Origin of the sequence: Aeromonas sp. s10 (genome assembly GCF_040907975.1) — a bacterium.
Classification (GTDB): Bacteria; Pseudomonadota; Gammaproteobacteria; order Enterobacterales; family Aeromonadaceae; genus Aeromonas; species Aeromonas caviae.
This window is the reverse complement of the sequence record NZ_JBFOCV010000029.1, coordinates 1-55,282: the sequence shown is the minus strand read 5'-3', so window position 1 is coordinate 55,282 and position 55,282 is coordinate 1. Positions and strand designations below refer to the sequence as shown.

Sequence of the window (55,282 nt, the reverse complement as noted above, 5' to 3'; positions counted from 1 at the left end):
TGCCGGCGGGCCAGCACTGGGTCAGCAATACCAGCAGTTGCCAGGCATCCCCCGCCTGGGCCGGGAATCGCTCCTGCAGGGTCAGAGCACTCTGCACGGCGAGCTGGAGCTGACCCGTGGTCATGGCCCGTTGCCGCTCCTCGCGCAGCTGGGTCAGCTGCTGCTCCCGCTGCGCCAGTTGCCGCGCCAGATCGTCGACCACCTGCAAAATGAGCCCCTGCAACAGCGGGGTCTGTGCCACCGGCCCCTGATACTGGCCGAGCTGGGCCAGATAACGCTGGGCATGGTGGGGAAGCCCGCAGAACTGGCTGACGGCCACCCCGAGCAACTGGTTGAGGTGATTGTCCCGCGCCGCCTCCGGCGGGTGCTTGGCCAGCAGCATCAAGGCGTCATCGAATCGATAATCCAGACCCAGCATCAGGGCGCGCAGCAGCCCCTCCTCGTGGGCTCGCAGGGTCACTGCCTGCTGGCCGAGCTCCTCCAGCGCTTGCTGCAGCCCATGAACTCTGGCCTCTCCCGGTGGATGCCAGAGCACCGCCAGGGTCGCATCCAGCAGGCAGCGTTCGACGGAGTGGCGAAACGTCTGTTTGGGGAAGTAGCGCAGGATGAAATCGGTGGCCTGCGCCAGCACCTGACCTTCATCCCTTCGCAGCAAGGCCAGCAAAATGGCCACCTGGCGCCACTGCGGCTGCCAGGGGCAGCGTTGGAGCAAGCCTGACAAGGTTTCCCAGGCAGGATCCCACTGCGCCTCGTGCAGTTGGCAGGCGAGAACCAGCGCCTGATGGATGACGGGGGGCAGTCGCTCCCGGTTGCGGGCCAGATCCTTGTGGGCACTCTCCACCCGGTTCAGCCCGAGCAGGGCCTGGTTCAGCCCCTGGCGCGGCCACCAGGCATCGTGCTCCGTGGTGCAGATGGCGTAGTGCTGGGCGGCCTGCACCCGTTCCCCGGCTTGCAGCAGCATGTAGCCCTTTACCCTGTCCATCTGTGCTTCCAGCCCCTTGTGGCTGGCGTGCCGGTAAAGCAGATCCTCGCACTGGGCGCAGGCGCTGCGCCACTCCCTGAGCGCCATGGGGGTGGCCAGGGGGCGGGTCACCGTGGTCAGTGCCAGCAGCGCTTGCAGGCTGTGCGCCAGCTGCTCCGTGGTGAAGGGCACGGCCAGACGCAGGGCGAAATAGAGGTCGGAGGGGGGGAACTGGCCGGTGTCCTCGTCCTGCTCCAGCAGCAGGAGCACGCAGCCGGGCGCGAGCAGGCCCAGGTGGTGTGCTTCATGCAGCAGCCTGACTCCCTCGTGGGCCTGGTGGTGATACTGGCGGCAAAGAATGGCATCGAAGGCGTGCTGGCGCAGCAGGGCGGGCAGGCTTGCAATCTCTTTGCAGTGGAACAGCTCGGTGGGGGGCAGCCCCAGATCACTCAGTCCCTGGGTGAGGGTCGAGCCCATCATGGCATCGTCTTCGATGAGGAGGATCTGCATCTTTGACGCTCCTTCGCCGGTCGGGGGTGGCGAGGTTGGATTCAAAGTTAGCCTCCACTCTCCCGCGAGAGCCAGAGGGGGTCAATACCCCACCTGGGTCAGGAATGGCTCAGTGCCAGCCTTGGGCAGGGCAAAGAAAGCATCACTGAAGGCCGGGCCCCCTGGCCGAGAAGGGGCAGTCCCGCTGGGGGACACGCAGCTCCCCGGCTCCCGACTCTCCCTGCCAGGCGAGCTCGAGCTGGCCCAAGCGCCCGAGGCGGCGCAGCTCGAACTCGTAGCGCAGGCAGGGGTTGTCGGTGGGCAGCTGTGTCATCCCGGCGGGCAGCCGGTAGTCGTAGCGCAGCAGGGGGCCATCTTGCAGCCGGCTCTGCACGGGCACCAGTCCCTCCGCCGTCGGTGCGGGGGCCTTGAGATAGCGGCGCAGCGCCACCGGGGCGTCGATGGCTTTTTGATAGTGAAGGCCGTTCATGGCTGCCAACTCCTCCTCCAGCCGCGTCAGCTCCCCCTCCAGCCCGCTCAGGGCGGCGCCAAGCTGTTGATGGGCCGGGGAGGCGCAGCCTCCCAGCAGCAGGGTCGCGATCAGCAGGGCGGGACGGACGGCAGACATGAAGGTTCCTCGGGTGCCAGGGTCAATGACTATAGCAGGGGATTGGTGGGCGGCGTGCCCCTCAGCAGCCCGGCGAGGCGCTCCAGCCCTTCGGCGACGCGGGCGTCGGTGGCGGGCTGGCTCAGGCTGAGGCGTACTCCCTGCGGGGCGGCAAACTGGCCGGCGGCGAAGTGTTCTCCGCTGGCGACCCCCACGTCAAGGGCGTTGGCGGCCTCCGCAAACTCCTGGCTGCGCCAGGGCTCGGGCAGCGGCAGCCAGGCGTGCATGGACCCCGGCTGCCAGCGCGCTCCCGGCAACAGGTGGTGCAGGAGCTCACCCCGGCGCGCCAGGATTTTTCGCTGGTGTTCGATGAGCGGCATGATCTGGCGCTGGCTCACCAGCTTGCAGGCCAGCTCGATGAGCAGCGGACTCACCATCCAGCTCGACAGCCGCATCGCCTGGGCGAAGCCGTTGCGAAGGGCGGGAGGGGACAACACGAAGCCGACCCGCAGGCCGCCGCAGGCGATCTTGGCCAGGCTGCCGAGGTAGATGACCCGCTCCGGTGCCAGGTTGACCAGGGGAGGGAGCGCACTTTCGGGCAGCAGGCCGTTGACGTCATCCTCGACGATCAGCAGATCGTGGCGACGGGCGATGGCGACGATGGCGTCGCGTCGCGCCAGGCTCATGGTGGCCGTGGTGGGGTTTTGCAGGGTGGGGGTGAGGTAGAGCAGCTTGGCCCGGCGGGTACGGCACGCGGCATCCAGCGCCTCTGGCAGCAGTCCCTCCTCATCCATCGCCAGTCCCACCACCTGATTCTTGAGCTGGCGTGCATTGCCCAGCATGCCGGGGTAGCTCAGTCCCTCGCAAAACAGGGTCTCTCCCACGCAGCCGGTGGCCAGCAGGGCCAGCATGATGCCGTGCTGGGCACCATGGCTGAACAGCAGGCGATCTTCGCTCGCCGTGATGCCCTGCTCGGCGAGCCAGTCGACGAACAGCTGGCGCTGTGCGGGGCGTCCGGCCTCCTTGTCATAACCGAGCAGGCCGTTGAGATCCCCCTGCGCCAGCTCGGTGAGCAGGGGCCTGATGATGGCGCCCCTGTCCAGCTGGACCGGGAGGTTCTGCCACAACTCGATGCGCTGGCTGTCTTCATTGCGGATCACCCATTCGTTGGCGGGATCCGCCGCTCCCCTGACCCAGGTGCCGTGCCCGACCCGGGCCGCCAGCAGGCCCCGTCGCTCCGCCTCGGTGTAGGCGCGGGTGACGGTGCCCACGGTGACCCCCAGCTTGTCTGCCAGGGCCCTGTGGGTCGGCAGCCGGGTCTCGGGTGAGAGGATGCCGGTGGAGATGGCCTGCTCGATGGCCTTGACCAGTTTGAGGTAGAGGGGCCCCTCGAAAGGGGTGAGGTCGGGCGTCCAGATTGTCATGGTGACAATAAATCCATTGATCCAAGATTGTCCGCAATATAGCGTGATTATCAGTCTTTACACAACCAACAAGCACACATTGTATCGGTACAATGTGGCGAGAAAGGAGTCTCCCCATGACCATCGAATGGTATGCCACCCTGTTTGGCTTCGCCCTGCTCACCTGCGGCACGCCAGGGCCGAACAACCTGATGTTGACGGCGTCCGGTGCCAACTTCGGCGTGCGTCGCACCCTGCCCCATCTCATCGGGGTGGCGGTAGGCCAGCCTGTGTTGCAACTGGTGCTGGCGCTCGGCTTTTATCCGCTGTTCGAGCGCTGGCCCCTGCTCAAGCTGAGCCTGCAGGTGCTGGGCAGCCTTTACCTGCTGTGGCTGGCGTGGCGCATCGCGGTGGCAGGCGCCCCCGGAGATCCCGCCAGCCGTGCCCGCCCCTTGACCCTGCTTGAAGGGCTGGGCTTCCAGTTCCTCAATCCCAAGGCGTGGATGATGGGGATCTCGGCCATCAGTCTGTTCAGCCTGCCGGGGAGCGACTACTGGCCGAGTATGTGGGGCATCATGAGTGTCTTCCCCATGGCGGGGTTCCCGGTCTGCTTCGCCTGGGTGATGTTTGGCCATCAGCTCAGCCGCTGGATCAACTCGGACAAGGGGTGGCGTCGTCTCAACGGCAGCCTGGGTGCCTTGACCGCCCTGTGCGTGGTGATGCTCTGGTATTAACAGCGTCTTGATTATTCATGCAAAGAAAATGCATTGCTGACCTTGTCGTCAGGGCGTCGGCTCTGCATATTAGGAGGCTTGCCGTATCTGAACGAGGTTGAGATGGATCTGAACTGGTTGCTCCCCCTGGCGGGCTTTGCCCTTATCACCTGTGGCACGCCGGGCCCCAACAACATGCTGCTCACCAGTGCCGGGGCCGCCCAGGGGTTTCGCCGCTCCGTGCCTCTGCTGGTGGGGGTGGTGGGGGGCATCAACCTGATGATCCTGGCCACGGCCCTGGGGCTCGGGGTGGTGTTCGAGCGTCTGCCCCTGCTGCACGACGGCCTCAAGCTGGTGGGGTCGGCCTACCTGCTCTGGCTGGCCTGGAAGGTGGCCAACGCCAGTGGCCCGGCGGAGGGGAACCGGCCGCTCATCCCGGCCCATCAGGGGGCCATGCTGCAACTGCTCAATCCCAAAGCCTGGATGATGGCGCTCTCCGCCATCAGCGGCTTCACCCTGGCGGGGGAGGCTTACTGGCCGTCCGCAGGCTGGGTGCTCGGCATTTTCTTCGTGACCGGCCTCTATACCGGTGCCTTCTGGGTGCTGTTCGGTGCCCAGGTGCGCCGCCTCATCCGCACCGCCACCGGCTGGCGTCGTTTCAATCTGGGCATGGGGCTCGCCACGGCGGCCTGCGTGCTGATGATCTGGGTTTAGGCCTCGGCCTGAGCCTTTACCGGCTGTCTTGTTGGCCCTTCGGGGCCTTTTTTATTGCCGGGGCGGTGCGATCAAACGCGCCCCCTGAGGGATTGCAGCATTGGTTTGCACCATCGGGTTACATAAGGAGATCCCATGAAATGTATCGGTCTGCTGGGTGGCATGAGCTGGGAGTCCACCGTCAGCTATTACCAGGCCCTCAACCGGGGGGTACGCGAGCGGCTCGGCGGTCTGCACTCGGCGCGGGTGCTGCTGAGCAGCGTGGATTTTGCCGGGATAGAGCGGTTGCAGCACGCCGGTGACTGGCCCGCCACCGCCCGTCTGCTGGCGGCCGAGGCCAGGGCCATCCAGGCCGGTGGTGCCGATTTTCTGCTGATCGGGACCAACACCATGCACAAGGTGGCGCCGGAGATCGAGGCCGCCATCGACATTCCCCTGCTCCACATCGCCGATGCCACGGCCCATCGCCTCCAGGCCGACGGGGTGACCCGGGTAGGCTTGCTCGGCACCCGCTTCACCATGGAGCAGGATTTCTACAAGGGGCGGCTCCAGGAGCGCTTCGGGCTGGAGGTGCTGGTGCCTGATGACGCTGCACGGGAGCGGGTGCACCGCATCATCTATGACGAGCTCTGCCTCGGCGATATTCGCGAGTCGTCTCAGGCCGAGTATCTGGCCATCATCGCCGATCTGGCACAGGCCGGTGCCCAGGCGGTGATCCTGGGTTGCACCGAGATCGCCCTGCTGGTGGGGGCGTGCCAGGCCGCCGTGCCTCTCTATGACACCACCGCCATCCACGCCGAAGCCGCGGTCACGCTGGCCCTTGCCTGATGTGGTGCGGGCGGGGTGAGGGGGCGCCTCTCTCGGCGCCCCGCCTGTTTTTTCCTCCTTTCATAACTGTGAGTCAGCCTTCATTTCAGCAGGGCTGAAGCCGTTTTTATTGTCAATCGGCTCACATTTCCTCCTTTTGTCTCTTGAGTACGGGGCGTCAGGCGCCTAGTTTTCGATCACTGAAACGATTCAGCTTTCACAAAAACAAGAGACACGAGGATAAATCCATGTTGAAGAAACTCTCCATTGCCGTGCTGCTCGCCCTGGGCGCCACCGCGGGTCACGCCGCCGAATTTCTGCTGACCGACTCCCAGCAAGGGCTGGATGTGGGTGACTGGAAGATCACCAGCGAGAAGCTCGGCATCAAGAGTCCGGTTCCCTTCACCATCGAGAAGAAACGCCTGCACGGCGGCCGCCAGGAAGGGGTGGATCTGCTCATCGTCGACAACGGCGTCATGAAGATCACCCTGGTGCCGACCCGCGGCATGGGGATCAAGGAGGTCAAGGCGGCGGATCTGCGCCTAGGCTGGGATTCACCGGTCAAGGAGGTGGTCAACCCCGCCTTCATCGATCTCGAGAGCCGTGGCGGCCTCGGCTGGCTCGACGGCTTCAACGAGATGTTGGTGCGCTGCGGCTACGAGTGGACGGGTCATCCCGGGGTGGATGACGACGGCCGCCTCAAGAGCCTGCATGGCCGGGTGCAGAACATTCCCGCCTCCGTGGTCAGCGTGACCGTGGACGAAGAGCCGCCCTATGCCATCCACGTGCTGGGCCGGGTGGACGAGCGCACCTTCAAGATGAGCGAACTGGTCACCTGGACCCAGCTGAGCGTGGTGCCCGGTCAGGCGGAGTTTGCCCTGCAGGACAAGCTGACCAACCACGCGGATTACGAGAACGAGTACCAGATCATCTATCACGGCAACTTCGGGGCCCCCATTCTGGAGGAGGGAGCCAGGGTGAGCACGCCGGTGAAGCAGATCTCCCCGTTCAATGACTACGCCAAGGCCGGACTCAAGGGCTGGCAAACCTATCTGGGGCCCACCAAGGGCTTCGACGAGATGGTGTTCAACCTGGTGCCCTACAGCGACGCCGACGGCAATACCCTGGCAGTGCTGAACAACCGGGCCGGCAACGCCGGAGTGGCGGTGGGCTACAACACCCGACAGCTGCCGGTGCTGACCCTGTGGAAGAACACCGACACCCGGGCCCAGGGCTATGTGACCGGCATCGAACCCGGTACCAGCTATGCCTACAGCACCAAGTACCAGCGCCCGCTCGGGCTGGTCCCCAAGATCCAGCCGGGGGAGACCAAGACCTTCGATCTGACCTATCGCCTGCTGCAAAATGCCGACGAGGTGAAGCAGGCCCTGGCCCAGGTGGAGAAGATCCAGGGCGGTCGGGCCACCGAGCTGCGCGCGCAACCCCTGGTCAAGCTGCCATAAGGGAGAGACGCCCAGCAAAAAGCCGCTCCATGAGCGGCTTTTTCATATCAGGTCCGTCGATCAGACGTGGCTGTACATGGCTTCTATCTCGCGCTGGTACTTGGCCTCGATGATCTTGCGGCGCAGCTTCATGGTGGGGGTGATCTCCCCGAGCTCCATGGAGAAGGCGCTCGGCAGCAGGGTGAACTTCTTCACCTGCTCGAACTTGGCCAGCTCTTTTTGCAGATCGGCGATGCGGGCTTCGAAGAACTCCATTACCCGGGAGTGGCGCAGCAGCTCGGTCTTGCACTGGTACTGCAGGTTGATGGAGCGGGCGTACTCCTCCAGGGACTCGAAGCAGGGCACGATGAGCGCCGACACGAAGTGGCGGGCATCGGCGACGATGGCAATCTGCTCGATGAAGCGATCCTTGCCGAGGGTCCCCTCCACCAGTTGCGGCGCCACGTACTTGCCGTTGGAGGTCTTCATCAGCTCCTTCAAGCGCTCGGTGAAGTAGATGTTGCCCTCGTCATCCAGCTCGCCTGCATCGCCGGTGCGCAGGAAGCCATCCTCGGTCATCACCTCGGCGGTGGCCTCCGGCTTGTTGTAGTAGCCACGCATCACGGTGGGGGCGCGCACCAGCAGTTCGTTGTTCTCGCCGAGTTTCACCTCGATGCCGTTTAGCGCCGTGCCGATGGAGCCCAGCCTGAACTGGGTGTCTTCATAGCAGCAGACGGTGGCGGTGGTCTCGGTCATGCCGTAGCCGTACTTGAGGTTGAGCCCCATGGCCTGGAAGAAGAGATTCACCTCGTCCGCGAGACGGGCGCCTGCCACCGGCAGGAAGCGGGTGCGACCGCCGAAACGGGCGCGCAGCTTGCGAAACACCAGGCGCTCGGCAAGCCAGAGCTGGCCATAGAGCAGGGGAGAGGCGGACTTGCCCGCCTGACGGGTGGCGACCATCTGCTTGCCCACCCGGGTGGCCCAGCCGAACAGGGCGCGGCGCAGGCGAGGAGCCTGGGCGACCTTGGCCTGGATCATGGCGTAGGCCTTCTCGTAGAGGCGGGGCACGGCGCACATCACGGTGGGCTTCACCTCGCCGATGACATCCATCACCTTCTGCGGGTCGCGAATGTAGACGTTCTCGGCGCCGCAATAGAGCACGTAGTAGCTCCAGGCACGCTCGAACACATGACTCAGCGGCAGCATGCAGAGGGAGACATCCTGCTCGCTGAGGTCGAGGCGAGCGTCATGCATCTCGAAGCAGGCGGCCATGTTGGCGAAATCGAGCATGACCCCCTTGGGTTCGCCCGTGGTGCCCGAGGTGTAGATGAGGGTCAGCAGGTCGTCCATGCGGTAGTGGCGCTCGCGCTCGCGCAGCACCTGCTCGCTGGGTTGGTGGTTGCCGGAGACGAGGAAGGTCTGGAAGTGGCTGGCCGAGGCGCAGCCGCGCAGATCGACGGTGCCGTCCAGGGCGACGATGTGGCTTATCTCGCCGCTGTCGATGAGGTGCAGCGCCTGATCGAACTGGGGCTGCTCCCCCACGAACAGCATCCTGATGCCGGCATCCTTGACGATGTAGCGCAGCTGATCGAGGGTGCTGGTGGGGTAGATGGGCACGCTGACGCCGCGGGCGGCCAGGATGCCGAGGTCGGCCTGGGTCCACTCGGGCATGTTGCGGGCATAGATGCCGACCATCTCGCCGGACTGGTGGCCCGCCCGGATCAGTCCCTGGGCGCAATAATCCATGGCCTGACCCAGGGTTCGCCAGCCGATGGCGCGCCACTGGCCATCCTGCTGGACGCGCAGGGCGGCCTTGTTGCCAAGGCGGGCAATACGCTCACGCATCACTCTAACCAGATGAAACTGCGACATCTCACGCATCCTCAAGTAACAGTTGTGCGCCCGCAGGGGCACCAAAATCGGGGCTGGAGTTTAAACTCTAACATTACAGCTTACAAGTGTGCGCCATTTGTCCTGGATCACAAAGTCGTCAACCAGATGAGAGTGAGGCATGATAGGGGGCAGGGATCGGATTCATTCAGGGAGTTGCACCATGAATATCGGGATCAAGAGCCTGTTCACCGGCGTGTTGCTGCTGTTGGCGGGGGCAGGCGCCCTCTGGTATCTGCTGGGGGGCGCGGGGGAGCAGGATAATCCCTGGCTGAGTGGCGCCGAGGGCTATGAGCAGGCGCAGCGGCTGGCGCTGAGGGAAGGATACCCCTTGCTCTACGTGATCGAGCGCGCCAAGTGCCGACGCTGCAAGGCGCTGAATACCAGGCTGTGGCGTGCCCCCGAGATGCAATCCGCCCTGGCGGGGCTGGTGAAGGTGCGACTCAACCCGGATGCGGGGGATGGCAGCGAGCACATTCTGCGCCGCTTCCCCCAGGTTGAGACGGCCCCTGGCATCTATGTCCAGCGACCGGGTGAGCCGCTTCGCCCCATCAAGATCGCGGTGGATATCGAACAGATCTGGATGCCCGGCGTCACCTATGGTCGCGGCTTCTTCATGCCCCTCTCGGGAGCCGCCTTCGAGGCCGTGCTGAGGGTGACCCTGAGCCTGGAAGACCCCTCCATCGACAACGCGCCCCTGCCCTGAGGGGGGAAGCGAAGCGGGGGAGTCTGGGAGGTCAGAGGGGGGCGTCCGCTGACGGCGGTCTGCTGCGGGTTGTCAGCCGAAGTCGAACAGACGGGACATCAGCACGGCATCCTCCCTCTCCTGCCCGGTGCCATAGTAGTCGGCGCGGCGGCAATATTCGGCAAACCCCTCGCTCTCGTAGAGGTTGATGGCGGTGCGGTTGCCGGCCCTGACCTCCAGGAACCAGGCCTCGGCCTTGCCGGCCTTGCTGCGGGCCAGGTACTCCCTGAGCAGCGCCCGCCCCAGCCCCTTGCCCTGAAAGTCGGGGTGTACGCAGATGTTCATCAGGGAGCTGTCTCCCGCCACCAGATCCGAGATGTAGAAACCGGCCGGTCGTCCGTCCACCAGCATCAGGCCGTTGAGATAGCGCGGCCCGAAGCAGGAGAGCAGGTTGGCCTGGCTCCAGGGCTCCTGGTGGGCGGCCTGCTCGATGGGGTAGATGGCTTCGAAGTCCGATTCGAGCAGGGGGCGAAAGTGGGGCAAGAGGTCAGACATGGTCACTCCGGACGGGATTCAGGCTTGCGATGGACACCATGGCCGTGCCATGGTCGTGAGCATCAAGGGGTGTGGCGCTGCCGGCACTGCTGCCAGAGGGCGCGCTTGTGCGCCCCATCGGGCTTGAGCGGGCAGACCAGGGCATCGGGCCAGCGAGGGTCCGGCGCCGTCAGCCAGAGCAGGGGCGAAGTGGCCCCCGCGGGCAGGGAAGGCATCTCGGACAGCAGGGAGACCTCGTCGGTGCCAAGGCCGAGCCAGCGGCAGATGTCCCCGAGCAGGGAGGGCGCGGGCAGTGTCTCTGCCAGCAGCCAGAGCTTGCCGGTCGGCAGAGGGGCAGTCTCCTGCGGGGCCAGCACCTCGTCGGCGGGCGTGTTTGCCGGCTGCGCGGCGCCGTCGAGGCTGGTGCCTCCCGCCAGGAGTCGGCCTCTTTGTTGCCAGAGGGGGATGCCCATGCGGGCCAGGATGCGCTGGCGCAGCGGGTCCAGCAGGGGATCTTGCATGGCGAAGGCTCACTCTTGATCTGCGTTGGGGTAAATAATGATGCGCAGAGTACACTCTCGCGGGATTTGCTGCACCCCGGACGTGCGCTTTTCGCCCTGTGGCGATGGCAAACGAGCGCCTCCCCGGGGGCAGAGATGACAGACAATGAGAGTGGGGCGGGGCCAGAGGCCGGACCCCGTCACCACGGATGACCTATCAGCTTCGGAACTGTGCCTATGCCGCCTTTAGCCCAGAATACTGTTCGTGCCACCCCCATTCATGAGCGCCTGCCACGGCTCCTCTCCGCCCTTGGTGAGGGACTGTATGAGCGCCAGGATGCCCTGCGGCTCGGCCTGCTGGCGGCCCTGAGTGGCGAGAGCGTCTTTCTGCTGGGCCCCCCGGGCATCGCCAAGAGCCTGATCGCGCGGCGCCTCAAGCTGGCGTTTCAGGATGCCCGCCATTTCGAATACCTGATGACCCGTTTCAGTACGCCGGAGGAGGTGTTCGGCCCCCTCTCCATCCAGGCGCTCAAGGAGGATGGCAAGTACCTGCGGTTGACCAGCGGCTACCTGCCGGAGGCCGAGGTGGTCTTCCTCGACGAGATCTGGAAGGCGGGCCCCGCCATCCTCAACACCCTGCTCACCGCCATCAACGAGCGGCAGTTTCGCAACGGCGACAGCCAGCACCCCATTCCCATGCGGCTGCTGGTCACCGCCTCGAACGAGCTGCCTGCCCCGGACAGCGGGCTGGAGGCGCTCTACGACCGTATGCTGGTGCGGGTCTGGATGGACAGGGTGCAGGAGAAATCCAACTTCCAGGCCATGCTGGCGAGCGATGGCCAATCCCATCAGAACCTGACCCCGGCGGTGCAGATTCGGGGGGAAGAGTACGACGCCTGGCAAGATGCCATCGAGCAGGTGCGCCTGCCGGACGCCTGTTTCGAACTCATCTATCAGCTGCGCCAGCAGCTCGACAGCCAGCTCGGGCACGGCTGCTATGTCTCGGATCGGCGCTGGAAGAAGGCCGTGCGGCTCATCAAGGCGAGCGCCTTCTTCAATGGCCGCGACGAGGTGGCGCCCCTGGATCTGCTGCTGTTCAAGGATTGCCTCTGGCACGACGAGGCTTCCCGCACCGCGCTGCTGGAGATGATCGGCGAGTTTTCCCGCCTCTACGGCTACCAGCAACTGGCGCTGACCCGGGAGCTGCTCTCCTTGCGCGAGCAGTTCAAGCAGTTGCAGGGGGCGGTCGCCTTGCGCATCGGCTGCAAGGCGGTCAAGCGCAAGCAGTGGTTCGGCCGTCGCGCCCGCGGCACCGAACTGCCGCTGGCCAACGCCAGGCCGTTCGGCAAGCTGGTGCACTTCCAGCTGCTCACTCCGGCGCCCCTGGATGGCAGCGATCCCGAGCGCCTCACCGGCACCCTCACCTTCGATCGCACCCTGCTCTCTCACTGGCACCCCACCGGGGAGGCGCTGGTGGGCTGGCCTCTCGGCAACCCCAAGGAGGGGCACTACGAGCTGGTGCTGGACGAGCAGTTGCGGCTGCACGTGCTGGATATCCAGCGCCAGCCCGTGCCCTTGATGCTGGTGGAGCGCACCCCCATCCCCGAGGTGGTGATGGCCCCCTGGCTGTCGGCCCTGGACGACCTGACGGGCCAGGTGAACCGGGTGCTGCAAAACCTCAAGGGCCAGCGCAACCTGTTCGACCGTCACCAGCCCCATCTGTTCGTGGGGGACAACTGGTTGCGTCAGGTGGAGGACAGCTTCTTCGTGCTGAGCCGGGACCTGGAGCGGCTGGGGGCCGAGCTGCAGCAGTGGCGGGATCGTCTGCCTCTTCTCGATGCTCAGGGGTGACGTCGCGCCTGACGTGGGATTGGTGAAATAAACAGGATGAAAAACATGTTTCGTCAGCATGATACTCCATCACATCTCAACGTCCGGGGTGGCCCATGCTAGAGATCGGCATGATGGACCTGGGGCTGCTCATGGGGGAGGGGGAACTGGCGGGGGAGATGGCGCTGCTGCTTGCCTCCACCCCCAAGATCTCCGAGTTCCTCAAGCGCTCGCCCCTGCAGGGCAAGCTGCTCAGAAAGCGCATCCAGACCTGGAGCGAACAGCTTGGGGAGGAGATGCGTCACAAGCCGGTGCCGGTGGCCCTCGAGCGGGAATACCTGCTCTATCAGGCCCACCGGCAACTGCCCCTGCCGGAGCTGGTGGGGCGACTGCCCGCCTTGCTGGAAGCCCTTGAGCAGCACAGCCCCTTTGCGGGGGATGCCCGCAGCCTGGTGCGCCAGATAGTGGCTCAGCCCACCGAGGGGCTGCGCCAGCTCTTCATCGAGAAGTGGCGTGCCAGCCTGGTGGGCAGCCTGTTGCAGTTGCAGCAGCAGATAGCGGAGGCGGAGCGGGAGAAGCAGCGCCAGGAGATAGAGGATCAACTGCTGGCCAACCGGACCCTGGCCGATGCCCTGGATCCGCACCAGATCTCCGCCGGGGGGCTCTGGGATCTGGCCCAGGGGAGCTGGCACAAGCGCAGCCTGGCGCTGGTGAAGCAGTACGCCCGCATGTTGCAGCAGGAGCCTCTGCTCGCGGAGATCGCCGCCCTGCTTGGGCGCAGCGAGCGGGAGCGGCGCAGCGAGGACAGGACGCTGCCGCCGGTGCCTGTGCACGAGCTGGAGGAGGTGCAAAGTGACGATGTGCCCGACGATCTGGTGGGGGTGCACCCGGCCAGCGATCTGATGCGCCTCCTGCCGAGCGAGGCGGTGATGCTGGCGCTGCCGGAGCTGGAGCTGGAGTTCTATCGCCGTTATCTGGAGCGGCGCCTGCTGAGCTACCAGTCGCGGGGCACCCTGCCGCGCCAGCGTCTGATGCTGCGCTCCCCCGAGCAGGGAGGGCAGGAGGTGCAGCCGCGTGGCCCTTTCATCGTCTGCGTCGATACGTCAGGTTCCATGGGGGGCTATCCGGAGGAGTGCGCCAAGGCGCTTTTTCTCGCCCTGCTCAAGGGGGCGATGGAGGAGAAGCGGGGCTGCTATCTGATGCTCTTCTCCACCGAGGTAGCGACCCTGGAGATCACCGCCGACACCGGGCTTGAGAAGGCGGAGCGCTTTCTCTCCATGAGTTTTCACGGGGGGACCGATCTGGTGCCCTGCCTGGAGCAGGCCCTGACCCAGCTCGAACAACCCGCCTTTGCCAAGGCCGACGTGCTGGTGATCTCCGACTTCATCGCCCAGAACCTGCCCCACCCCCTGCTCGAGCGGATGAACCGGCGACGGGCGCAGCAGACACGCTTCCATGCGGTCGCCATGTCCCGTCACGCCAAGGCGGCCATTTTGCGGGTGTTCGACAACAGCTGGCTGCTCGATTGCGGCCTGCGTGGACGACTGCTGCGGCGCTGGCAGCGCCATTGAGGGTGCTCAGGCTCAGAGAGTGGGCCTGTGGTAGAGGCCCCGTTCGTTGACCTGCTCCTGATCCAGCAGCGGCTGACCGCTTGGCTGGGCAATATAAAAACCCCGCTTGCCGCTGCGCTTGACCCTGTACATGGCCTGATCCGCCCGGGCCAGCGCCGCGCCGAAATCGTCCTGGGGCCGGATGGCCGCAATTCCCATGCTCAGCCCCACCGAGGCGTCCCCGTTGGGCAGCTCGAAGGGGGTGGCGATGGCATCGATGCACTGGCGGGCGAGGTGGCTGGTGCGGGGATCGTCGCACGCCCAGGGCAGCAGCAGCACGAACTCGTCCCCGCCGATGCGCCCCAGCCGTACCTCCTCGCCGCAGCAGTGGCGAAGGCGCTGGGCAAGGGAGACCAGCAGTTCGTCACCTGCCCGGTGGCCCAGGTTGTCGTTCACCAGCTTGAAGTCATCGAGATCGATGAAACAGATGGCCTGGTACTCCCCGGGAAAGTGGCGGTGCAGCGCGGTGCGGTTGAACAGGCCGGTGAGGGGATCCCGGTGGGCAAGCTGGGCGAGCTGCTGCTCGTACTCCTTCTCGTGGGTGATGTCGATGTGGGTGCCCATCACCCGGACGGGGTTGCCCTGATCATCCCGCTCCACCACCCGGCCCCGGTCCAGCACCCAGGTGGTCTTGCCATCCTTGGCGATCATGCGGTGCATCGCCTGATAAAACGGGCTCTTGCCCTCCAGATGGTCGAAGAAGGCCTGCAGCACCTGCTCCCTGTCCTCCGGGTGAAGGTGGGCGCGCCAGACGTCGAAGTGGGCCGACAGCTCCTTGGGCTGGTAACCGAGCATGGAGCCCCAGCGTCGGTTGAAGATGATGAGTTTGCCGGTGGGCACATGGTTCTGCCAGATGCACAGGCCGGTGCCGTCCATGGCTGCATCCAGCTTCTCCCGCGCATCATCCGCGATGCGTTTGAGACGCTCGTTCTCCAGCAACAACCTGTCGTAAGCCTCCCTCAGCTCCTCGTAGGTCATTCCTCATCCCTTCCCCTGTTCGAAAGCATATATAGTCGATGCACTCTCTCCTTCTGTAAAGAAGGGGATAGGGGAGGCTCTCGTCCGATATGAGGCGTTTTCCCACCCTCTGACGGCTGTGCGCCCAGAGTCTGTGGGGATATGATGACAGCGGTGAGCGCGGCGTCCGGCCGGTGAAGAGGAGAAAATGTCCGCATGAAGATCCTGATGGGAGGTGGTCTGTTGCTGGGGGTTGCCCTGGCCCAGGCGGCGCCACTGGCCGGGCACGAGTTGCAGCTGGCGTTGCAGCAGCTGGAAGAGTCGGCGATGCCGGTGCAGGTGTTTCGCGAGCGCGTCGCCGCCCTGACTGCCGGACAGGCACACTATCCGCCCGAGGTGCAGGGGCGTCTTGCCCGGCTGCAGTGCTGGGCCCTGCCGGGTGAACGGGACGAGGAGTTTCGCCGCGCGGTGGCGTTTGCCGAGCAGGGGCTGGCACAGGCCCGTGCCCGCAAGGACAGGGTCACCGAGGTGGGGTTGCTCGCCTGTCGAGGCTATCACCGGCAACTGCTCGGCAACATGGCCGGGGCCGGGGAGGATTACGACGCCGCCCTGACCCTGGCTCGCCGGCTCGGGGATGAGCGCCAGCGTGCCGACATCCTGAGCCTGCGGGGGGAGATGTACTCCTACCAGGGGGAGCTGGCGGAGGGGCTGATGGATCTCATCGATGCCCACCAGCGCTACGAGGCGCTCGGGCTGGAGGCCAAGGGGCGCGAGGTGCTCGCCAATATTGCCAATGCCTATCGCAGGATGGGGCTCTATGAGCGGGCCGAGAGCTACTTCAACGAGCTGGAGCACGACTACCGGCAGCTCGGGGACGAGGAGCACCTGGTGGACATTCACAGCCAGCAGGGACTCCTCTACATCGACACCGAAGAGTACGACAAGGCGCTGCCCCTGATGGTGGAAGCGGAGATCTATTATCTGGGGTTAAACCAGGAAGGGATCCTGGCCTGGAGCCGGATCGAGATAGCCACCATCCTGCAGAAACAGGGCAAGCCGGACCAGGCCATGACCAAGCTCGATCAGGCGGCAGCCTCCCTTCATCAGGGGGAGGGGGCGGACAGCGTCACCCTGGGCCACTGGCACCTCGTCATGGCCGAGGTCCTCGAGGCCCTGAACCGACCCGGCGAGGCGCTGCGGCACCTGGACGAGGCCGAGCCCATCTTTACCCGGGAGCAGAACCTGCGTTTCCTCGCCCGGGTGCATGAGACACGGGCCCGGGTGCTGGAGCGTCAGGGGCATATCCAGTCGGCCCTCACCAGCCTCAAGACCTATGTCGAGACCCGCCAGGCCCTCGAGCTCAGATTGCGGGAACAGCGCTCCTTGCAGATGCGTTTCGAGTTCGATCTCGCCCGCAAGGAGCTGGAAAACCAGACCCTCAGGTCCCAGCAGCAGTTGCAGGCGGAGAAACTCAAGCAGTTGCAGGAGCGGCGCTACTGGCAATACCTGGTGGTGGCCCTGCTGCTGGTGGTGATGGGTACCCTGGTGGTGCATCAGCGCGGGCGCACCCGCAAGATGCAGCGCCTCGCCATGACGGACGAACTGACCGGCATCCACAACCGGCGCCAGATCCAGGCCAAGGGGCGCAAATGGTTCACCCAGGCGCGGGAGGAGGGCAAACCCCTGTGCGTGCTGCTGCTGGATGTGGATCACTTCAAGAAGGTGAACGACCAGCTGGGCCACCACGTGGGTGACAGGGTGCTCACCGCCGTGGCCCAGTGCATCGAGGAGCAGTTGCGCAGCCTCGACAGGGTGGGGCGCAACGGCGGCGAGGAGTTTCTGGTGCTGCTGCCGGATACCCTCCTGAACGAGGCCGTCGAGGTGGCGGAGCGGATCCGCCAGGCCGTCGCCCGTCTCGAGATTGAGGGGGTGCCTGCGGATCACCCCATCCGCATCAGCATCGGCTGCGCCCAGTACAAACCCGAGGATGACAACCTGGGCGAGCTGGTGCGCCGGGCCGACGAGGCCATGTACGAGGCCAAGCTGGCGGGGCGCAACCGGGTGATGACGGCCCGGTGAGGCCGACCCCGGGCCCCCGTGATAGCGGGCTGGGTATTTTTCACTCGCGCGGGTATAATGCCGCGCAATTTTGCTTTGATCCGGGGCCAGACCCATGTAATGCAACGCGCTTCTCCTGTCTCCACCGGCGGTCACTGACCCGCCCGCGTGGTGTCGTTGTCTGCATGGGCGCCCTGATTCCAAGGTGCTGTCCCGCATTTTTCCCACGGTGGCTCCAGGCCGCCGCTCAATAGAAGAACGTCGAATTATGTCAGCTGAATTTCTGAGTGAAGTCTCCAAGAGACGCACTTTTGCGATCATCTCGCACCCGGATGCGGGTAAAACCACCATTACCGAAAAGGTCCTGCTGTTCGGACAGGCCATTCAGCGTGCCGGTACCGTCAAGGGCCGTGGCTCGGGCCAGCACGCCAAATCCGACTGGATGGAGATGGAGAAGCAGCGCGGTATCTCCATCACCACTTCCGTGATGCAGTTCCCCTACGCCGACTGCCTGGTCAACCTGCTCGATACCCCGGGTCACGAGGACTTCTCCGAAGATACCTACCGTACCCTCACGGCGGTCGACTGCTGCCTGATGGTCATCGACGCCGCCAAGGGTGTTGAAGACCGGACCCGCAAGCTGATGGAAGTGACCCGGCTGCGCGACACCCCCATCCTCACCTTCATGAACAAGCTGGACCGCGAAGTGCGCGATCCGATGGAGGTCATGGACGAGGTGGAGCGCGAGCTCAACATCATGTGCGCCCCCATCACCTGGCCCATCGGCTGCGGCAAGTCCTTCAAGGGGGTCTATCACCTCTACAAGGACGAGACCTATCTGTATCAGAGCGGTCAGGGCCACACCATCCAGGAGAAGCGGGTGGTCAAGGGGTTGAACAACCCCGAGCTGGACGCCGCCATCGGTGAAGATCTGGCGGCCCAATTGCGTGGCGAGCTGGAGCTGGTGCAGGGCGCCTCTCCCGAGTTCGATCACGATGCCTTCATCGCCGGCGAGATGACCCCGGTCTTCTTCGGGACCGCCCTCGGCAACTTCGGTGTCGACCACATGCTGGACGGCCTGACCGACTGGGCGCCAGCCCCCATGCCGCGCAAGGCCGAGAGCCGCGAAGTGGTGGCCACCGAGGAGAAGTTCTCCGGTTTCGTGTTCAAGATCCAGGCGAACATGGACCCGAAACACCGCGACCGTATCGCCTTTATGCGTATCGTGTCAGGTACTTACAGCAAGGGCATGAAGATGCGCCACGTGCGCATCGGCAAGGACGTGAACATCTCCGACGCCGTCACCTTCATGGCCGGTGACCGTGAACAGGCGGTCGAGGCCTGTGCCGGCGACATCATCGGTCTGCACAACCACGGCACCATCCAGATCGGCGACACCTTCACCCAGGGGGAGGATCTCAAGTTCACCGGCATCCCGAACTTCGCACCTGAACTGTTCCGCCGCATCCGCCTGCGTGACCCCCTCAAGCAGAAGCAACTGCTCAAGGGGTTGGTGCAGCTCTCCGAAGAGGGGGCGGTGCAGGTGTTCCGTCCGCTCATCAGCAACGATCTCATCGTCGGTGCGGTCGGTGTGCTGCAGTTCGACGTGGTGGTCTCGCGCCTCAAGAGCGAATACAACGTCGAGGCCATCTACGAGGCGGTCAACGTCGCCACCGCCCGCTGGGTGGAAGGGACTGACGTCAAGAAGTTCGAAGAGTTCAAGCGCAAGAACGAGGTCAACCTGGCCCTCGATGGCGGTGACAACCTCACCTACATCGCGCCGACCATGGTCAACCTGCGCCTGGCCCAGGAGCGTCACCCGGACGTTCACTTCCGCCAGACCCGCGAACACTGATCACCCCGCCCGCACCCAGCGGGTGGCTGATGACCAGAGAGACCCCGCTTCGGCGGGGTTTTTTGTTATGGGGCGTGTCATTGGAAGGGGCGGCGATCCCCATCCGGGGCTTGATGAGTGAATAAAAATAAATGATAAGTGATTTAAATTTCACGCATGGAGAGAGACATGTCCGTCACCCAACCCGTAGAGGCGCAGTTTGCCGCCTACAATGCCCACGATCTCGACGCCTTCGTGGCCTGCTTTGCCCCGGATTTCAAAGGCTATCGCATGCCGACCGAGACGCCGAGCACAGTCGGCAAGGGGGCGCTGCGAACCTTCTATGGGCAGCACAGATTCAACAACCCGCTGCTCAAGGCCGAGCTGCTGTCACGCACCGTCTTGGGCAACAAGGTGTTCGATCACGAGCTGATCCACGGTCTCTCCCCCGAGCCCATCGAGAGCGTGGCGGTGTTCGAGGTGAAGGAGGGTCTTATCCAGACCGCCTGGTTCTATTTCCCCTCTTAAACCCGACACTGTATTTACCATACGGCCCCATCCTATTGCACCGCTGTGCAGGGAAGGGTGACAAGGAGATGCCATGCAGATATTCCAGGCCACGTTGGCCCACATTGAAGAAACCAGCCGTCTGTTTGATGCCTATCGGCAGTTTTATGGGCAAGCGCCGGACAGAGATGAGGCAACCCGATTCATCGGGGAACGCCTTCAGGGGGCGGATTCAGTTATCTTTCTGGCACGCAACGAGGCGGGAGAGTGTGCAGGCTTTGTCCAGTTGTATCCGGCATTCTCTTCCATCGCGATGAAGAGGATGTGGTACCTCAATGATCTTTATGTCGTCGAGTCAGCTCGCCAGCAGGGGGTGGCAAGAGCGCTGCTGAAACGGGTGGCCAGCTTTGCCAGGGAGACAGATGCCCTGACCGTCAAACTGGCGACGGCTGTCTCCAATCAACCTGCAAAATTACTTTATGAATCAGAGGGGTATCAAAAGGTAATCGCCTTTGATCACTATACCCAGCGGGTTGGAGCCTGACAGGCGTTATGTGTCACTGTCCATGAGATAGATGGCAATCGCTCTTCTGGGGAGGCGCGGTGTCAGCTTGGGGCCGTGATACGGGGTAAACGGGCTCGCGGGGTATCGACAGATTGCCTGCCCGGCCCCCTTCTACCCTTGAGGGAGAAGGGGGGATGAGGGGGGAATTGGCGCTTCTGGCTAGAAAGTACGCAGCAATCTGGCGGGGTTACCGGCATAGGTGCCAGGTACAGTGATGTCCCGGGTCACCACTGCGCCGGCACCGATGACGGCTCCCTGGCATATCCGTACCGGCAAAATGGTGGCGTTTGAACCGATGGATACCCCATCCCCGATGTGGGTTCGGCCCCAACTGGCGGGATCCGGGTCGGGGGCGCCGCTTTGAAAGAGGTCATTGGCAAACATAACGCCGTGACCGATAAAACAGCGCTCACCTATGGTCACATGCTCACAGATAAAGCTGTGGGACTGGATGCGGGTTGCGCGACCTATGGAGACGTTCGACTGTATCTCCACGAAGGGGCCGACAAAGACATCGTCAGCCAGGGTACAGCCGTAGAGATTGACAGGCTCAACCAGCTTCACCCTTTCACCGAAGCTGACATCTCGTATGCCGACAGAGAGTCGTTTTGGTTCACTCATCTCCCCTCCTTCCCGTCGAGCGCCAGCACCATGCAGATCTCGCAGGCGTCGTGGCCCGTGCAGCCAAGGGGCCCCGGCAGGTGTTCGAAGCCCAGGGATTCATAGAGGGCGGTGGCTTCCCGCAGCACGGCGGTGGTCTCCAGATAGCAGCGCTGGTAACCCAGGGCGCGAGCCTCGGCCAGCGCCTGCAACACCAGCCGCCGTCCCAGCCCCAGCCCCCGCAGGGCGGGCAGGAAGTACATCTTCTGCAGCTCGCACACATCCGCTGCCCCCGCCAGCGGCGCTATGCCGCCCCCGCCAAGAATTGTGCCGTCCGGTCCCTCAATCACCCAGTAGCGGCTGCGCTCCCCCTGATAGGTCTCGTGGAGAAAATCGAGGTTGGGATCCGCCACGCCATACCCCTTGTCGGCGGTGAGGCCGTATTCGGCGGAGACGGCGCGCACCACGGCGGCGATCCGGGGATTGTCGGCCGGGGTGATGGGGCGGATGACGAACCCCTGCTGGCGGCGGGCGCGGGAGAGGGCGCTGCGATAGAGCCGCATGCCCTCCCAGATCTGCTCGCACTCGGCGGGGGAGAGCTGGGCCAGGGCCCCCGCCATGGTCTCGTCCATCTGCCGGTGCAGCTCCTCAAGCTGTGCCTTGCCCGGCTCGGTGAGGCTCGCCTCCTTGCTGCGCCCGTCCGAGGGGTGGGGTTGCCAGGCGATCAGCTCCCGCTCGGCGAGGCGGGCCAGGGGGCGGCTGGCGTTGGACTTGTCGATGCGAAGGCGCTCGGCAAGCTGCTGGTTGGTGGCGGGACCGTTCTCCAGCTCGATGAGCAGGTGGGCCTCCAGGGGGCTCAGGGCCAGCGAGCCGCACTGCTGGGAGAGCATGCCGAGTTCGCGTACCAGTTCCCTCGACAGGGCGCGCAGGGGGCGGGGATCCATGGGGTTGTCTCCTTGTGGTGGTATTTGGTTGTTATGCGCAACCAATACCATCTTTTGGTTGTTGATGACAACCATTTACGTGAAAAAGGGCGAAAGACAGGCAGAAAAAAGGGCCCGGGAGAGGGCCCAAACATTGGAAACCCGCGCGGGGGCGCGGATCCCATCCTTGGTCAGTAGGTACAGCCCGCGACTTTGGCACTGTCGACAGGGGTCGACAGCGGCGCTGTCAGGGGAGGATGACACCCGTGCCAGTGGCAAAGGGTCGACCCGCGTGCGGCGCCTGGGCGCGGTTTATACCAGCTCCGCCAGCATGGTGTCGGCATAGGGGGTCAGCGCCTCTCCCTGCTTCACCTTGGCGAGGTAGTCCGGGTTGGCGATGAGGGGGCGACCGATGGCGACGAGGTCGAAGCGGTCCGCCTCGATGGCCTCGAGCGCGGTCTCGGCGCTGTAGTTGCCCACCCCTACCAGGTGGCCGTCGTAGCGGGCACGCAGGTAGTCGGAGGCGCGGCCGTCCAGGTAGTCGAAGGTGAGGCTGTCATCGAAGATGCCCAGGTGCAGATAGGCCAGAGTACGCTGGTTCAGCTCGGCCATCAGGTGGTCGAACACGGCGCGATCCCGCGCATCCCCTTCGAGGTGCACGTAGGCGCCGGGGGAGAGGCGCAGGCCCACCCGATCCCCGCCGATGCGGGCATTGATGGCATCCACTACTTCTAGCGCGAAGCGGCTCATGTTCTCCGGGCTGCCGCCGTAGTTGTCGGTGCGCAGGTTGCTGGCGTGGTGCAGGAACTGATCGATGAGGTAGCCGTTGGCACCGTGGATCTCCACCCCGTCAAAGCCCGCTTCGATGGCGTTGGCGGCGGCCTGGGCATAATCCTCGACCAGCTGGGCGATTTCGCTCTCGGTCAGGGCGCGCGGCACCTGATAGACCAGCTCGCGCATGCGCGGCACCGTGCCCTCATGGGCGATGGCAGAGGGGGCCAGCACTTCGGCGTGGTGGAAGAAGGGGTGGGAGAGACGGCCCACGTGCCACAGCTGGGCGAAGATCTTGCCGCCGTTGGCATGCACGGCGCTGGTCACTTTCTTCCAGCCGGCGATCTGTTCGGCGCTGTAGAGCCCCGGGGTATTGGGGTAGCCCTGCCCGTCCGGACGGATGATGGTGGCTTCGGAGATGATGAGGCCGATGTCGGCGCGGCGGCCGTAGTAGGCGGCCATCTGTTCGGTGGGCACCAGACCCGGGCCCGCCATGCAGCGGGTGAGGGGAGCCATCATGAAACGGTTCGCGAGGGTGAGGGTGTCGTTGAGGCGATAGGGCTGAAACAGGGTATTCATGATCGTCTGTCCTGAGGGAGTGATTCTTGAACGGGCATTCAAGACGTTTTTTGGTTTGTGTGCAAGTATTTTTTGAGCAAGCATTCAACATGGATTGACGGGGGAGGCTGGGGTAAACTTGCCGCCCTGTTTTTTCCGTCCCGCGGGACCTTGCCACCGGAGACCCCATGCGCAGCGCCGAATACGATCGGGATGCCGTCTTGCGAAACGCCATGGAAGCCTTTCGCGCCAAAGGCTATGCCAAGACCACCATGCAGGAGCTGGTGGCCGCAACCGGCCTGCACCCGGGCAGCCTCTATGCCGCCTTTGGCAACAAACGCGGCCTGCTGCTGGCGGCGGTCGATCACTATGTGGCAGAGAAGGGAGCCCTGCGCCGTCGCTGCCTGGCACAGCCCAGTCCGCTGGCGGGGCTGCACGCCTTCCTCGAGCAGGTGGTGGACGATGCCCTGCAGGGCTCCTGCCTGCTGACCCGCACCCTGATGGAGCTGGCGGAGCAGGACGAGGAGCTGCACCTTCGATTCAAGGCCATCTACGGCGAGCTGGAACAGGATCTGGCCGGGCAGCTGGCCCTGGCAAAGGCGCAGGGAGAGCTGGCAAAAGAGGGGGACATCCCCACCCTGACCGCCTTCTTGCAGGTCCACATCCAGGGACTGGTCACCTTCGCCCAGTGCCACCCCGACCGCCCTCTGCTGGCCGGTGTCGTTGCCCGGATGATGAGCGCCCTGCGGGCATGATGGCGAGGATGGAAACAACAAAGGCTCCCGCGGGAGCCTTTGTTGTTGCTGGGGATGCCACACGCCGCCGGGTTGTTTGCTCCCTTCTCCCGCTCATCTACAAAAGAATGGGAGAAGGGCTGGGGATGAAGGGGAGGGCTCTGCTCAGCGCAATGAGAGCCAAATATGGGCCAGTACGGCCTCCATCCGACTCAACACATCGTTATTCCACACCCTGATCACCCGAAAGCCTTGCTGATTGAGGTAGGCCGTTCTTGCGCCATCATGTTGCCGCCCTGCCGGTTCGTTGTGCTGCGATCCATCGACCTCGATGATCAACCTCTGCTCAAGCGAGATGAAATCGACAATGTAGGGCCCGATGGGCATCTGGCGACGGAATTTCACCCCGGCCAGACGGCGGTCGCGCAATTGCAGCCACAGCTTCTGTTCGGCAAGGGTGGCTTCTCGCCTCATGCGCTTGGCAAACGGATGGGTTCTCATGGTGCCTATCCAGAGCTGTTTGACCCTATTAGATATAGCCATTCCCCGGTCTGGTGACTGAGTGGGTTGCTTCCCCTCACCCTGGCCCTCTCCCAGAGGGAGAGGGGACAGATCGAGTGACAGTTGTCATCTTGTTGGTCATCTCGGGGCCATCGTGAACTGATGAACTGATGAACTGATGAACTGATGAACTGATGAACTGATGAACTGATGAACTGATGAACTGATGAACTGATGAACTGATGAATCGACAGGTCGATGTGCTGGTGGGATGTATTCCGCCCTAGCAGACAGGTTGTTTGCGATGCTGCCAGTGGCGCAGATCCGCTCCCTTCTCCCCTTGCGGGAGAAGGGTTGGGGATGAGGGGGGGAGTCACACGCCGTCGGGTTATTCAGGAGTCACCAGCTCTTTCATCAGATGCTTGAGCCACACCTGGGCCGGCTGCTGCGCATGCTGCTTTGGTATGCCAGCCGCAGCCGCTTAGCCCGGACTCACCAGGTCCTTCATCAATGCCTTCAACCAGATCAAGGCCGGTTGCTGGGCGTGGACCGGGTGCCAGACGCAGTTGAGGTGATAGTCCGGCACGTCGTCGGGCAGGGGCAGGCTTTTCAGCGGCCAGTGGCTGGCGAGCAGCTCGGCCACCATGCTGGGCAGTACCAAGAGGTGGTCGCTCTGGCTCACGATGGCGGCGGCGGACATATAGCTCTGGCTGTTGACCGAGATGGTGCGGCTATGGCCCAGGCTCTGCAAATAGCGGTCGAGGCTCGCCTCCGAGGTGCCGAGCGGCGAGTGGAACACATGGGGCATCTCGATTAGCTGGTCGAGGGTGATGCGCTCCTCCTCCAGCTCCAGGGTGGCGCGCACCAGCCCGGCCAGGGGTTCGGTGAGCCAGGTCTCCTTGCCCAGATACCCCGGCACCTGCATGTACTCGTCAAACCCCAGCACCAGGTCGATTTCGCCGCTCGCCAGCTCGGCTTCGGGCAGGGTATCGCGCAGGATGCGGATCTCGATGGTGACGCCCGGCGCCAGTTTCCTGAGGCGCTGGATAAGGGGCGGGATCAGCACGCACTCCACGTAATCCGTGGTGCAGAGCACGAAGCGGCGCTTCGACTGACGCGGCGCGAACTCGTCCTCCTCCCAGAGTTGCTGCTCCAGCAGCCGCAGCGCCTGCTGCACCCCCAGATGCAGGCGCTGGGCCCGGGGAGTCGGCAACATCCCCTGGGGCGTGCGCACCAGCAGCGGGTCGCCGAGAAAGGCCCGCAACCGGCCGAGGGAGTGGCTCATGGCGGGCTGGCTGATAAAGAGCGATTCGGCGGCGCGGGTCACGCTCCCTTGCGTCATCAGGGCGTCAAAGGCGAGCAGCAGATTGAGGTCGAGCTGGTGCAGTTTCATGGGGGGATTATTCGCCGTGTTTATGGGACAATTAATCCTATTCATTTGATGGATGGGCGCGCAACTTCTTACACTGCGACCCACTCTTATTTTTTTCAGGGTTCCCAGGCAAATCGGGGGCCTCAATCCATGCAAGGAGCCTTGCGATGAGCATCAAGACCATGAACACCACGCCGGCCGCCGACGGCTTCACCATGCCCGCCGAGTGGGCTCACCAGCAGGCCGTCTGGATGATCTGGCCGTTCCGCCCGGACAACTGGCGGGAAGCCGGTCGCTTCGCCCAGGCCACCTTCGCCAAGGTGGCGGATGCCATCGGGCAGGCCACTCCTGTGTTTATGGGGGTACCGGCCCAGTTTATGGAGCAGGCCCGCGCCATCATGCCTGCCCACGTCACCCTGGTGGAGATGGCCAGCGATGACTGCTGGGCCCGCGATACCGGCCCCACCATCGTCACCAACGCCGCAGGCGAGTGCCGTGGGGTGGACTGGGGCTTCAACGCCTGGGGCGGCCACAAGGGGGGTCTCTACTACCCGTGGAACCAGGATGAAGAGGTCGCAGCCCGGATGCTGGAACAGCACGGCATGGATCGTTACGATGCACCGCTCATTCTGGAAGGGGGCTCCATCCATGTGGATGGCGAAGGCACCTGCCTGACTACCGCCGAGTGCCTGCTCAACGAAAACCGCAACCCGCACCTGACCAAAGCGCAGATCGAAGCTCACCTGCGCGACTATCTGGGCGTCACCAGCTTTATCTGGCTGGACGAAGGCGTCTACATGGATGAAACAGACGGCCACATCGACAATATGTGCTGCTTCGTGCGCCCAGGTGAAGTGGCCCTGCACTGGACCGATGACGAGAACGATCCCCAGTACGCCCGCTCCCTGGCCGCCCTCAAGGTGCTGGAAGCGGCGGTCGATGCCAAGGGGCGCAAGCTGAAAGTGTGGAAACTGCCCCAGCCGGGTCCGCTCTACTGCACAGAGGAGGAGTCTGCCGGCGTCGAGAGCGGCAGCGGTGTGCCGCGCGAGGCAGAAGGTCGTCTGGCCGGTTCCTATGTGAACTTCCTCATCACCAACGATCGCATCGTCTACCCGCTGCTGGATGCCGCCACCGACGGCGAAGCCCAGCGCATTCTGGAAGAGATCTTCCCGGAGCATAAGGTCGTCGGCGTGCCGGCCCGGGAGATCCTGCTGGGGGGGGGAAATATCCACTGCATTACTCAGCAGATCCCCTCCGGCAAATAAGCTGGTCGAAGAGTGTAGAAATTCAAAACCCCACGCCGTGGGGTTTTATCTCTTGATAATGTGATGGTCGCAGGCGCCGATGCGGCGATCATCATGACAAACAGTCACCCTTTTACAGGAGATCCCCATGATCGAAGTGACCGAGGTTTCCATTGCCGAGCTGCGTGCCGCGCTCGAATCGGGCCGCACCACAGCGGTCGAACTGGTCGAGGCCTATCAGGCGCGGATCAAAGCCTATGACGGCCCCGAGACAGCAACCCGCCTCAACGCCGTCGTGGTGCCCAACCCCGATGCCCTGAAAGAGGCGCAAGCGTCCGATGCGCGCCGTGCCCGTGGCGAAACCCTGGGGCCGCTCGACGGCATCCCCTACACCGCCAAGGACAGCTACCTGGTCAAGGGGCTGACCGCCGCCTCCGGCAGCCCGGCCTTCAAGGATCTGGTGGCGCAGCGCGACGCCTTTACCGTGGAGCGGCTGCGCGCCGCCGGTGCCATCTGCCTGGGCAAGACCAATATGCCGCCCATGGCCAATGGCGGCATGCAGCGCGGCGTCTATGGCCGCGCCGAGAGCCCCTACAACGCCGACTACCTGACCGCGCCCTTTGCCTCCGGCTCCTCCAACGGTGCCGGTACTGCCACCGCCGCGAGCTTCGCCGCCTTCGGTCTGGCGGAAGAGACCTGGTCGAGCGGCCGGGGTCCTGCGTCCAACAACGGCCTGTGCGCCTACACCCCGTCCCGTGGCGTGATTTCGGTGCGTGGCAACTGGCCCCTGACCCCGACCATGGACGTCGTCGTGCCCTATGCCCGCACCATGGCAGACCTCTTGGAAGTGCTGGATGTGGTAGTGGCCGACGATGCCGAGACTCGTGGTGACCTGTGGCGGATGCAGCCCTGGGTCAAGATCCCCAAGGCCTCCGAGGTGCGTCCGGCTTCCTATCTGGATCTGGCCGTCAAGGCCGATGCCCTCAAGGGCAAGCGCCTCGGCGTGCCGCGCATGTTTATCAACAAGGATGAACTGGCGGGCACCAGCGACAATCCCGGTATCGGCGGCCCGACCGGTCAGCGCATCCATACTCGTCCGACCGTGATCGCGCTGTGGGAGCAGGCCCGTCAGGCACTGGAAGCCGCGGGCGCCGAAGTTATCGAAGTGGACTTCCCCCTGGTCTCCAACTGCGAAGGGGACAGACCCGGCGCGCCCACCGTGTTCAATCGCGGCATCGTGAGCCCGGAGTTTCTCAACGACGAGCTGTGGGAGCTATCCGGCTGGGCGTTCGACGACTTCCTGCGCGCCAATGGCGATCCCAAATTGAACAAACTTGAAGATGTCGATGGGCCGAAGATCTTCCCCCACGATCCGGGCACCCTGCCGAACCGCGAGGGCGATCTGGCGGCGGGCATGGACGAGTACGTCAATATGGCCAAGCGCGGCCTGAAATCCTGGGACGAGATCGCCACAGTGCCGGATGGCCTGCGCGGTCTGGAGCAGACCCGCAAGCTGGACCTGGAAGACTGGATGGACGGGCTCAAGCTCGACGCCGTGCTGTTCCCCACAGTTGCCGATGTCGCCCCGGCCGACGCGGACGTGAATCCGGCCTCCGCCGATATCGCCTGGAGCAACGGCATCTGGGTTGCCAACGGCAACCTCGCCATTCGCCACCTCGGCGTACCGACCGTCACCGTCCCCATGGGCGTCATGGCCGATATCGGCATGCCGGTGGGCCTGACCTTCGCCGGTCGCGCCTATGACGACAACAACCTGCTGCGCGTCGCCTCGGCCTTCGAGTCCACCGGCAGCAAGCGCAGGGTGCCGCCACGCACGCCACCGTTGGGGTGATTGCTGTAAAGCCTTGTCTACGAAGAATCAGGGATTAAATAGAGAGAGGCATCATGCCTCCCTCTTTTTGAGTCCATTTTACGGATCCGGCTATCTCGCTCTTTGTAACATAAGGGGAGATGCCTTCAGCATAATCGGCGTAGATCCATCAATAGCCATGACGTAGGTTACTTATCTCACAACAAACGATACATCTGACTTGCCCCGTGATATAAATACATTGTTTTAATTCATTTGTTTTCACAGATAGCCATTATTTTATCTGATATGTGTTCGAATGGGCATGCAATTGGATCTTTCACTATGTCATCCCATCTTCCTTTATTTCTACCATGGCAATTCAGCATGAGCAAACCAAGCTCATACGATGATAGCTGACTTTTAATTAAATCATAATATTTCTTGGATTCCTTCGGACTTATTAATTCTTCGTCTACACCATTTTTAATATGTCTGAAAAGTTGGTAGATAGTTCTAAAGTAATGTTCAAGCTCCCATGAACGTTCATCAAGAAAGCGATTGTACTCATCCATTATAGGATTGTTTATTTTTTTACTTCGCTTTCTTTTTTCTATCTGAATGAAAAATACTCTCAAACAATCGCGGCCTTTAGTTACCTTACCTCCTCTATCTATCAAGTCTATAGATTGAACAATGTTTTGGTAAAAGCTTAATATGCTGAAAAATTGGTTTTCAAATTCTTGTTTTTGAGAGGAGATAATTTGCATTCTTAGAGTTATAGCAACAAGAAGTACAGAGGCAAAGCCAAATATAGGATTTAATGTCCCTCCAAAATAGTCACCTAACTGCCCCCATTTTTCAATCCCGCTCGGTGTGCTTCGCCCCTTGAAATTTGAATAAAATATATAACTGGTGAGTGCGAAAAATACAATGCACAAGGTCACTATGATGGCGCCAATGTTTTTCTTTATGTTTATTTTCATAAGGATCTTAATAATCAAGGAGGATTGCAGAAGGTAGTGTTGCTACATTATACCAATGTGGCAATTTTGAGAACCGGGCTTATTATTTTTTTTAGAACCTTATGTTCGAATAGCGAAGCGTATTCGGACGATTACGCTGCGCTAATCGTCCCTACATCAAGGTGGTGGTCACATGAGGTGAGTCTTTGACTCTCTCCATTCCCCGCATTGCCCACCGCCATCTTTGTCGTGACTCGCTGCTGATTTCTCCTGACTTCACCGAGACTTCACACAACCTCATTTTCCCCTCATAAATCCCCCGTATTTTCTGCCCACTGATAAATGGGCCTGCTTGCCGCAAGGTGGCGAGGGGCAGGTAGAGAGGGGAGCAAGAGGGTGACATCGTGGATCAAATACGGGCTGGCCGGGGCCTTGATACTGGTGGCAAGCTTCTGGGGCGGCAGCGTGCGGGCGGCGGAGATGCCCCTTGACCGGGATGCTGCCCTGCCGGGGCAGCTAGTCGGCCAGGCTGCGGCGCTCCAGACGGACACTAATTTGCTGCCGCTGAGGGCTTTGCCATCGGTTGTTGCCGGGCGTGGCACCTGAGGGAGTTGATACCGGCCTTTTTAACCAGAGCGGGCCGGTGACGTCACGGCACAGTGCGCATCAACACAGGTCGGGCTGGCTACTGCGTTTGGTGTTGAGCATCACACCAGGCCGGGTTGGTCACTGAGCCCGATATTGCGCATCCAGCCAGGCGATGGCCTCTTGGGGGTCGTTGAATGCCTGGATATGGCCAGGGTGAGTGAGGGAGAGGCAGGAGAGGGCGATGTGATGGAGCACCTTGGCCGAATAGAGGGAGGCGATGGCCACCAGATTCTTCTGGGCGAGCCACCCATAAATATCCTGCAGATGGGGCAGGGCGGAGAGCACCACCCCCTGATGCTGACGATGATCCACCAGGGCGCAGAAACGCTTACCGTCCAGGCTGTTCACCACGCGCTTAATCTCCGTAATCCACGTCAGCATACCCTCTTCATTGAAAGGGCCGATAAGCTCACAGGTGACCAGGTGTTCCTGCACATTGAAGATGAACTCACCGTGCTTTTTATCAAAGGACATACAACATTCTTATCCATGACCAGGGGCCGCAAGATGATGCTTATTCATTCCGTATGCATCAATACCCGAATGAGGGTTTTGGTCATGGAATCGTATTGCTGCACTGACGCCGGGGGGTAAGGTGCTGGCCCGTGATGGCGATACGAGAACAACAGGCGGCGCCAGCGTGTTGCATCCGGATGCCGGGTAGTCCGGTCTGCACCCGGGGTGGCAATGCTCCTGCTTGCCCTGGCCTTTATCCCGGGGTGTCTTGCCCGGAAGGGGGGACGGCCTTGGTCAGGGCGTCGATGGCATTGGGGACGAATCGCTCGGAAAAACCGGCGATAAAGGCCCAGATGACGGCTTTGGCGGCATCCAGATTGGTTGCAGGAGAGGCCAGGGTCAGCAGAGTCTGCAAGGAGACATAGGGGTGCTCCATGTGTTTGAACTTGGGAAACAGGTCCCCCTGGAGCAGGCTGCTGGCAAAGAGCCCGTAGGCGATAAAACCGAGAATGCCGGAAAAGAGCAGGGAAACATAAAACTGCGTCACGATCACCCGGGGTTGGCTGATGTGGGCGATGGCACCGCTGTCGTGCAGCCTGGCGAGGCGGTAATAGTTGTTGATGACGGCCCCCACCGATCCGGCAAAGAAGATGGCGGTCATGATGTTGGAAATGAGCGGGATGGTTTGCAGCAGCAGTATCAGGGCAAGGCCTCCGAAGGAGATGAGGCCGCTGATGGTCAGGTGTTTGTAGTAGCGATCCATGGGTAGCTCCACATTGGGCAAGAGACCCTGTTGAGGATAGTCAGCCCATGGCGAAAATGACCCGAAAAGGCCGGTGCAGCAGTGCCCGGCCTGTGTCTGCTCTGTGAAGGCGAAACCCCGGCATAGGTGGGCGTTTCACCGGGGTTCTTGATGGGGCGCTTCGCCGGATCAGCCGGCCAGCGGTAGATAGACATGCTGGTAGGCCAGGGCGATGGCGCTGTAGAGCAGCAGGGCGGCCATCAGCAGGTTGAAGTACCTGAACCAGCGAGGATGTTGAAGATGACGTCCGATGAGGCTGCCAGCCATCGAGTAGCTGCCGGGGGCGCCGGCGGCCAGCAGGCCGAGCAGCAGGGACCAGGGCAGCAGGCTCCAGCCGTGGATCTGGGCTGCCGGGAACTGGATGCTGGTGATGGGCAGGGTGGCGATCATGGCCTTGGGGTTGAGCAGCTGGATGATGAAGCCGCTGCGCACCCCCAGAGGGCGGGCAGGCGCCTCGTTGGCACCGAGCTCGCCGCTGTCGCTGGCGATCTTGATGGCGAGGTAGGTGATATAGAGGCACCCCACCAGGCTGACATAGATCAGGGTATCTTCCCGCACGAGGCGGGTGCCCGCCCAGCCAAAGAGCAGCAGGAGCACGAACATCGCGATGCCGACCCCGAGGAAGAAGCCAAGGGAGGCGCGGGTGCGGCCACCCAGGCCTGCATTGAGGCCGATGAGGTTGACGGGGCCAGGGGTATACATGATGCCGATGGCATAGGCGAGAAGCTCAATCATGGGGTGTTCCTTGGGCTCAGCGGATCAGGCTGGCGCTGTATTGGGTGGGGGTCATGCCATAGATGCGCTTGAAGCGACGGTTGAGGTGACTGAGATCGGTGAAACCGAAGCGGTACACCAGATCCTGCGCCGACTCTCCGGCGGCCAAGGCGCGCCGGGCGGCATTGATGCGGCAGTTGATCACGTATTGATGGGGGGTGATGCCAAGCTGTTGGCGAAACAGCCGCAGGAAGTGGTACTTGGAGATGTTGGCCGCCGCGCTGATGTCGGCCAGGGAGATATCCTGCTGGAAGTGGGCGTGGATAAAGTCCCTGGCCTGCAACAGGAGGCGATCGATGCGACTCACCCGGCCATTGGGCTCAAAACGTCCCGCCTGCTGCATCACCCGGGTGGCGAGGCGATAGAGGGCAAACTCCTGCTCTATGCTGTCGGCCTGGCCGCGCACCGCCTGGGCCAGCTCGAGGATGCAGGCGCTCAGCGCCTCATCGCGCACCAGGGGCTGCAACAACCGGTAGGTCCCCATTGCCCGCTCGCCCGCGGCATCGGCAAACAGCGGAGTGAGTTCGTGGGGCGGAATGTAGAGCATGGTGTAGTCGAGGCTGGCGTTGTCCCCGGCATGGCCGTCGTGAACATCCCCGGGATTGAACTGGATGACGCTGCCTGCCGGGCTGGAGTGGGCTCCACCGTGGCAGAAGAAGTTCTGCCGCCCGGCCAGAGTGACCCCGAAGGAGTACTCCTCGTGGGCGTGACGGTCGTAGCGAAATTCCGTCATGTTGACCCGCAGCGCTGTCAGGCTCGCCAGGTGCTGACTGTGTGCGAATATGAACTGGTTGTCCTGCGCCATCTTTCCCTCCTGTACCAGACTGCCGTCCTAATCTAGCCCCAGGGTGTGCCTCTCGCTTGGACAATCTTGCTGTTTGCCGACCCGCCTGCGCCCCGCTCCGAGAAAAACGGCGCTGCCGATGGCTGGCTGCGCCGGCTGGCCCGTCAGCGAAAGCGAAACAGCTCCCGGTGCAGCGGGGCGGCCAGATGGGCATCCAGGGTGTGGGCCATGGGCTCGGGGCCGCAGAACCACACCGGGGTGTGCTGGCGCTCGCCCAGGGCGGCCAGATCCAGCCGGCCGTGCTCGGACTCCAGATGCAGCCGGTAGTCGATCCCGACCCGGCGGCACAGATCGGCCAGCCGACTGTGATAGGGGGCGGCCTCGGCGCTGGGAGCGCATTGCAGCAAGGTGGTGCCGGGGCGTTGTTCACCACGGCGTACCAGGGCCTCCAGCCAGGCGACGAAGGGGGTGATGCCGATACCGGCGCCCACCCAGAGCGCGGGGGCCGGATCCGGCAGGGCGAAGGCGCCATAGGGGCCGGTCACGATCACCGTATCCCCCACCTTGAGGTGGCGGTGCAGCCAGCGGGTGTGATCCCCGAGGGCGCGCACCGCCAGGGTGAGGGTGCGGCCATCCGCCGAGACATCGACCAGGGTGTAGGGATGAGGCTCGCCGCGCTCGGCGAAGTCGAAGAAGGCGAACTGCCCCGGGCGATAGCCGGGCAGGGGAGAGGCCAGGGTGACCCTGATCTCCAGGGTGCGCTCGTCCAGAGGAGTGAGGGCGCTGACCGCTCCCTGGCGGCGCGCGTCCCGGCCCACCCGGCCAAGCAGGGAGTAGAGCGCCCCCAGGGCGCCCAGCCCGCCGCCGATAAGCAGGGTCAGGCCGACCGGGGTCAGGGCGCCGATGCGTGGCAGCAGGCAGAGCCCGTGCAGCCAGCCCATCAGATAGATGACCGGGGCCAGCCGGTGAACCACCTTGAAGCGCTCGTAGCGCACCACCGCCAGCAGGCTTACCACCACCAGGGCCAGCAGCAGATAGAAACTCCATTCCCCCAGGGTATTGCCGAGGCTGTGCCAGAGGGCATCGTTACCAGCACCAGCACCAGCACCAGCACCAGCACCAGCACCAGCACCGCGGCGCGCCGGCCGGGTCAGCCAGTCGGCGGCGACAGCCCACTTGGGGGCTTCCACCAGCAGCCAGTGGGCCACCAGGGTGCCGGTGGCCCAGAGGGCGCTGCTGCGGTGCAGGTGCAACATGCGATCCAGCCCGCCGCACCAAGCCTCGAGCCTCGGCAGGCGCAGGGCGAGCAGCAAAGAGAGGGTCATGGCGCCAAGGCCAATCAGACCGGTCAGGATCAGCAGTTCGTGGCGCCAGGGCCAGACGCTGGCGGGCCACTGGGTGAGGCCAGCAAGCCAGAGCAGGGTGAGGGTCAGGGGCAGGGCCCAGACGAGGGATGCGGGTTTCATGATGTCCTCCTTGTCCATGCCTCCATTGCACGCCTGCTTTGTGGCGAAAGTGTGCCCCCTGACTACCTCTTTTGTAGCAGAGTGTGGCAAAGGGTCGCCGGGTCAGGGCAAGCGGGCTGAGGAGGGGGGCGCGGGGCAGAACAGGGGGGCAGGAAAGCGGTTGGCGTCACCCCACAGGCCTGGGTCTGGAGAGGGGTGATGCTGGGGCAGGCGCATGGCTGTCCCAGCAAACAGTCGTGTCAGGATTATCGTCCCTTGCCGCCCTTGTTGCCCGCGAGGGCCTGCTTTCTGGCCTTCTGCTTCTGGGCGCCCTTGCTGGCGCGGCGCGGCTCGGGGTCGAAGCGGGTGAGATCCGGCTCAAAGCCCGGGAACCACTGCTGGGGCAGCCGGGTATCGAGCACGGCTTCGACTTTTTCCAGCAGGGGGGCGTCTTCCGGGCTGAACAAGGTGATGGCGAGCCCCTTGTTGCCGGCGCGGCCGGTGCGCCCGATGCGGTGAACGTAATCCTCGGGCTGATGGGGGAACTCCAGATTGATCACATGGTTGAGATCGCTGATATCGAGGCCGCGAGCCGCCACGTCGGTGGCCACCAGGGCCTGCAAGGTGCCGGCGCGAAACGCCAGCAGCACGTTTTCCCGCGCGCTCTGTGACAGATCCCCGTGGAAGGCCAGCGCATTGATGCCCCCCTTGTCAAGCTGCTGGGCCAGCTTGTCGGCCCCTTGTCGGGTGCGGCTGAAGATCAGCGCCGGTGCCCAGCCCTTCACGGTCAGTATATGTTGGACCAGTGCCACCTTGCGATCGCTGTCCACCGCATAGACCCGCTGCTCCACCTCGGCCGCCGTGGTGTTGCGCGGTGCCACTTCCACCAGCGCCGGGTCGCGCAGCAGTACCTTGCAGAGGGCAAACAGGTTGTCATCGCAGGTGGCCGAGAACAGCAGGGTCTGGCGATCCGCCGGGATTTGCTTCAACAGCGCCTTGATCTCGTCCATAAAGCCCATGTCGAGCATCCTGTCCGCCTCGTCAAACACCAGATGGCGCAGTTCTGCCAGCGTGAGCGCCCCCTGGCGCAGGTGATCGAGCAGGCGGCCCGGGGTGGCGATGAGGATATCCACCCCGGCGTTCAGCGCCTCCACCTGTGCGGCGATGCTCACCCCGCCGTAGACCAGCGTGCTGGTGAGAGTGGTGCCCCTGGCGTAGCGAGTGACGCTCTCGGCAACCTGCACCGCCAGCTCGCGGGTCGGCACCAGCACCAGGGCGCGGATGGGGCGGGGGCCATCGCTCGTCGGGTGTTGCAACAACTGCTCCAGCAGGGGCAGCACGAAGGCGGCGGTCTTGCCGGTGCCGGTCTGGGCGCCCGCCATCAGATCCCGCCCCGTGAGGATCAGGGGGATGGCGCTGGCCTGCACCGGGGTGGGGGCGGCGTAGCCAAGCTCGGTCAGGGTTTGCTGCAAGCGGGGGGAGAGGGCCAGTTCGGCGAAAGAGGCAATGGACATAGGGCACCAGTATGGGGTTATCCCGCCCCGTGGCCGGGGCGGAAACAATCAGCGTGGCCGGGATGGTAACAGATAGCAGGGGAGCGGCAGAAGCCGGGCCGCTCAGGGGGCTGAATTGTCACCCGGATCGCGGACAAGGCGGATGGTCTGCCCCTGGTAATAGGCGATATTGCGCTTGCCGTGCTGCTTGACGTGATAGAGCAGGTCGTCGGCCAGTTGCACCGCCTCGGCCACCGTCAGGTAATCGCGAATGCGGGTCACTCCGGCGGAGAAGGTGATGGGGGCGGGCAGCTCGGGGATGCGCAATGGCCGCTCCAGCAGGCGGGCGGCGGAGTGATGCATCATTTTGTCATCGTCCATCCCCTTGAACAGCACGATGAACTCTTCCCCGCCCCAGCGAATGGCGACATCGCCCTTGCGGATATTGGTCTTGAGGTGATTGGCGAAGGCGACGAGCGCCAGGTCACCCACCCCGTGACCATGGGTGTCGTTGACGGACTTGAAGTTGTCGATGTCGAGGATCATCAGGTAGTCGTGCTCCCGCAGCAGCGCCTGATTGAGGATGTCACGGCGTGGCAGCCGGGTCAGGTGGTCGGTCTGGGCCAGGATACGCAGACGGGTAACCAGGCTGCGCCCCGTCAGCATGATCAGCAGCAGGATGATGAGATAGAGCTTGAAGGCCGCCCCGTAGAGCACGGACCGGATGAAATCGCCGTAACTGTATGACCACTTGAGGTAGAGATCATTGCCTGCCTGAGTGCGCATCAGCGGCGTGCTCAGGCAGAGGTGGAACGGGCGGCAGGGCTCGACCTCTTCGAAGGAGAGGACGGTCCGGGTCGGATTGAGGCTCTCGAAGGGGTGCAGCACATCCTTGAACGCCCGGTCGACGGCGATGTCGATGCCCTTGAGTCCATAGCGGTAGTCCTTGATGGCGGGCTCGTAATAGACGAAGGGGAAGTAGAGGGTGATGGTATTCAGTCCGGTGAAGGTGTCGGTGTAGATCTCGGATACCCAGGCTTCATCCGTGCTGCAGGGGACATGGGTGGCCGCGAAGGAGGCGCAACCGAAAAAGTGGGTCCAGGGCTCGATGTCATTGAGGTCGGTGTTGACCGGGAGCAGCTGGCTCGGCAGCATCCCCTTGTTGGCGACCATGCCAAGCAGGCGGCGATCGTCATAGAAGGCGTAGAGGTTGAGGACCTCGGGGTTGGAGATGACGTACAGGTAGGCGAGGAGCATCTGGTTGGCCGGGGGCAGCACGGGAATGACCGCCAGGCGCTTCAGGGTGGGGAGATCATAGCCATAGGCATAGGCCGCCGCATCCCCGTTCTCGCTGAAGATGGGCATCTTGATGCTGCTGTTGTCGATGAAGTCAGCCAGTTTCTCTGGCGCCAGGATGCGGGCCCGCTGATAGAACACCTCGAACAGGTTGGCTTGCTTGGCGGTAATGAGCGCCATGTCGTGCCTGATGACGAAGTAGGTGTAGTTGGCTACCAGCCCGAGCCCTGTCAGAGCCAGACATAGCCAGCCAAACCGGTAGAGCCATTGACGGGGGATGATACGCAACAGTGATCCAGCCATGCAGTGAACTCGTCCATGGTGACAGAGGCCATTCTTGTAACTGATTTTGCCGGGCATCACCAGATGAAGTTGGTGGGTCGTCACCCGGCATGCGCAAGAATGAACCAACAATATCAAAAAGATAGACGATGAGGCGTCATGCGATGTCAGGCAGGGGAAAGGGGTGGCGACTGAAACAAGAGGGCATGGCGCCCTCTTGTGTGGACTGTGACGGGCGCCTTAGCGAGCCTGGTATTTCGGCGAGCGGGGGCCATGGAGGATGCCGTTGGGCATGTCGGCATTGAGCAGCCTGACGCTGGTGATACCGGCGATTTCATGGCCCTTGTCGGTCAGGGTGTTGGCAATCTGATTGACCACCGCCACCACCAGCATGCCGATGAGGCCGCCCCCCGAATTGCCCTGCTGCTCGGCACTGCTGGCGCTGGCACTGCCTTCCCACAACAGCTTGCCGGTGCGCAGATCCACCAGGCGGGCACTGGCGGTGACCACTGTCTCGCTGGAGATGACCAGATAGCTGGTGCCGTACTCCTTGATGTCGAGGTAGAGGGCGGTATCGGCTCCGTAGATCTCGTGGAGCTTCTTGATGGGCAGCGCCTGGATGTCGGCGGGCTCGGTCACGCCGTTCTGCCGGAACGTCTCGTTGGTGACCGCTACCGGCAGCACGTAATAGCCGGACTCGGCGAGCGGATAGGTGATCTGGGATTGCAGGCTGGGGCCCGCCTTGATGTCCGGCGAGTGATTCACCGGCGGCAGCACCAGAATGGAGGTCGGTCTGCTCTCCTTGAAGTTGCTGTAGTCGTAACCGGGGCCCTGTGCGCAGCCGCCCAGGAGGAGGGCGCCCAGCGTGAGGGCAAGGAGGGTGCGCAGGGTCATTGGGTCTCTCCCTTCTTGTTGGACATCAGGAAGTTCATGAAGGGGGCCGATTCGGGGAAGAGGCGCTTCTCGGTTTCGAACTGCTCGCGAGTCTGGGCATCCTTGCCGAGCTGGGCGTACAGCATGCCGAGGTGAGCGTGAAAGCCCGGTGGCACAGCCTGCCCCTTGGCGCCCGCTTCTTGCTGGTTTTTCTCCAGCGCATCGATCTGCGCTTCGACCCCGGTGTCGTCACCCTGCATGTGCTGGTAAACCACCCCCTGATATTGATCCCAGTTGTAGAGCGTCTGCGGCCCCTGGGCGCAGGCGCTCAGCAGCAGGCCGCTGACCAGCAGCAGGGAAGGACGGAACAGCGTCATCTCGTCTCTCCTCATTGGGCCGGGCGCCAGGCACCGGTCTCGATGCCGTTCACCAGATTGTTGACGGCCTCGCGGATGGCGAGATCCAGCACCTTGCCGTTCAGGGTGGAGTCGTAGCTGGCGGTGCCGCCGAAGCCGACGATCTCGCGGTTGGAGAGTTCGTACTCCCCGGCACCCTGGGAAGAGAAGACCACTTCCGAGGTGGTGACGTTGACGATGTTCAGGTTGACCTTGGCATAGGCGATCTGTGACTTGCCGCGACCCAGGATGCCAAACAGCTGATGATCACCGACTTCCTTGCGACCAAACTCGGTGACGTCGCCGGTGACCACGTAGTCGGCGCCCTTGAGTTGCTGGGCCTGTTGCTTGATCCCGGCTTCGGCCTGGATCTCCGCCATGTTGTCGCGATCCAGTACGCTGAAGCGGCCGGTCTGTTGCAGGTGGGTGATCAGCACGGTTTTCGCCTGGCTGCCCAGCCGGTCCACGCCGTCGGAGAAGATGCCACGCATGTAGCTGGAACGGTTGTCGAACTTGCCGACGGCGATGGGGCTGCGTGCGCCCTGATAGTGGCTCTGATAGGAGGCAACCTTGGGTACCTCCAGGGTGCGCGACGACTCGCTCGCACAGGCTGTCAGCAAGCCCGCCATCAGGATGACACTGGATGAAACAACAAACTTCTTCATGTAAGGCCCCGTTATCAAAGGAAAAAACAGCGGCGGACTCTAACATGGTTCGTTGCGAAGAAAGTGCCCCGTATGGGGGGCATACCCGCTCAATCCCTGTGCGTTTGACAGGGGGTGGCGGGTGACCGGGTCTGTTGCAGGGGCTGGAACACCTCCTCCAGGGCTGCCACCAGGGCGCGCATTCGGCCCGTCTTCTGCACATCCGGGTGCAGCACCATCCAGATGTCGATGGGATCGTGCTGGTCAGGCAGCAGGCGCACCAGGGCGGGGTCTTCTTCGGCGAGGAAGGTGGAGAGCAGGGCAATGCCGAGCCCCTGCCGGGCGGCGGCCATCAGGACTAGCTGGGCATTGCTCTGCAGGACCACGTTGGGCTCGTGGAGCGGTTCGCCGCATAGACTCAGCCAGTGACGGGCTACCAGCTCTTTGGGAAAGAGCAGCAGGTCGTGCTCTTGCAGTGCCTGACCCGAGCGGGGCGTGCCCCGCCTGGCCAGGTAGTCGGGAGAGGCGTAGAGCCCCATCTTGATGGTGGCGAGCCGTTTGACCACGAGATCTCCCTGCTCGGGGCGCACGCTGCGAATGGCGAGATCCGCCTCCTGATTGGGGATGTCGCTCACGCTGACGGCGGTCAGCAACTTGAGGCGGATGCCGGGGTGGCGCTGGCGCAGCAGGCTGAAGGCCGGCAGCACGAAGCCCTGGGCCAGGGTATCCGTGGTGGCGATGCAAAGCTCCCCTTCCAGCTCCCCCAGGCTCGCGGTGCGCATCATGGCCAGGGCCGCCTGCGCCATGGCCTCGGCCTGGGGCAGCAGCGCTTCCCCCAGGGGGCTGGGGCGATAGTGTCTGGGGGTGCGGATAAACAGCTTGGCCCCCAGCTGCTGCTCGAGCAGGGTGATCCGTCGCCCGACGGTGGCCTGATCCACCCCGAGCTCGAGTCCGGCCTGCCGCAGGCTGCCCCGCCGTGCCAGGGCCAGGAAGAAGCGGGCATCGTCCCAGTTGATCATGCTTGCTCCTCACTCAAGCAGAACGCCCGATTGGCGCCGCAATATTAGATGCCAGCGGGGATGGCAGCACAAGGGGATAGACCGGGTCCGGTGCGTGCCTGCGGCTCCCCGGCCAAGGGCGCGTGCCACCCCGACGTGATGCAGGATTGAGTCGGCGTGATGCAGAACTGCCGCAGTCCGGGGTGGGCGGGATCGCTATGATGTCGCTCCCGATTGCGGTTTCATTCGTCTGCCACTGGAGTGTCCATGTCTGTCTCAAGCGTCCCGGCTTGCGAGCCAGGTCAGGTTGTCCATCCTCGTCTGCGCTGGTTTCTCTCCCTCGCCCTGATGTCGGCCCTGCTCAACAGCAGCGTGCCTACCCCGCTCTATCCCCATTACCAGGCGGCGCTGGCTCTAAGCGATCTCGGCCTCAGCCTCATCTATGGCGGCTATGCGGGGGGCGTGCTCATCGCCTTGTTCGGGGTGGGCAACCTGGCGGGACGCGTGGCGGATCTGCGCACCCTGATCCTGCCTGCCCTGGTGGCGGTCGGGGGCGGGGCCCTGCTCTTCTCCCTGGCCGACAGCTTCTGGGCCCTTTTGCTGGCGCGGCTGCTGGCCGGGATTGGCACGGGCAGCCTGACCGGCGCCGCCAATGTGGCGCTGCTGCGTTTTGGCCCCAGGGATGGGGGCAAGCGGGCGGCGCTGAGCGCCACATTATCGTTCACCGCCGGGCTGGCCCTTGGCCCCGTGTTCAGCGGGCTGGCGCTGCAGCAGGATCTCTACCCGACCACGCTGCCGTTTTTGCTGATCCTGGGGATGGCGGCCTGCGCCATCGGGGGGCTGGTGTTGAGCTGGCCCAAAGGGGTGAGGGCGACGGAGGCCGCCCCGAGCGGGCAGAGTGGCGGATCCCTGGGGGAGGGGCTCAGGGCCACGGGGGCCGGGTTCTTCCTGTGCGCCCTGGCGCTCTTCACCGCCTGGGCGGTGGCGGCCAGCTTGCTGGCCATGGGTCCCAAGGTGGTGAGCGAGATGCTGGGCATGACGGATCTGGGGCTGTTCGGCTATCTTGTCGCGGCCTATCTGGTCTTCTCTGGGCTTTGCCAGCTCTGGGCCCGTCGCCTCGATGCCCGCCATACCCTGCAAAGCGGCGTGCTGGCCCTGGCGCTGTGCGTGCTGCTCTTTGCCGGGGCCGTTCACGGCCTGCCCAGCTGGCTGGCGGGACTCGGGCTGCTGGTGGCGGGCTATGCCCAGGGGGCCGTGTTCGTGGGCAGTGCGACCCTGATCAATCGCATCGCGCCCCCGGCCAGCCACGCGCGGCTGCTCTCCCTCTTCTATGTGATCGCCTATGTGGCGAACTGGGTACCCGTGTTGCTGGGCTGGGTGAGCGACGGGGCCGGTCTTGGCGTCGCGCTGGATCTGCTCTTCGTCGGCAGCACGCTGACAAGCCTCTGGTTGGCCTGGGCGGTGTCTCGGCGGCGCTTCGAACCCGCTGTGTGACAAGGCATCACCCATCGACCAGGACGACGCTCCCGGCATCCAGGTGGTGCATCCACTCCCGCAGGATCAGCAGGGCGGCGGCGATGCGCCTCTCCCTCGGCAACTGGGCCGATGCCAGGGGATCCCCCTCCACCATGGCGGCAAGCTGGCCGAACAACCGCTCTATGTTCTCCCGGCTCTGCACCCGGTTGCCGAGCACCTCGGCCAGGGGCTCCGGGCTTTGCAGGTGCAGCACGGGGTGGGGCGGGATCCGTGCCGCGAGGGGCATCAGCACATCCTCCACCACCATGATGGCTTGCTCAAGCTCCAGGGGCGTCGGCGGATCCCGGCGAAAGGGTCCCGGGGTCAGGGCATCGAGCCCCAGTGTCAATGCAAATGTCTGGCTGGTGCCATCGGCCGCGGTGAGCGCGACCTGGCTTCGGGTATTGCCCAGGCTCAGCAAAATGGTGTCGTGATGCTCTCTGGTCATCTGGTGTGCTCCCGGCGTTGGATGCCCCATGGATACACCCGCACGGGGCGGATTGGCGAGTCATTTCGCCCCCCATTCGGGCATCAGGGGTTGCAAAGATCTCCATGAATGGCAATCTGGACGTCCAAACGTCTTTAAAGGAGCCCTGACATGGATATTCGTATCGTCCCCCGCGCCCTCGTGCTCGCCCTTTCTCTGGTGGGGGCGAGTGCCCTTGCCAACGAGGCTCTGGTGTTCCAGACCGACTTCGGTCTCAAGGATGGCGCCGTCTCGGCCATGAAGGGGGTCGCCTTCGGGGTGGACCGCACCCTGCCGCTCCATGACCTGACCCACGAGATCCCGGCCTACAACATCTGGGAAGCCTCCTACCGCCTCTATCAGACCCTGCAATACTGGCCCGCGGGCACCGTCTTCGTCAGCGTGGTGGACCCCGGTGTCGGCACCGAACGCAAGTCGGTGGTACTCAAGACCAGGAGCGGCCACTACATCGTCAGCCCGGACAACGGCACCCTGACCCTGGTGGCGGAGCACTTCGGCATTGAGGCGGTGCGCCAGATCGACGAGAAGACCAACCGCCTCAAGGGCTCCGAGAAGTCCTATACCTTCCACGGCCGCGACGTCTACGCCTACACCGGCGCGCGCCTTGCCTCCGGTGCCATCAGCTTCGAGCAGGTGGGGCCTCTGCTACCCGCCGAGGTGGTGACCATCCCCTATCAGCCCGCGGTGGCCGAGCAAGACGGTACCCTCAAGGGCACCATTCCGATCCTGGACGTGCAGTACGGCAACGTCTGGACCAATATCGACGACAGCCTGCTGACCAAGGCGGGTATCCACAAGGGGGACAACGCCTGCATCAGGATCAGCGAAGGGGATGCGCTGAAATACGAGGGCAAGGCCCCCTACGTCAGCAGCTTTGGCGATGTGCCGGAGGGCCAGCCCCTGGTCTACCTCAACAGCCTGTTGCAGGTGTCGGTGGCCCTGAACATGGACAGCTTCGCCGCCAAACATCAGGTGCAATCCGGCGCCAACTGGCATATCAGCCTGAAGAAGTGCAACTAGACGTTGCCAGCGGGTGCTATCCGGTACAAACGGGCATAGCAGCCTGAAGAAGTGCAACTAGACGCTGCCAGCGGGTGCAATCCGGTATAAACGGCATATCAGCCTGAAGAAGTGCAACTAGACGCTGCCCGCGGGTGCTATCCGGTACAAACGGGCATATCAGTCTGAAGAAGTGCGGATAGGGTTCAACCCTTCTGTCGGCGATGTGTCTCTTGGGGCGGTGGGACTCCTGTCCACCGCCCCTTGTCGTTGGCGGTGGCGTCTTGCCAGGCCAGCCGGTTATCTCATCATTTGTCATCCTCGCTTAATAAAGCGCTGCCATGCTGTGGCCGGACGCCGTGATGACGCAATGATTGCGCCGAGATAACAAGGAAAAGCCGATGAGCCGTTTTGACGAGAAAGACAGTGCCAACCACCCCCGCGAGCAGGAGCCGGCGTTCAACCGCCTCATCGAGGCGGGTCTCAGCCGCCGTGGCTTCCTCAAAGGGGTGGGCGCCGCCAGTATGGTGGCCTTCTTTGCCGCGAGCCCCGTGGCCCAGGCCGTGGCCGCCGCAACCCGGCCGCTGCTTGGCTTCCAGGCCGTGCCCGCCTCGGTGGCCGACACCATAGTGGTGCCGCCCGGCTACAAGGCCGAGGTGCTGATCGCCTGGGGAGATGCCCTCTTCCCCGATGCCCCCGCCTTTGCCCAAAGCAACGACGCCAAGGCCCAGGCCCGCCAGTTTGGCGACAACAACGACGGTATGAGCTTCTTCCCCCTGGGCCCGGACAGCGCCCTGCTCGCCGTCAACAACGAATACACCAACTACGAATACCTGTTTGCGGATGGCGGCAAGACCCTCAGTGCAGAGGCTGTCGCCAAGGCCCAGGCGGCCCACGGGGTCTCCCTGGTGGAGCTGGTGCGCATCGATGGCAAGTGGCAGGCCAACCCCAAGGGGGCCCTCAACCGCCGCATCACCGCCACGACCCCCATGACATTGAGCGGCCCGGCGGCGGGCCATGCCCTGCTCAAGACCCAGGCCGATCCCGAGGGGCGCACCGCCCTTGGCACCTTTAACAACTGCGCCAATGGCCAGACCCCCTGGGGCACCTACCTCACCTGCGAGGAGAACTTCAACGGCTACTTCGGCAGCGAGGGCAAGCCGGCGCTGGACCAGCGCGCCGCCCGCTACGGTCTGGCCGCCGAGGATGCGGGCTTTGGCTGGCACAAATTTGACGAGCGGTTCGATCTCGCGAAGCATCCCCAGGAGCCGCACCGCTTCGGCTGGGTGGTGGAAATCGATCCCCGCGATCCCGCCTCCACCCCGAAGAAGCGTACCGCCCTTGGCCGCTTCAAGCATGAGAATGCGGCCTTCACCGTCAACCAGGATGGCCGCGCCGTGGTCTACCTCGGCGACGACGAGCGGGGGGAGCACATCTATCGCTTCGTCTCGAAGAACAAGGTGGCGCCGGGCAACGATCCTGCGAACCGGGATCTGCTGGACGAGGGCACCCTCTATGTGGCCCGGTTCGAGGCCAGGGAGGGGGAGCTCAAGGGCTCCGGCCAGTGGCTGCCCCTGGTGCACGGCGAGCATGGCCTGACCCGGGAGAACGGCTTCGCCGATCAGGGGGAGGTGCTCATCTTCGCCCGGGAAGCGGCGACCCGGCTCGGTGCCACCACCATGGACAGGCCCGAATGGGTGGCCGTGCATCCCCACAGGGCCGAGGTCTACTGCACCCTGACCAACAACAAGAACCGCGGCCTCAAGGAGAATCAACCTCTCGATGGGGCCAACCCCAGGGCCGAGAACCCCTATGGTCAGATCATCCGCTGGCGCCCGACCGGAGGCGATCACGGCAGCGACAGCTTCGAGTGGGATCTCTTCCTGCTGGCGGGCAACCCCGGCGTGCACAAGGAGGGGCTGATGGCGGGCAGTGCCAACATCCACCCGGACAACATGTTCAACAGCCCGGACGGCATCGGCTTCGACGAGGCGGGGCGGCTCTGGATCCAGACCGACGGCGACTACTCCAACGAGAAGCAGTTTGCCGGCATGGGCAACAATCAGATGCTGTGCGCCGATCCCGCGAGCGGCGAGGTGCGCCGCTTCCTGACCGGCCCCGTGGCCTGCGAGATCACGGGCCTCACCTTCACGCCTGACTGGCGCACCCTGTTCGTCGGGGTGCAGCACCCGGGGGAGGAGGGGGCTCCCTCCCATTTCCCGGACGGCGGCACCGCCATTCCCCGCTCCGCCGTGCTGCGCATCACCCGGGACGATGGCGGCATCATCGGCGCCTGATGGCCCGGGATCACCGCCTGGCCCGTGATGACAAGAGCCGCCTTCGGGCGGCTTTTTGTCGGAGTGGCGGGCGGGAGACAAAAAAAGACCGGGTACGGGACCCGGTCAAAGAACCCGCGCATTCAGGGAAGAAGTGCGGGCGTTCAGGCTTGGTGGCGGGGCCGGGCATCGGCCCCCGATCCGGTGTCGGGGTGAGTGGCGACACCCCGGCGTCAATGCGGGCTATTCGCGCTCCAGTGCGTGGATGGGATCCAGCCTGGCAGCCCGGCGGGCCGGGGCGAAGCCGAATATTACCCCGATCAGGCTGGCGCAAAGACAGGCCACCGCTATGGCGGCAAGGGAGTAACTCATCCGGACGCCGCTGCTGAAGTGGTCGAACAGTTGGCCCAGCACCAGGGAGAGGGAGATGCCGAGCACGCCTCCCAACAGGCAGATCAGCACGGCTTCAATGAGGAACTGCTGCTGGATGTCCCGGGTCCGGGCGCCGACCGCCATCCGCACCCCTATCTCCCGGGTGCGCTCGGTGACCGAGACCAGCATGATGTTCATCACCCCAATGCCCCCGACGATCAGGGAAATGAGGGCGATGAGGGCGATCAGCGTGGTCAGGGTGGCGCTGGTCTGGCTGATGGTCTGGCGGATGCTGTCGGTGTTGAGCAGGAAGAAGTCCTGGCTGCCGTGGCGCAGGGTGAGCAGGCGGCTGATGCCATCCTGGGCGGCGTCCAGGCTCACCTCGTCCCGTACCCGCACGCTGATGCTGCGCAGATGGCTCTGCCCCAGCAGGCGGCTCATGGCGGTGGTATGAGGGATCCAGACGTTGAGGGTCTCGTCGCTGCCAAAGCCGCTCTGGTTCTTGATGGCGACCCCGATCACCCGGCAGGGTAGATCCCCCAGCAGGATCACCTGGCCCAGGGGGGACTGGGTCGGGGCGAACAGCTTGTCCCGGGTGTGCTCGTCGATCACCACCTCCTGGGCCAGGCTCTCCTCGCTCTGGCGATCAAAGCCCATGCCCTGGGCCAGGCGATAGCCCCTGACCTGGAAGAACTGGGCGCCGACGCCGTTGATGGTGCCGGAGACGGCGGTGCTGCCAAGGCGCAGGGTGGCGCTGGTGCTGAGGCTGGGGGTGACGCTGTGCACGTAGTCCAGCCGGGCGATGGCCTCGGCGTCCCCGATCCGCAACGTCTGTATGGTAGCGGAGCGCATGTCCCCGAAGCCGCGGCCGGGGAACACCTCCAGGGTGCTGGTGCCCATGGCGTTGATGTTCTCCAGCACCCGCTCCCGGGAGCCCTGACCGAGGGCTACCACGGTCACCACCGAGGCGATACCTATGATGATGCCGAGCATGGTGAGAAAGGTGCGCAGACGCTGGGCGACCATGGCCCGCAGCGCCATGCGCAGGGCATTGCCGAGCCCTGCCATCAGCGGGGTCTTCCCCCTGGCGGACGTCTTGGTGGCGGCCTGGGGCGCCTGGGGAAGGGCCTGTGGCTCGCGCGTGCGGCGATCGGCGATCACCCGGCCATCTTTCAGTTCGATGATCCGCTCGGCGTGGCGGGCGATGTCCATGTCGTGGGTGACGATCACCAGGGTGTGGCCCTGGCGATGCAGAGCTTGAAGGCTCGCCATCACCTCGGCGCCGCTCTGGCTGTCGAGGGCTCCGGTCGGCTCGTCGGCCAGGATCACCTCGCCGCCGTTGATGAGGGCGCGGGCGATGCTGACCCGCTGCTGCTGGCCGCCGGAGAGCTGGCTTGGCTTGTGTTCGAGCCGGCTGGCGAGGCCGAAGCGGGTCAGCAGGGCCTCGGCCCGCTGGCGTCGCTCGGCCGGATCCAGACCGGCGTAGAGGGCGGGCACCTCCACATTGGTGCGGGCATCGAGATCCGCCAGCAGGTGATAACGCTGGAAAATGAAGCCGAAGTGCTCCCGGCGCAGGGCGGCGAGCTCGTCCCGGCTGAGGGTGGCAGTATCGCGCCCGGCCACCAGATAGGCCCCCTCGCTCGGCTGATCCAGGCAGCCCAGCAGGTTCATCAGGGTGGATTTGCCGGAGCCCGAAGCGCCGACGATGGCCACCATCTCTCCACGGGCGATCGCCAGATCGATGCCATCGAGCACGGTGACTGTGCGCTCACCCTCTTTGAAGTGGCGGCGGATGCCCCGCAGTTGCAACAAGGCGCCCATGGTCACATCCCCATGGGGGGAGGCATGCCCCCGGCGGCGTTGCTCTGGCCTGCGCTCACTTCGCTGACGATGACCCGCTCACCGGCGCTCAGGCCCGACAGGATCTGGGCATCCACCTTGTTGTTCAGGCCGACCTTGACCCGGCGCAGGCTGATCTTGCCTCCGTCGTCGATCACCCTGACCTGATCCCCCTGCAGGGCGATGGCCGGGATCACCAGCGCATCTTTGAGCCGGGCGACCACCAGATAGACCTGGGCCGTCATGCTGATCCTGAGCTGACCGTCCTGGTTGGGCACCTCGAACAGGCCGTGATAATAGATGGCGCTGCTGTCGCTGCTGCTGGTGGTGGTGTCGTCGTCATTGATGGTGTCGGGGGCGGGCTCGATGGCCCGTAGGGATCCCTCGAAGCGGCGCTGGCTGTTGCCAAGAATGGTGAAATAGACCGGCATGCAGACCCGGACGTTGATGACGTCGGCCTCGGAGATCCTGGCCTCCACCGTCATGGTATCGAGCTGGGCGATCTTGAGCAGGGTGGGGGTGCTCTGGCTGGCGTTGAGGGTCTGCCCCTCCTCCACCGGCATGGCCACCACGGTACCGGAGAGGGGGGCCAGGATCCGGGTATAGCCCAGGTTGACCCGGGCGGTGTCCACCGCGATCTCGGCCTGCACCCGCTGGGCGTTGAGGGCCCGGATATCGGCCAGGGTCTCGTCCAGGGTCGCCTTGGCGCTGTCATGGTCGGCCGTGCTGCCAAGGCCTCTTGCGACGATCTGCTGCTGGCGCTGGTATGCGAGGCGAGCATTGCGAAGGGTGGCCTCTTTGGAATCCAGCTGGGCCTGGAGGTTGTCGCGCTGGGCCAGGGCATCCTTGAGGGCGTTCTGCTGGGGCAGATCGTCGATCTCGACCAGCAGCTCCCCCTGTTTGACCTCCTGCCCCAGAGTCACGTGCAGTTTCTTGATCTGGCCCGACACCTGGGCGCCCACGCTCACCTGCTTGCGCGCCTTCAGGGTGCCGTCCGCCATGATGAGCTGCTCCAGATCCCGGGTCTCGGCACTGGCGGTGATGTAGTCGCTGGCGGGTGCCTTGGCCTGGGGGCGCCAGGCCAGCAACAGGGCGAGGGCGCACAGGGGCAGCAGCCAGAAGAGACGAGGGGAGAACGTGGGCATGACAACCTGTATCCTGAATGACGATCACGGCGGCACTCTACCCCAGAGCCGGGTTAAGGCTCTTTGCGCCAAGCGTAAGGGTTTCGTAAAAATGGCTGCCAAGTGCGTGGCAAGCGGCGAAAATGGCCGCCGACAAGGGAGACCGCATATGAAGATCCTGCTGGTGGATGACGATGCCGAACTGGGCGCCATGTTGAGTGAATACCTGGGGGGAGAGGGGTTTGATACCACCCAGGTGCTGACCGGAGGGGAAGGTGTTCACCATGCCCTCTCCGGCCGTTACAGCGCCCTGCTGCTGGATGTGATGCTGCCCGACTTGAGCGGCACCGAGGTGCTGCGCCAGGTGCGCCAGCGCAGCCGCCTGCCGATCATCATGCTGACCGCCAAGGGGGACAACGTGGATCGAGTGGTGGGACTGGAGATGGGGGCCGATGACTATGTGCCCAAACCCTGCTACCCCAGGGAGCTGGTGGCCCGGCTGCGGGCCGTTCTGCGGCGGGTCAACGAGGGGGGGAGCGCAACCCCCTCGCCGGATGCCCTCATCCTGGGGGATCTGACGGTCACCCCGGCCAACCGGGTCTGTCTCTGGCAGGGGGAGCCGCTGGAGCTGACCGCCACCGAGTTCAACATGCTGGTGCTGCTGGTGCGAGCACCGGAGCAGGTGGTCACCAAGGACACCCTCTCCCTGCAAGGGGTAGGGCGCCCGAGGGAGGCCTATGATCGCAGCGTCGATGTGCACATCTGCAACCTGAGGCAGAAACTGCAGCAGAAGGCGGGGGAGGCCGTCACCATAGAGACGGTGCGCAGCATAGGGTACAAGATACGGTGATCCTCAAGGGACGTTTGTTCTGGAAGATTCTGCTGGGGTTCTGGCTGGCCATCGTGCTGGTCAGCCAACTGCTCTGGCTCGGTTTTCGTGCCGAGCGTGCTCCCCCGGAAGAGCACCTTGCCCAGCAGTTGGCGAGCCAGCATCTGGAGATGGCGGCAGCCGTGCTGGCAAAGGGGGGAATCGAGGCTGCGACGGCATTGAGCCAGGCCATGTCGCCGCCGTTGCTGCAGATAACACTCCTCGATGTCTCCGATGCGCCTCCCCGGCCAGCGCCCCGGGCATCCAGGTTGACAGCCTCCGGGGAACCTGGCCCGGGCACCGTGCTGACACGCACCGTGATTGCCAGCGACGGGCAGACCTATCTGCTGCAGACCAGAGCGGACCCGCGCGTCCTCCCCGGCGGGCCTGCTCCCGGTCCCCTCTCCTGGTTCAACATTCCCCCGCCCATGCTCTGGATTGGCGGCCTGGGGGGACTCTTGTTCAGCATTCTGTTCGCCTGGCACCTGACCCGACCCATGAACGCCCTGCGGCGCAGCTTCGATCGGGTAGCCAGAGGGGATCTGGGGGTCAGACTCTGGCCCGCTCTGCGCTGGCGTCGGGACGAGCTCACGGAGGTGGCGAAGGAGTTCGATCTCATGGTGGAGCGGTTGCAGCAACTGGTCGAGGGGCGCGAGCAACTGCTTCACGACGTCTCCCACGAGCTGCGATCCCCCCTGGCCCGCATCCAGATGGCCATAGGCCTGGCGGAGCAGCGCCCGGAGAAGGCGAGCGACGCCCTGGCGCGGATCCGGCTCGAGACGGAGCGGATGGACAGGATGATAGGGGAACTGCTGACCCTCTCCCGTGCCGAGCAGGGCCACGGGCTTGAGCAGAGCCACTACGACCTGCTGGCGCTGGTGGAGACCGTCGTCCAGGATGCCAGGTTCGAAGCCCAGCAATCCGGAGTCGAGATAGCGCTCGAGGAGGCGCTGGGGGAGGGTTGTCTCCTGCTGGGGCATGCCGAGCTGATGCGCCGCGCCGTGGAGAACGTGGTGCGCAACGCCCTGCGTTTCTCGCAGTCGGGCCAGATGGTGAGTGTTCGCTTGCTGCGCCTGGGCCAGGAGGTGCAGCTCTCCATCGCCGATCGGGGGCCCGGGGTGGAGGAGGGGAAGCTGGCGGGGATCTTCGACCCCTTCGTGCGCATCGGCTCACCCCGCATGGGCAAGGGCTACGGGCTCGGGCTCGCCATCGCCCGCAAGGCGGTGATTCTGCAGGGGGGCACCATCCAGGCGCGCAATCGCGCACAGGGGGGGCTGAGAGTGACCATGACGCTGCCCCTGCATGACCCGTCCTGAGGTACGCGGCTCAGACCCGAGTGGGGTAAAACCCCTGTAATGAAAGAGGGGGCCAAGGCCCCCTGCTCGTATCTGTTCCTCCGTGCGATTCAGCGCAGCGCCGCTGGCGGCGGCACCTCGGTGTAGCGCCCGTCTATTTCTCGCAGGTAGTAGTGACCCTCCCTGACGTAATAGCGGCGGCCATCCAGATCAAGAGGGATGAGCCCTGTCTCTGCCACCACCAGGACCTGAGGAGGCGGGGAGACCACCACATAGTGGTTCTCCTGCCGACGGTAGAAGATGCCGTCGAGCACATAGTAGGTGAGCCCGGCCAGCAGCAGGGTTTCCACCCCTCCCGGCAGCCTGTCGACGCGGTGGCCGAAGCCGGGGCCAGCCCCATGGCCGTACTGCGGGGCAGGGCTCTCCCATCCGCCCGGTCTGCCCATGTTGCCCGGGCCCGCCATGGCGGGCAGGGCGATGGCCATGGCAAGCAGCCAGAGTGAAGGGCGGTGCAGACTCATCTCACTGCCCCTTGAGCGGCGCACCGGCGGGCTGGGATTTGAGTGGCTGGGGCGGCAGTTCGCGCACGCTGACCGTGACCTCGTAGCGGGTATCCTGCTTGGCGGCATCAATGTTTTTGGACAGCGCCTGGACCAGGGCCTGGGGATCCGCACCCTGCTTGCTGGCGTGATAGAGCACGGAGGGGGGCGGTGTCATGGGACCTCCCTGGCGGGCGCCCATCGGGGGCGGCATCTCGCCGGCATGAAGAAGCGTGGTGCCCAGCAGCAGGGCAAGGGCGACAGGATAGCGTGACATGATGATGACTCCATTGATGGGAACGCCCCCATCAAACGCGACGCGTGCGCCCGGCTCAACCACCTTTACACCCTCTTTTCGCCCTCTTTACAGTTGTGACAACGGGCGCCGTGGCGCCCGTTGTGTGTCGTGAACCGCTCGCCGGATCAAAACTCGTTGGAGAGCGCCTTGTAACCCCTGACCAGGTCGATGTTGGTGTGAGCCACATCCTCGGAGAACTCGGTGGCGTCCACGGTGACGCGCGGGATCTGCGCCAGATCGCTCTGCTGGTTGATGCGGGTGGTGGAGGGGACATAGAAGCCGGGGGGAATATCGCAGCCATCGACCACGGAGTTGTGGCGAACCACTGACCCTTCGCCGATGTGGCAGTTGAACAGCACGCTGTTGAAGCCGATGAAGACCCGGTTACCCACTTCGCAGGGCCCGTGGACGATGCTGCGGTGGGCGATGGAGCTGAACTCGCCGATGGTGACGGCAGCGCCGGATTTGGAGTGGATGACGACGCCATCCTGAATGTTGGAGTTGGCGCCGATGACGATGGGTTCCATGTCACCGCTCTCGTCCACTTCGTCTGCGCGGATCACGGCATAGGGGCCGACAAACACGTTCTCCTTGATGATCACCTTGCCACAGATGATGGCGGTCTTGTCGATATAGGCGGATTCGTCGATAACGGGCAGGTGACCTGAGGGATTCTTGCGGATCATGTTACGTCCTGTTGCTGATGAAATCGGGGAAACGTGGCGCGTCATGAAGGCCCGCCGGAGAGCCAGCTTACGCCTCTGATCCGGCAGGGGAAACCTTTTACTGGTCTGACCCACAGTGAGTAAGGCCATTTTGAGCGATTGTTCTTTGACTCCCTGTTATGGGAGCATGAGGGCGCAAAATGGGGCGCCACCGGGTGCAAAGAGATGAGGGGGAACGAGAGATGAAGCAGGTCATGGTATGGCTGGTGGGGTCGCTGTTGTGGATCTCCGCCGCCCAGGGCAAAGGCTATGCGGGGGAGTTTGACTATTACGCCATGGCACTCTCCTGGTCGCCCGAGCACTGCGCCATCAAGCCAGGGGATCGGGAGCAGTGCGCCCGCAAGCTGGGGTTCGTGCTGCATGGGCTCTGGCCCCAGTATCAGCGCGGCTACCCCGCCAGCTGCACCCGCGAGCGGCTGGATGCGGATATGGAGCAGCAGTTTGCCGGGCTCTACCCCAGCCGCTTCCTCTATCGCCATGAATGGGAGAAGCACGGCACCTGCTCCGGCCTGAGCCAGCAGGCCTTCCATAAGCTGGCCAGCGATCTGCGCCAGAAGGTGAAGATCCCGGCCGCCTATGAATCGCCGGAAGAGCCGCTGCGCAAAACCAGCTTCCAGCTCAAGGCCGATCTGGCGAGCGCCAACCCGTGGCTGGCCCCCGACAACATCACGGTGGCCTGCGCCGATGGTGGCCGTTTCCTGCGGGAGATCTACATCTGCATCAACAAGCAGGGGACGGATGCGGTTCCCTGCTCCGACGAGATGCAGAAGCGGGAGCGCCGCTCCTGTGGCCAGCCGGACTTCCTGCTGCGCAGCGTGCGTTAACACTTCACGTTCGGGCCCTTCGCGGGCCCGATGTGCAATGAACCTCAAGGAGCCTGATGGATGAAAGCCAAGACAGGATGTCTGGCCGGGAACTGGACAGGCGATATCGCCAGACGACGTGTCAGCACGTCAGGTGCGATCTGCCGACTCAACCCTCCTCTGGCGCACAGCCAGACTCACCATCAGAAACAGGAAACCATCATATGACGCTCTTTGCCGAACTGGGGATGCGCTATCCCATCATTCAGGCCCCCATGGCGGGCGTGCAGGACAGCGCCCTGGCGATGGCGGCGACCAGTGCGGGGGCACTGGGCTCCCTGCCTGCCGCCATGCTGAGTGGTGCCGAGCTGCGCCAGGAGCTTAGCCGCCTCGCCGCCAGCGGGCCAGGCCCATACAACATCAACTTCTTTTGCCATCGGCAGCACGAGCCGGAACCGGCAGCGGAGCAGCGCTGGCGCCAGGTACTGTTACCCTATTACGCCGAGTTCGGGGTGGATGCCGCGGCGCCGTCGCGAGCCCCCTCTCGGGCCCCCTTCAATGACGAGCATGCGGCCCTGCTTGCAGAGTTCAGACCTGCCGTGGTCAGTTTCCACTTCGGCTTGCCCGAGCCCGAATTGCTTGCCCAGGTAAAAGCCACAGGCGCAAAAGTGTTTGCCAGCGCCACCACGGTGGCAGAAGCGCAGTGGCTTGCCGACCACGGAGCCGATGCCGTCATCGCCCAGGGGCTGGAGGCGGGGGGCCATCGCGGTCACTTCCTGAGTGAGGATCTCAGCTTGCAGCAGGGCACCTTTACCCTTCTGCCACAGGTAGTGGCGGCAGTAGCGATCCCGGTCATCGCTGCAGGAGGCATCGTGGATGGGAAGGGCATCAGAGCCGCCCTTGCTCTGGGGGCGAGCGCCGTGCAGGTGGGAACGGCGTTCCTCTGTTGCCACGAGGCGACGACCTCGCCCCTGCACCGTGCGGCGCTGCAGGGGAGGCATGGCCAACACACCGCACTGACCAATCTGTTCAGCGGCCGTCCGGCGCGGGGGATAGTCAACCGCTTGATGCGGGAACTCGGCCCCCTTTCGGTGCTGCCGCCAGACTTCCCGTATGCCAGCGGCGCATTGGCTCCGTTGCGTGCTGCAGCCGAAAAGGCGGGTGACCGCGGTTTCTCGCCACTCTGGGCCGGGCAGAATATATCGGGTTGCCGCTCCATGGCGGCAGCCGAGCTGATCGCTGCCTGGGTTGCTGAGGCAGGACTGGTCTGAGCGTCACTTTGCGATTCTCTTCCTTTATATATGGATTGATATGGTCAGCAACCCTTCGAACAGGAGACGGGCAGAGAGGAACGGGAGGTAATAGGGTGCAGAATGAGCCCTTTCCGGGTTTGCCCTGTGGGTAAGTCTGTATAAAAACTGTGTTTTGATATGAATAACTAAGAATTGGCATTTTTTTGCAATTTTATTGCGATGAGAGCTTGCTAATGTGATCTATATCTCTATAATGCGCCTCCATCGACAGGGCAAGCGGCAACGCAAACAAGCCCGTCGGTGCCTCGAAAAATCCTCGTAAAATAAGGCTTGACTCGAGAAGGCGGTTGAGTAGAATGCCACTCCCGCAGCAGCCAAAAGCTGCGTTGCTCTTTAACAATTTGAATCAAGCAAT

The 55,282-nt window shown here is 63.8% G+C and carries 51 protein-coding genes (1 of these 51 cut by a window edge); 21 read left to right on the top strand and 30 right to left on the bottom strand.

Features of this window, described 5'->3' with window-relative positions; all coding sequences use genetic code 11:
* The 3 genes from AB5Y59_RS08075 to AB5Y59_RS08065 form a co-directional block, all read right to left on the bottom strand.
* Window positions 1-1,471 carry the 5' portion of a hypothetical protein gene (locus AB5Y59_RS08075; RefSeq protein WP_103244256.1) on the bottom strand. The gene continues 167 nt to the left of window position 1, outside the view, so 1,471 of the gene's 1,638 nt are visible here — the first part of the coding sequence; the start codon lies at window positions 1,469-1,471; its stop codon lies off the left edge, out of view.
* 142 nt (window positions 1,472-1,613) lie between these two features.
* Window positions 1,614-2,078 carry a hypothetical protein gene (locus tag AB5Y59_RS08070; RefSeq protein ID WP_041211035.1) on the bottom strand — a complete coding sequence of 155 codons (465 nt, stop codon included), beginning with the start codon at window positions 2,076-2,078 and terminating at the stop codon, window positions 1,614-1,616.
* Window positions 2,079-2,107: 29 nt separating this feature from the next.
* On the bottom strand, window positions 2,108-3,481 hold the full coding sequence (locus AB5Y59_RS08065) for a PLP-dependent aminotransferase family protein (protein WP_139699999.1): 1,374 nt from the start codon (window positions 3,479-3,481) through the stop codon (window positions 2,108-2,110).
* Between the two features lie 116 nt (window positions 3,482-3,597).
* Here AB5Y59_RS08065 and AB5Y59_RS08060 point away from each other — a divergent pair, with 116 nt between their 5' ends.
* The 4 genes from AB5Y59_RS08060 (at window position 3,598) to AB5Y59_RS08045 (ending at window position 7,157) form a co-directional block, all read left to right on the top strand.
* The gene (locus AB5Y59_RS08060) at window positions 3,598-4,194 is read left to right on the top strand and encodes a LysE family translocator (RefSeq protein ID WP_039039402.1); all 597 of its coding nucleotides are present in this window, start codon (window positions 3,598-3,600) and stop codon (window positions 4,192-4,194) included.
* A 102-nt stretch (window positions 4,195-4,296) separates the two neighbouring features.
* Window positions 4,297-4,887 (top strand): LysE family translocator, encoded by a 591-nt coding sequence (locus AB5Y59_RS08055; RefSeq protein WP_010672906.1) that lies wholly within the window; start codon window positions 4,297-4,299, stop codon window positions 4,885-4,887.
* A 135-nt stretch (window positions 4,888-5,022) separates the two neighbouring features.
* Window positions 5,023-5,715: an aspartate/glutamate racemase family protein gene (locus AB5Y59_RS08050; protein ID WP_041214542.1), complete on the top strand. Its 693-nt coding sequence runs from the start codon at window positions 5,023-5,025 to the stop codon at window positions 5,713-5,715.
* 227 nt (window positions 5,716-5,942) lie between these two features.
* The gene (locus tag AB5Y59_RS08045; protein ID WP_049635926.1) at window positions 5,943-7,157 is read left to right on the top strand and encodes an aldose 1-epimerase family protein; all 1,215 of its coding nucleotides are present in this window, start codon (window positions 5,943-5,945) and stop codon (window positions 7,155-7,157) included.
* Between the two features lie 60 nt (window positions 7,158-7,217).
* Here the strand turns inward: AB5Y59_RS08045 and AB5Y59_RS08040 are convergent, their stop codons facing one another.
* Complete coding sequence (locus AB5Y59_RS08040) at window positions 7,218-9,008, bottom strand: long-chain fatty acid--CoA ligase (protein WP_279990043.1); 1,791 nt, start codon at window positions 9,006-9,008, stop codon at window positions 7,218-7,220.
* 181 nt (window positions 9,009-9,189) lie between these two features.
* Between AB5Y59_RS08040 and AB5Y59_RS08035 the strand changes: the two genes are divergently transcribed.
* Entirely contained in the window at window positions 9,190-9,732 is a 543-nt protein-coding gene (locus AB5Y59_RS08035; protein WP_368211794.1) for a hypothetical protein, read from the top strand.
* Between the two features lie 72 nt (window positions 9,733-9,804).
* Here the strand turns inward: AB5Y59_RS08035 and rimI are convergent, their stop codons facing one another.
* On the bottom strand, window positions 9,805-10,254 hold the full coding sequence (gene rimI / locus AB5Y59_RS08030) for a ribosomal protein S18-alanine N-acetyltransferase (protein WP_029313700.1): 450 nt from the start codon (window positions 10,252-10,254) through the stop codon (window positions 9,805-9,807).
* Window positions 10,255-10,328: 74 nt separating this feature from the next.
* Entirely contained in the window at window positions 10,329-10,766 is a 438-nt protein-coding gene (locus AB5Y59_RS08025; protein WP_201997553.1) for a DNA polymerase III subunit psi, read from the bottom strand.
* 216 nt (window positions 10,767-10,982) lie between these two features.
* Here AB5Y59_RS08025 and AB5Y59_RS08020 point away from each other — a divergent pair, with 216 nt between their 5' ends.
* Together AB5Y59_RS08020 and viaA are read left to right on the top strand one after the other, a co-directional pair.
* A complete protein-coding gene (locus tag AB5Y59_RS08020; protein WP_201970096.1) occupies window positions 10,983-12,596 on the top strand; it encodes an ATPase RavA domain-containing protein in 1,614 nt (537 codons plus the stop codon).
* 95 nt (window positions 12,597-12,691) lie between these two features.
* Complete coding sequence (gene viaA, locus AB5Y59_RS08015) at window positions 12,692-14,146, top strand: ATPase RavA stimulator ViaA (RefSeq protein WP_029313704.1); 1,455 nt, start codon at window positions 12,692-12,694, stop codon at window positions 14,144-14,146.
* A gap of 12 nt (window positions 14,147-14,158) precedes the next feature.
* On the opposite strand, the gene AB5Y59_RS08010 is transcribed toward viaA, so the two are convergent.
* A complete protein-coding gene (locus AB5Y59_RS08010; protein WP_039039409.1) occupies window positions 14,159-15,163 on the bottom strand; it encodes a sensor domain-containing diguanylate cyclase in 1,005 nt (334 codons plus the stop codon).
* A 195-nt stretch (window positions 15,164-15,358) separates the two neighbouring features.
* On the opposite strand from AB5Y59_RS08010, the gene AB5Y59_RS08005 reads away from it, so the two are divergent.
* The 4 genes from AB5Y59_RS08005 to AB5Y59_RS07990 all read left to right on the top strand — a co-directional run bounded on the left by AB5Y59_RS08005 (window position 15,359) and on the right by AB5Y59_RS07990 (window position 20,085).
* A complete protein-coding gene (locus tag AB5Y59_RS08005; RefSeq protein ID WP_368211792.1) occupies window positions 15,359-17,221 on the top strand; it encodes a diguanylate cyclase in 1,863 nt (620 codons plus the stop codon).
* A 244-nt stretch (window positions 17,222-17,465) separates the two neighbouring features.
* Window positions 17,466-19,055: a peptide chain release factor 3 gene (prfC, locus tag AB5Y59_RS08000; RefSeq protein ID WP_103255304.1), complete on the top strand. Its 1,590-nt coding sequence runs from the start codon at window positions 17,466-17,468 to the stop codon at window positions 19,053-19,055.
* Between the two features lie 168 nt (window positions 19,056-19,223).
* Window positions 19,224-19,562 (top strand): nuclear transport factor 2 family protein, encoded by a 339-nt coding sequence (locus AB5Y59_RS07995; RefSeq protein WP_368211791.1) that lies wholly within the window; start codon window positions 19,224-19,226, stop codon window positions 19,560-19,562.
* A gap of 73 nt (window positions 19,563-19,635) precedes the next feature.
* Complete coding sequence (locus AB5Y59_RS07990; RefSeq protein ID WP_368211789.1) at window positions 19,636-20,085, top strand: GNAT family N-acetyltransferase; 450 nt, start codon at window positions 19,636-19,638, stop codon at window positions 20,083-20,085.
* Between the two features lie 180 nt (window positions 20,086-20,265).
* Here AB5Y59_RS07990 and AB5Y59_RS07985 read toward each other — a convergent pair whose 3' ends face one another.
* The 3 genes from AB5Y59_RS07985 to AB5Y59_RS07975 form a co-directional block, all read right to left on the bottom strand.
* Window positions 20,266-20,727 carry an acyltransferase gene (locus tag AB5Y59_RS07985; protein WP_010672920.1) on the bottom strand — a complete coding sequence of 154 codons (462 nt, stop codon included), beginning with the start codon at window positions 20,725-20,727 and terminating at the stop codon, window positions 20,266-20,268.
* Window positions 20,724-21,650, bottom strand: a complete 927-nt coding sequence (locus AB5Y59_RS07980; RefSeq protein WP_214003440.1) for a bifunctional helix-turn-helix transcriptional regulator/GNAT family N-acetyltransferase — start codon at window positions 21,648-21,650, stop codon at window positions 20,724-20,726. Before AB5Y59_RS07980 ends, AB5Y59_RS07985 begins: the two co-directional genes overlap by 4 nt.
* Before the next feature lie 291 nt (window positions 21,651-21,941).
* The gene (locus AB5Y59_RS07975; RefSeq protein WP_368211787.1) at window positions 21,942-22,979 is read right to left on the bottom strand and encodes an alkene reductase; all 1,038 of its coding nucleotides are present in this window, start codon (window positions 22,977-22,979) and stop codon (window positions 21,942-21,944) included.
* Window positions 22,980-23,146: 167 nt separating this feature from the next.
* Here AB5Y59_RS07975 and AB5Y59_RS07970 point away from each other — a divergent pair, with 167 nt between their 5' ends.
* On the top strand, window positions 23,147-23,713 hold the full coding sequence (locus AB5Y59_RS07970) for a TetR/AcrR family transcriptional regulator (RefSeq protein ID WP_010672924.1): 567 nt from the start codon (window positions 23,147-23,149) through the stop codon (window positions 23,711-23,713).
* Between the two features lie 144 nt (window positions 23,714-23,857).
* Here the strand turns inward: AB5Y59_RS07970 and AB5Y59_RS07965 are convergent, their stop codons facing one another.
* Entirely contained in the window at window positions 23,858-24,193 is a 336-nt protein-coding gene (locus tag AB5Y59_RS07965; protein ID WP_104455301.1) for an endonuclease domain-containing protein, read from the bottom strand.
* Window positions 24,194-24,674: 481 nt separating this feature from the next.
* A complete protein-coding gene (locus tag AB5Y59_RS07960) occupies window positions 24,675-25,586 on the bottom strand; it encodes a LysR family transcriptional regulator (RefSeq protein ID WP_325784835.1) in 912 nt (303 codons plus the stop codon).
* Window positions 25,587-25,732: 146 nt separating this feature from the next.
* Between AB5Y59_RS07960 and aguA the strand changes: the two genes are divergently transcribed.
* On the top strand, window positions 25,733-26,830 hold the full coding sequence (gene aguA / locus AB5Y59_RS07955; protein WP_368211785.1) for an agmatine deiminase: 1,098 nt from the start codon (window positions 25,733-25,735) through the stop codon (window positions 26,828-26,830).
* Window positions 26,831-26,957: 127 nt separating this feature from the next.
* Window positions 26,958-28,661, top strand: a complete 1,704-nt coding sequence (locus AB5Y59_RS07950; protein ID WP_368211784.1) for an amidase — start codon at window positions 26,958-26,960, stop codon at window positions 28,659-28,661.
* Window positions 28,662-28,891: 230 nt separating this feature from the next.
* Here the strand turns inward: AB5Y59_RS07950 and AB5Y59_RS07945 are convergent, their stop codons facing one another.
* The 12 genes from AB5Y59_RS07945 to AB5Y59_RS07890 form a co-directional block, all read right to left on the bottom strand.
* Window positions 28,892-29,623 (bottom strand): putative phage abortive infection protein, encoded by a 732-nt coding sequence (locus AB5Y59_RS07945; RefSeq protein ID WP_368211782.1) that lies wholly within the window; start codon window positions 29,621-29,623, stop codon window positions 28,892-28,894.
* Between the two features lie 687 nt (window positions 29,624-30,310).
* Window positions 30,311-30,613, bottom strand: a complete 303-nt coding sequence (locus tag AB5Y59_RS07940) for a hypothetical protein (RefSeq protein ID WP_368211781.1) — start codon at window positions 30,611-30,613, stop codon at window positions 30,311-30,313.
* Between the two features lie 328 nt (window positions 30,614-30,941).
* A complete protein-coding gene (locus tag AB5Y59_RS07935; protein WP_201997543.1) occupies window positions 30,942-31,451 on the bottom strand; it encodes a hypothetical protein in 510 nt (169 codons plus the stop codon).
* A gap of 168 nt (window positions 31,452-31,619) precedes the next feature.
* Complete coding sequence (locus tag AB5Y59_RS07930; RefSeq protein WP_368211779.1) at window positions 31,620-32,225, bottom strand: LysE family translocator; 606 nt, start codon at window positions 32,223-32,225, stop codon at window positions 31,620-31,622.
* A gap of 16 nt (window positions 32,226-32,241) precedes the next feature.
* On the bottom strand, window positions 32,242-33,069 hold the full coding sequence (locus AB5Y59_RS07925) for an AraC family transcriptional regulator (protein ID WP_041214560.1): 828 nt from the start codon (window positions 33,067-33,069) through the stop codon (window positions 32,242-32,244).
* Between the two features lie 143 nt (window positions 33,070-33,212).
* On the bottom strand, window positions 33,213-34,532 hold the full coding sequence (locus tag AB5Y59_RS07920; protein ID WP_368211777.1) for a ferric reductase-like transmembrane domain-containing protein: 1,320 nt from the start codon (window positions 34,530-34,532) through the stop codon (window positions 33,213-33,215).
* A gap of 227 nt (window positions 34,533-34,759) precedes the next feature.
* Window positions 34,760-36,007, bottom strand: a complete 1,248-nt coding sequence (locus tag AB5Y59_RS07915; protein ID WP_323955591.1) for a DEAD/DEAH box helicase — start codon at window positions 36,005-36,007, stop codon at window positions 34,760-34,762.
* Window positions 36,008-36,109: 102 nt separating this feature from the next.
* Entirely contained in the window at window positions 36,110-37,585 is a 1,476-nt protein-coding gene (locus tag AB5Y59_RS07910; RefSeq protein ID WP_226043781.1) for a GGDEF domain-containing protein, read from the bottom strand.
* Between the two features lie 219 nt (window positions 37,586-37,804).
* Window positions 37,805-38,458, bottom strand: a complete 654-nt coding sequence (locus AB5Y59_RS07905; RefSeq protein WP_323955592.1) for a DUF799 domain-containing protein — start codon at window positions 38,456-38,458, stop codon at window positions 37,805-37,807.
* Window positions 38,455-38,814 (bottom strand): DUF4810 domain-containing protein, encoded by a 360-nt coding sequence (locus AB5Y59_RS07900; protein WP_368211775.1) that lies wholly within the window; start codon window positions 38,812-38,814, stop codon window positions 38,455-38,457. Before AB5Y59_RS07900 ends, AB5Y59_RS07905 begins: the two co-directional genes overlap by 4 nt.
* An 11-nt stretch (window positions 38,815-38,825) precedes the next feature.
* Entirely contained in the window at window positions 38,826-39,497 is a 672-nt protein-coding gene (locus AB5Y59_RS07895; protein ID WP_266137034.1) for a CsgG/HfaB family protein, read from the bottom strand.
* 89 nt (window positions 39,498-39,586) lie between these two features.
* Entirely contained in the window at window positions 39,587-40,495 is a 909-nt protein-coding gene (locus AB5Y59_RS07890) for a LysR family transcriptional regulator (RefSeq protein WP_216987920.1), read from the bottom strand.
* 246 nt (window positions 40,496-40,741) lie between these two features.
* Between AB5Y59_RS07890 and AB5Y59_RS07885 the strand changes: the two genes are divergently transcribed.
* Window positions 40,742-41,968, top strand: a complete 1,227-nt coding sequence (locus AB5Y59_RS07885; protein ID WP_319869263.1) for an MFS transporter — start codon at window positions 40,742-40,744, stop codon at window positions 41,966-41,968.
* Between the two features lie 7 nt (window positions 41,969-41,975).
* Here the strand turns inward: AB5Y59_RS07885 and AB5Y59_RS07880 are convergent, their stop codons facing one another.
* Entirely contained in the window at window positions 41,976-42,437 is a 462-nt protein-coding gene (locus AB5Y59_RS07880) for a hypothetical protein (protein ID WP_010672943.1), read from the bottom strand.
* Between the two features lie 150 nt (window positions 42,438-42,587).
* Here AB5Y59_RS07880 and AB5Y59_RS07875 point away from each other — a divergent pair, with 150 nt between their 5' ends.
* Window positions 42,588-43,496 (top strand): S-adenosyl-l-methionine hydroxide adenosyltransferase family protein, encoded by a 909-nt coding sequence (locus AB5Y59_RS07875; protein ID WP_042015034.1) that lies wholly within the window; start codon window positions 42,588-42,590, stop codon window positions 43,494-43,496.
* Between the two features lie 380 nt (window positions 43,497-43,876).
* Window positions 43,877-45,772 carry a PhoX family phosphatase gene (locus tag AB5Y59_RS07870; protein WP_323914553.1) on the top strand — a complete coding sequence of 632 codons (1,896 nt, stop codon included), beginning with the start codon at window positions 43,877-43,879 and terminating at the stop codon, window positions 45,770-45,772.
* A 222-nt stretch (window positions 45,773-45,994) separates the two neighbouring features.
* Here the strand turns inward: AB5Y59_RS07870 and AB5Y59_RS07865 are convergent, their stop codons facing one another.
* Entirely contained in the window at window positions 45,995-47,944 is a 1,950-nt protein-coding gene (locus tag AB5Y59_RS07865; protein ID WP_010672946.1) for a MacB family efflux pump subunit, read from the bottom strand.
* A gap of 2 nt (window positions 47,945-47,946) precedes the next feature.
* Window positions 47,947-49,107, bottom strand: coding sequence for an efflux RND transporter periplasmic adaptor subunit (locus AB5Y59_RS07860; protein WP_323934696.1), 1,161 nt, complete (start codon window positions 49,105-49,107; stop codon window positions 47,947-47,949).
* Between the two features lie 148 nt (window positions 49,108-49,255).
* On the opposite strand from AB5Y59_RS07860, the gene AB5Y59_RS07855 reads away from it, so the two are divergent.
* Together AB5Y59_RS07855 and AB5Y59_RS07850 are read left to right on the top strand one after the other, a co-directional pair.
* Window positions 49,256-49,936: a response regulator transcription factor gene (locus tag AB5Y59_RS07855; RefSeq protein WP_010672948.1), complete on the top strand. Its 681-nt coding sequence runs from the start codon at window positions 49,256-49,258 to the stop codon at window positions 49,934-49,936.
* A 14-nt stretch (window positions 49,937-49,950) separates the two neighbouring features.
* Window positions 49,951-51,270 carry an ATP-binding protein gene (locus AB5Y59_RS07850; RefSeq protein WP_235671669.1) on the top strand — a complete coding sequence of 440 codons (1,320 nt, stop codon included), beginning with the start codon at window positions 49,951-49,953 and terminating at the stop codon, window positions 51,268-51,270.
* 89 nt (window positions 51,271-51,359) lie between these two features.
* On the opposite strand, the gene AB5Y59_RS07845 is transcribed toward AB5Y59_RS07850, so the two are convergent.
* The 3 genes from AB5Y59_RS07845 to AB5Y59_RS07835 form a co-directional block, all read right to left on the bottom strand.
* Window positions 51,360-51,770, bottom strand: a complete 411-nt coding sequence (locus tag AB5Y59_RS07845) for a DUF6515 family protein (protein WP_010672950.1) — start codon at window positions 51,768-51,770, stop codon at window positions 51,360-51,362.
* Between the two features lies 1 nt (window position 51,771).
* The gene (locus AB5Y59_RS07840; RefSeq protein ID WP_139737222.1) at window positions 51,772-52,065 is read right to left on the bottom strand and encodes a hypothetical protein; all 294 of its coding nucleotides are present in this window, start codon (window positions 52,063-52,065) and stop codon (window positions 51,772-51,774) included.
* 146 nt (window positions 52,066-52,211) lie between these two features.
* Entirely contained in the window at window positions 52,212-52,772 is a 561-nt protein-coding gene (locus tag AB5Y59_RS07835; protein ID WP_010672952.1) for a carbonate dehydratase, read from the bottom strand.
* A gap of 221 nt (window positions 52,773-52,993) precedes the next feature.
* Here AB5Y59_RS07835 and AB5Y59_RS07830 point away from each other — a divergent pair, with 221 nt between their 5' ends.
* Window positions 52,994-53,635: a ribonuclease gene (locus AB5Y59_RS07830; RefSeq protein ID WP_139737221.1), complete on the top strand. Its 642-nt coding sequence runs from the start codon at window positions 52,994-52,996 to the stop codon at window positions 53,633-53,635.
* 203 nt (window positions 53,636-53,838) lie between these two features.
* Window positions 53,839-54,885 (top strand): nitronate monooxygenase, encoded by a 1,047-nt coding sequence (locus AB5Y59_RS07825; protein WP_323934698.1) that lies wholly within the window; start codon window positions 53,839-53,841, stop codon window positions 54,883-54,885.
* Window positions 54,886-55,282 lie beyond the last annotated feature (397 nt).

Excerpts from the sequence above, each read along its gene's own strand:
- AB5Y59_RS08070 (WP_041211035.1), bottom strand. The coding sequence starts at position 2,078 with ATGTCTGCCGTCCGTCCCGCCCTGCTGATCGCGACCCTGCTGCTGGGA.
- AB5Y59_RS08065 (WP_139699999.1), bottom strand. The coding sequence starts at position 3,481 with ATGACAATCTGGACGCCCGACCTCACCCCTTTCGAGGGGCCCCTCTAC.
- AB5Y59_RS08060 (WP_039039402.1), top strand. The coding sequence starts at position 3,598 with ATGACCATCGAATGGTATGCCACCCTGTTTGGCTTCGCCCTGCTCACC.
- AB5Y59_RS08055 (WP_010672906.1), top strand. The coding sequence starts at position 4,297 with ATGGATCTGAACTGGTTGCTCCCCCTGGCGGGCTTTGCCCTTATCACC.
- AB5Y59_RS08050 (WP_041214542.1), top strand. The coding sequence starts at position 5,023 with ATGAAATGTATCGGTCTGCTGGGTGGCATGAGCTGGGAGTCCACCGTC.
- AB5Y59_RS08045 (WP_049635926.1), top strand. The coding sequence starts at position 5,943 with ATGTTGAAGAAACTCTCCATTGCCGTGCTGCTCGCCCTGGGCGCCACC.
- AB5Y59_RS08040 (WP_279990043.1), bottom strand. The coding sequence starts at position 9,008 with ATGTCGCAGTTTCATCTGGTTAGAGTGATGCGTGAGCGTATTGCCCGC.
- AB5Y59_RS08035 (WP_368211794.1), top strand. The coding sequence starts at position 9,190 with ATGAATATCGGGATCAAGAGCCTGTTCACCGGCGTGTTGCTGCTGTTG.
- AB5Y59_RS08025 (WP_201997553.1), bottom strand. The coding sequence starts at position 10,766 with ATGCAAGATCCCCTGCTGGACCCGCTGCGCCAGCGCATCCTGGCCCGC.
- AB5Y59_RS08020 (WP_201970096.1), top strand. The coding sequence starts at position 10,983 with ATGCCGCCTTTAGCCCAGAATACTGTTCGTGCCACCCCCATTCATGAG.
- viaA (WP_029313704.1), top strand. The coding sequence starts at position 12,692 with ATGCTAGAGATCGGCATGATGGACCTGGGGCTGCTCATGGGGGAGGGG.
- AB5Y59_RS08010 (WP_039039409.1), bottom strand. The coding sequence starts at position 15,163 with ATGACCTACGAGGAGCTGAGGGAGGCTTACGACAGGTTGTTGCTGGAG.
- AB5Y59_RS08005 (WP_368211792.1), top strand. The coding sequence starts at position 15,359 with ATGAAGATCCTGATGGGAGGTGGTCTGTTGCTGGGGGTTGCCCTGGCC.
- AB5Y59_RS07995 (WP_368211791.1), top strand. The coding sequence starts at position 19,224 with ATGTCCGTCACCCAACCCGTAGAGGCGCAGTTTGCCGCCTACAATGCC.
- AB5Y59_RS07990 (WP_368211789.1), top strand. The coding sequence starts at position 19,636 with ATGCAGATATTCCAGGCCACGTTGGCCCACATTGAAGAAACCAGCCGT.
- AB5Y59_RS07985 (WP_010672920.1), bottom strand. The coding sequence starts at position 20,727 with ATGAGTGAACCAAAACGACTCTCTGTCGGCATACGAGATGTCAGCTTC.
- AB5Y59_RS07980 (WP_214003440.1), bottom strand. The coding sequence starts at position 21,650 with ATGGATCCCCGCCCCCTGCGCGCCCTGTCGAGGGAACTGGTACGCGAA.
- AB5Y59_RS07975 (WP_368211787.1), bottom strand. The coding sequence starts at position 22,979 with ATGAATACCCTGTTTCAGCCCTATCGCCTCAACGACACCCTCACCCTC.
- AB5Y59_RS07970 (WP_010672924.1), top strand. The coding sequence starts at position 23,147 with ATGCGCAGCGCCGAATACGATCGGGATGCCGTCTTGCGAAACGCCATG.
- AB5Y59_RS07965 (WP_104455301.1), bottom strand. The coding sequence starts at position 24,193 with ATGAGAACCCATCCGTTTGCCAAGCGCATGAGGCGAGAAGCCACCCTT.
- AB5Y59_RS07960 (WP_325784835.1), bottom strand. The coding sequence starts at position 25,586 with ATGAAACTGCACCAGCTCGACCTCAATCTGCTGCTCGCCTTTGACGCC.
- aguA (WP_368211785.1), top strand. The coding sequence starts at position 25,733 with ATGAGCATCAAGACCATGAACACCACGCCGGCCGCCGACGGCTTCACC.
- AB5Y59_RS07950 (WP_368211784.1), top strand. The coding sequence starts at position 26,958 with ATGATCGAAGTGACCGAGGTTTCCATTGCCGAGCTGCGTGCCGCGCTC.
- AB5Y59_RS07940 (WP_368211781.1), bottom strand. The coding sequence starts at position 30,613 with ATGCTGACGTGGATTACGGAGATTAAGCGCGTGGTGAACAGCCTGGAC.
- AB5Y59_RS07935 (WP_201997543.1), bottom strand. The coding sequence starts at position 31,451 with ATGGATCGCTACTACAAACACCTGACCATCAGCGGCCTCATCTCCTTC.
- AB5Y59_RS07930 (WP_368211779.1), bottom strand. The coding sequence starts at position 32,225 with ATGATTGAGCTTCTCGCCTATGCCATCGGCATCATGTATACCCCTGGC.
- AB5Y59_RS07925 (WP_041214560.1), bottom strand. The coding sequence starts at position 33,069 with ATGGCGCAGGACAACCAGTTCATATTCGCACACAGTCAGCACCTGGCG.
- AB5Y59_RS07920 (WP_368211777.1), bottom strand. The coding sequence starts at position 34,532 with ATGGACAAGGAGGACATCATGAAACCCGCATCCCTCGTCTGGGCCCTG.
- AB5Y59_RS07915 (WP_323955591.1), bottom strand. The coding sequence starts at position 36,007 with ATGTCCATTGCCTCTTTCGCCGAACTGGCCCTCTCCCCCCGCTTGCAG.
- AB5Y59_RS07910 (WP_226043781.1), bottom strand. The coding sequence starts at position 37,585 with ATGGCTGGATCACTGTTGCGTATCATCCCCCGTCAATGGCTCTACCGG.
- AB5Y59_RS07905 (WP_323955592.1), bottom strand. The coding sequence starts at position 38,458 with ATGACCCTGCGCACCCTCCTTGCCCTCACGCTGGGCGCCCTCCTCCTG.
- AB5Y59_RS07900 (WP_368211775.1), bottom strand. The coding sequence starts at position 38,814 with ATGACGCTGTTCCGTCCTTCCCTGCTGCTGGTCAGCGGCCTGCTGCTG.
- AB5Y59_RS07895 (WP_266137034.1), bottom strand. The coding sequence starts at position 39,497 with ATGAAGAAGTTTGTTGTTTCATCCAGTGTCATCCTGATGGCGGGCTTG.
- AB5Y59_RS07890 (WP_216987920.1), bottom strand. The coding sequence starts at position 40,495 with ATGATCAACTGGGACGATGCCCGCTTCTTCCTGGCCCTGGCACGGCGG.
- AB5Y59_RS07885 (WP_319869263.1), top strand. The coding sequence starts at position 40,742 with ATGTCTGTCTCAAGCGTCCCGGCTTGCGAGCCAGGTCAGGTTGTCCAT.
- AB5Y59_RS07880 (WP_010672943.1), bottom strand. The coding sequence starts at position 42,437 with ATGACCAGAGAGCATCACGACACCATTTTGCTGAGCCTGGGCAATACC.
- AB5Y59_RS07875 (WP_042015034.1), top strand. The coding sequence starts at position 42,588 with ATGGATATTCGTATCGTCCCCCGCGCCCTCGTGCTCGCCCTTTCTCTG.
- AB5Y59_RS07870 (WP_323914553.1), top strand. The coding sequence starts at position 43,877 with ATGAGCCGTTTTGACGAGAAAGACAGTGCCAACCACCCCCGCGAGCAG.
- AB5Y59_RS07865 (WP_010672946.1), bottom strand. The coding sequence starts at position 47,944 with ATGGGCGCCTTGTTGCAACTGCGGGGCATCCGCCGCCACTTCAAAGAG.
- AB5Y59_RS07860 (WP_323934696.1), bottom strand. The coding sequence starts at position 49,107 with ATGCCCACGTTCTCCCCTCGTCTCTTCTGGCTGCTGCCCCTGTGCGCC.
- AB5Y59_RS07855 (WP_010672948.1), top strand. The coding sequence starts at position 49,256 with ATGAAGATCCTGCTGGTGGATGACGATGCCGAACTGGGCGCCATGTTG.
- AB5Y59_RS07845 (WP_010672950.1), bottom strand. The coding sequence starts at position 51,770 with ATGAGTCTGCACCGCCCTTCACTCTGGCTGCTTGCCATGGCCATCGCC.
- AB5Y59_RS07840 (WP_139737222.1), bottom strand. The coding sequence starts at position 52,065 with ATGTCACGCTATCCTGTCGCCCTTGCCCTGCTGCTGGGCACCACGCTT.
- AB5Y59_RS07835 (WP_010672952.1), bottom strand. The coding sequence starts at position 52,772 with ATGATCCGCAAGAATCCCTCAGGTCACCTGCCCGTTATCGACGAATCC.
- AB5Y59_RS07830 (WP_139737221.1), top strand. The coding sequence starts at position 52,994 with ATGAAGCAGGTCATGGTATGGCTGGTGGGGTCGCTGTTGTGGATCTCC.
- AB5Y59_RS07825 (WP_323934698.1), top strand. The coding sequence starts at position 53,839 with ATGACGCTCTTTGCCGAACTGGGGATGCGCTATCCCATCATTCAGGCC.